This window comes from Syntrophorhabdaceae bacterium (genome assembly GCA_035541755.1).
Taxonomy (GTDB): domain Bacteria; phylum Desulfobacterota; class Syntrophorhabdia; order Syntrophorhabdales; family Syntrophorhabdaceae; genus PNOF01.
Genome location: DATKMQ010000040.1, coordinates 1 through 49084, shown reverse-complemented (window position 1 = coordinate 49084; position 49084 = coordinate 1). Strand labels below are relative to the sequence as shown.

The following is a 49084-nucleotide window of genomic DNA, read 5'->3' as shown; positions in this document are numbered from 1 at the left end:
GAGACTGGAGGCTTTTCACGAATAAGGAAGACCGCAGGCTAGAAAGCTTTGTCGGTTTCAAATTGTCCAGAATACCTGGCCGAAGGAATGGGGCGTTGTATTCCTCCGCAAACGACTCGTATTCACTGTTTCACGTGAGTCTATAGCCAGGACCAAAATACAAGGAGAGGGGAAAATGGCAGAAGGAAGAGTTAAATGGTTTAACGATTCAAAGGGATTCGGGTTTATCGAGCAGGAAGGCGGCAAAGACGTATTCGTTCACCATTCAGCGATCCAGGGAGAAGGTTATAAATCGCTTTCCGAGGGTGATCGGGTCACTTTCGATGTTGTTAAAGGTCAAAAGGGACCTGCCGCGGAGAACGTTCGCAAAATATAAGACTGAACCCCGTTTCCGTGTGTAAGAGTTTTCCGTAGCGGGAGGCACTTTCTAGTGCCTTAACCGAGCGGGACCACTACCTAACTTTGCTCGGGCGAAAGAAGGCCCTGGCCTGTTTAACTTAAGAGGCCCGTATCAATACGGAAGATATCGGCAATATGGTAGTTATGTGGCGCTATGACACGCCTGACCAGAATGAGAACCGGTTCAGGGGGGACGAACTGATCGTCTCGTGGTTGTCCTGAACGGCTTTTGATCAGGCATGCCATGCCTTAAGTTAGTTAAAAGAGCTATCGTTTTGATCTCGTAGATAGTGAAGCAAGGACTATGGATTTTAGACAGGCGCTGCCGCCCCTCGTAATAAAAGGAAAGACAATAAAGATACCCATTGTTCAGGGAGGCATGGGTGTGGGCGTATCGTTGTCTCCCCTGGCCAGTGCCGTCGCGCAAGAAGGAGGCCTGGGGGTCGTATCGAGCGCAGCCTTAGACAGGCTTGTCTCCGTAAGAAATGGCAAAAATTTGAAGACCTACGAAGCAGCCTACGAAGAGGTTTCTCTCGCAAAGGCGAGAGGCGGCGTGGCAGGCATCAACATCATGGTAGCCCTCATGAAAAGCTATGACGACACCGTAAGGGGTGCAATCGATGCCGGGGCGGACGTTATCGTCTCCGGGGGAGGATTACCGCTCGGCCTGCCGGTTATCCAAAAACCTGGTGAAACCGCACTAATCCCAATCGTCTCTTCGGCAAGGGCGCTCGAACTTATATGCAAGAAATGGGAGCGGACTGGGTACAGGCCTGACGCCGTCGTGCTCGAGGGGCCGCTTGCTGGTGGACATTTGGGTTTCAAGCTGGAGGACATCTATCTCGAATCAAACAAGCTCGAAAATCTTTTGCCCCCCGTAAAAGAAATGGCCGGGAAGCATGGGGATTTTCCGGTTATCGTCGCAGGTGGTATTTACACCCATGATGACATCGTGAGATTCCTCAAGATGGGTGCCGACGGAGTGCAGATGGGCACGCGTTTTCTGGTTACCAACGAGAGCAGTGCCACTGACGCCTACAAGCAGGCCGTTATCAACGCACGCAGGGAAGATATTATCGTGTCTCACAGTCCTGGCTCTCCCTGCGGTCTTCCGTTCATGGTCATCAAGGAATCACCCATGTACCAGAATGCCCTACATCGGGAGAGAAAGCCTCTCTGCGACAAGGGCTATATTTTAAGACAGGACAGGAATGGTGTGTTTAACCAATGTCGGGCGAGAGTTGATGATGGCACGAGCTTCTGTATATGCAATGGCCTTTTAAGCTCTGCCGGTCACAATCATCTACAAGAGGCACCTTTGTACACCGTGGGTGTGAACGGTTACCGCGTCGACAGGCGTACAACGGTCAAAGAATTGATGGCTGAATTGACGAGTGAAACGAATGGAGACCGGTGCCCTTCACAGAGCGATTGATGATAATACCTAACGTTTCCCGCAACGTACTGCAACACAAGAATACGAATGAATAGCCTTCTTGTTGTATCCTCAGAATCACTTGAGCCAACCAATCCCGCCGTTTCGCGCCCCTTCGGGCAAGACATCTCCCCTCAGATGGACTGAAACGGGGGGACTTTATTTTTTTGGGCATCCGCAGGATATGAGTCTTTTTCCGCACCTGGGACATCTCTCCATATAACAGCCTTCATGGTGAAAGCCACCCGGCGTCACATGGCACACGGGACACTGTTCCTTTGTATCTTCCGGATAGGGCAGGCGTCGAATAGATATATCGTCCTGATACTCTATTGGTTGAGGGGAGCAGGTTATTGTCTTCGGATCTTCACTATCTCTACCGCATCGTTTGCAATCTGCCATAAGGCTATTACAGTAGCACTAAACGGACCAAGAGATAAAGGGAATTTCTTGAAGGTGCCTAACCCGCTCACCTGATATTGCTTTCTATTTGAAGGGGTAACGTCGGTTCGGCCGGAATAAGTGTATTCCTTTTTGGGATGCCGGCACAGCACGGTCTGTACGGCTCGGCCTCAACCGTATAACTTTCTACTTGTAATTCGGCCTTTCTTGCGAGAAAATACTATACTCTGCGAAAAGGTCTCGATTGCCCTGCATTCGGCTGGGAGAACCGGGAAATCGGTGAGGGTCGTCGCTCTTCTACATGGTGCAGGGGATATAATGCGAGATAAGCAGGTAGCGATACCGGTAAGAAAGTGACAGTTTTCGAAAATTCATTTTAAGGAGCGTTATTTATGCAAAATCCTAATTTTAGTTCCGGACCATGCAGCAAGAGACCGTCGTGGAGTTTCGATGCACTGAAGAATGCGCCGGTCGGCCGATCCCATCGATCCGCGCTCGGCAAAGAAAGAATCGTCAAAGCCATTAACGATACACGAAAATTATTGGATATTCCGGCAGATTACCTGGTGGGCATTATGCCGGCTTCTGATACCGGCGCCTATGAGTGCGCCATGTGGAGTCTGCTTGGCCCCAAGCCGGTTACCGTATTGGTCTGGGAAAGCTTTTCAGATGGCTGGGCAACAGATGTTGCCAAACAGCTCAAGCTCAATCCAAAAATCATCAAGGTCGATTATGGCAAATTGCCCGATTTAAAGTCGGTCGACTGGACAAATGACGTGGTGTTTGTGGCCAACGGGACAACCAGCGGCGTTAAGATTCCTGACTATAATTGGATTCCGGCCAACCGCGAAGGCCTGTCTTTATGTGATGCCACCAGCGCCGCATTTGCGATGGAAATAGACTGGAGCAAGGTTGATGTTTTGACATTCTCCTGGCAGAAATGTCTGGGCGGTGAGGCCGCGCACGGCATTTTGATTTTAAGCCCCAAGGCGGTCGCGCGCCTGGAATCATACGATCCGCCCTGGCCGATGCCTAAGATTTTCCGCCTCAAGAAGGGCGGCAAAATTAATAAGGCGATCTTCGAGGGGGACGTCATCAACACACCTTCGATGATCTGTGTGGAAGACTATCTGGACGCTCTGGATTGGGCAGGCAAGATCGGCCTTTCCGGTCTTATTAAAAAAAGTCAGGGCAACCTGAAAGTAGTGGCCGACTGGGTGGCAAAAACTGACTGGATAGAGTTTCTGGCCGATGACCCGAACGTGCGCTCCAATACGTCCGTTTGTTTGAGCGTGACCCATCCCAAGGTCAATGCACTTGGTGCCGATGAAAGGAGCAAATTCTTGAAAAGTATCGCGTCGGATCTGAGCAAGAAAAACATCGCGCATGACATCAACTCTTACAAGGATGCACCCGCCGGCTACCGTTTCTGGTGCGGTCCGACCATCGAGGAGGCTGATCTTAAGGTGGCGCTTGCAGAATTGGAGAAAGTTTTCAGTGAAAAGATTCGAAGCTTATAACTGACGATATTAAGGAAAACGTCATCAATGGGCAACTATATTGAATGGAGAATCGACTAGTATAGACGAATCTTTCCGAGCGGACGGACATGAGCTTTGTTAGGCACGGTTGACTGTAACTGCGTCTTACCGGTTCGTTGGATATTAGCCGTGTTCACTGCCGACTTATACGTTTGTTCTTTAGTATAATCTGTGGCGCAGGCTGCACTGATCCCTCATCCGTCAGCAAAAGATGGTGCCGGCATGCCGGTCCTATTTCACTGGACCACGTGATGCCCGAGAGGAATCTCCAGACGACAAGGAGCAAGCCGATCCACATTCAATCTTGGGCCTTATCGACGTGAAGTAGCTCAGGGAACAGGCGCATCCACCCCAGGGCGATGATGATGCTGCCTATTCCTCCGATCAGCACGGCGGGTACCACTCCGAACCAGGCCGCGGTCAGTCCGGACTCGAATTCACCCAGTTGGTTGGAGGTACCGATAAACACCGAGTTGACTGCCGCAACCCTACCCCGCATGTTGTCCGGCGTTCTAATCTGGACGAGAAACTGTCGGATAACGACACTGGTTACATCTGCGGCTCCAAGAATGACCAGGCTTATAAGGGAAACTATGAGTGATGTGGATAGCGCGAAGAGGATTGTCGCCATTCCAAAAACGATGACAGCCAGGAACATGGTGCGGCCGATCCGGGACTGAAGGGGGTGACGCGCAAGGCTGATCGACATAGCCAGTGCACCGACTGCCGGCGCTGACCGCAGCAAGCCGAGGCCCCAGGGACCCACGCACAGAATGTCTCGGGCGTACACAGGCAAGAGGGCGGTTGCACCCCCAAGGAGAACCGCGAAGAGATCGAGAGATATTGCCCCCAGGATCGCCGGATTGGCCCGAATGAAAGTGATCCCTGCAAAAACCGACCTGAGATCGGCTGTGCTCGATTCCTTCTTCACCCGTCCCCCCTTAATGCGAGAAGTAACGAGACTCGCACCCGCGAACAGAACTACGATTGCAAGATAGGCAACGGACGGATTTGCAGCATAGAGGAAGCCCCCAAGAGCGGGTCCGACGATGACGGCGGTCTGGGAGGAGGAAGTCGCCCAGGCCACAGCTTTAGGAAAGCGGTCTCTCGACACCAGGTTTGGCAGAAACGCTTGCATGGTGGGAGCCTCGAAGGCTCTGGCTCCCCCAATGAGCAGCACAATCCCGAGGATAAGGTGAGCGTTAAGCCAGCCCGCAAGATTTCCCGCCGCGAGAACCGCAACCCCCGCGCTTTCGAATAATTGGCACAGGCGGCCGACAGTCCGGCGCTCATACCGGTCGGCCACATGGCCGACGATAAGGGCGAGAAGGAACAAGGGAAAGAACTGCGCAAGCCCCACAAGTCCGAGATAAAACGGACTGCCCGTAAGGGCGTATATGTGCCAGCCAACAGCAACCGACAACATCTGATAGGCCATGACGCTCGATACGCGCGCGCTGAGAAAAAGGATCAATTGTGTGTTGTCACGGTGGATGGCCACGGCAGAGGGGTGACTGGGATCGTTTCGCAGCATGGTTGAGCTTGAAGCTATCGCATCCTAAGGATCAGTATTACCGGCTTAGGCTATCACAGTTCGCCCTGGATTGCCAGCGATGAGTGAATGGTCTCTCCCGCAGAGTAGCAGTTCCCATCGATCCTGCCGGAGGGTGTCATAGACGAGTCTTTGCGAGCGGACGAACATGGGGGCTTTGTTATTGCCCGCAATCCTGATTTTGACTGTTTTTTGCAATTGTTCTACGTTTCAGTAGTCTTACCTCTGGAATATAATCTCTCCGCTGCCTATGGCTTTGCTCCGTTTCGTCGAGCTGTCTCATCGGATTTCTCTCCTTAGTTAATTGCATGCCTATGACGATAATATTAATGTTGCAATGGTTGGGTTTATGATATGCAACAATCGGAAAAATAAGGTCGGATGTCGGCTTCATCCCGCGCCACGGATTCTGACGACCCCGGTGCACAAATCCAAGGAGGCTCCTAAAGCACTATGAACACAGATAGTCTCACCGAATCCTTTGAATATTGCAAATGGATTCTCGACCATCTTGGAGATGCGGTCTTCGTGGTCGATGGACAATACAGATATATTTTCGTCAACAAGGCGCTTTGCGAACAGTCTGGAATACCTCTAGAACGATGGCTGGGAAGAACCCCGTATGATCTTTTCCTAAAAGAGCAAGCTAATATTTTCAGGACACGTGTCGGGCGCGTGTTCGAGACCGGGAAGCAAGACATCAGTGAAGAACCAATAACCGATCCGCATGGCAATGTCCTCACAATCGAAACAACGAAAACCCTTTACACTGATGCTGCCGGAAAACAATATGTGATCGGTGTTTCCCGCGATATTACGGGACATAAACGCGCCGAGGCGGCTTTGAAAGAAAGCGAGAATAGATACCGTCTGCTTGCCGACAATGCTACCGATGTGATCTACGTTCACAGCCTGGACCTAAAATACAAATACGTCAGCCCCTCTATAAAGCAAGTAAGGGGGTTTTCCCCCGAAGAGCTTATCGGTCAGCCTGTCGGCCAATCCATGACAGCTCATAGTCTGGAATCGGTGAAAAGGGCCATCAGAGAAGAATTGGAGCTTGAAAAGACCGGGACAGCCGACCCCAGCCGGACAACAGTCCTGGAACTGGAAATGTTATGCAAAGACGGCTCAACCATATGGGCCGAGGTCAAGGCATCGTTTCTCCGTAACGCCAACGGCGATCCAACAGAGATCATGGGCATAGCGCGTGATATCACGGAACGAAAACAGATGGAAGAGGCCCTGCGCACGAGCGAACTTCATTTATCTCAGGGCATGGACCTTGCCAATATCGTTTACTGGGAGCTTGATCCGATCGAGGATGTGTTGATATTCAACGATGCCTTCTACGCCTTTTACGGCACGACCGTCCAACGGGAAGGCGGGTACCGGATGACACGGCAGGAATACGCAGAACGGTTTGTGCATCCTGATGACAGGCTGCGTCATTCTCAAACCGTGCAGCAGAATCTCGCGAGATATGCCGCCGAGTCCCCTCCCGATCTTGAGCACCGTATTATTCGGCGCGATGGTAACGTACGACATATCGTCGTTCGGGGACGTATCGTCAAAGACCATTCAGGCCGAGTCGTCAAGAGATACGGGGTAAACCAGGACATCACCGACCGGAAGCGGGCAGAAATACGAATATCCGAATCGGAGAGGCACTACAGGGCGCTATTTGAAAACACCGGAGCGGCGACGATAATCGTCGAGAATGATACGACAATCAGCCTTTGCAACAGCGAGTGTCAACGCCTTTCCGGTTATTCGAAGGAGGAAATTGAAAACAAGAAGAGCTGGACCGAATTTGTATCGCAAGAGGATCAAGGAAGGATGCTCGCCTCGCATTATTTGCGCCGCAAGAACCCTGATGCCGTCCCGAGACAATATGGATTTCAGTTCGTGACACGAACCGGAGAAGTGCGGGATATGTATTTTGTGGTCGATATGATCCCGGGCACTGACAAGAGTGTGGCATCGCTCGTCGATATAACAGACCTGAAACGGGCCGAGCGGGAAAAAGCACGCCTTGAGGCCCAATTATATCAGGCACAGAAAATGGAAGCCATCGGCACCTTAGCCGGGGGTATCGCCCATGACTTCAACAATATTCTCACAGCCCTCGTGGGATACGCTACTCTCCTGCAAATGCACGTCAAGGGTGGAACGTCACGGGAATATGTGGATCAGATGCTCGCTGCCTCGCAAAAAGCGGCCGACCTTGTACACAACCTTCTCGCCTTCAGCAGACAACAGCGCATCTCTCTTAAACAGGTGAGTCTGCACAAGATCATCAGGAGGACGGGAAAGCTCCTTAACCGCCTCCTCACTGAGGATATCATTATGGAGACACGCCTTGCCGCTCAGGACATCATCGTTATGGCGGATGCAACCCAGATTGACCGGATTCTCTTCAACCTTGCTACGAATGCGAGAGACGCCATGCCGCAGGGGGGCACTTTTACCATAGAGACAAAAGTGGTTGATTTGGACGATAAGTTTCAACATTTTCACGGTTACGGCAAACCCGGGCGATACGCCCTTCTCTACATATCAGATACGGGTGCGGGTATGGATGAGGTTACCAGGGAAAGGGTCTTCGACCCCTTCTTCACCACCAAGGAAGAAGGAAAAGGAACAGGTTTCGGGTTATCGACGGTTTACGGAATCGTAAAGCAGCATCACGGGTATATTACCGTGTACAGTGAACCGAACATGGGAACGACATTTCATATTCACCTTCCTCTGGCAGAAGAAACTTCAAAGGAAGAAACATCCGGACCAGCGCCAATCAAAGGAGGCCGGGAAACCATTCTCATCGGAGAGGATAATGAAGCGGTCAGAGAGCTTACAAGCAAAATACTCACTCAATGCGGATATACGACAATTAAAGCGGTTGATGGTCAGGATGCAGTTGAACAATTCAAGAAATCCGATGCGGTTCACCTTCTCATCCTTGACTCGGTCATGCCGAAAAAAAATGGGCGGGAAGCCTATAATGAAATATGTATGATCAGACCCGGGATCAAGGTGATCTTCACAAGTGGACACACGAGGGACGTTGTTCTCGACAAAGGGGTTCAACACAAAGAGTTCAACTTTCTCCAGAAGCCCATCATGCCGATCACTCTCCTGCAGAAGGTAAGAGAGGTGCTCGACAATGACCCGGACCCTGAGAAAGCGACCCGCAAGGATTTCTTGCCGTAAACCATGATTTTTTAAGAACCTACCAATGCCTGGTTGTGGGGTAAGGTAACGAATTGATACGCTGATTCGTAGTCATCGGTCTACCTCTGGCTTCCCCCTGGCGATTGTCAATCGACGATATATTGCAGCACGGGATGGCTATGGAGGTTAGCGGCGAGTCGGTTAGAGCTTCTTCAAGAAAATGAATAGCGGGGTCTCACTGCTATTGCATCCATACAGAACGAACAGGTTCTTCCTGCTGCATCACGATCTGTTCGTATTCAAGGTCTTCCAGATACTTATAGGCCATAATCGCCTTCTCTTCAGACAATTGATTTTCGAATCCGCAGACAGGACAGGCGTCATGGAGATTGAGCCACATTTTTCTCAATTTTACCGGATAGGGCGTACCGCAAAAAGCACATTTACATTCAAGAATGAAGTCTATCATTTTAGGTTCCCTCCTTATCGTGTCAGCTGCCATGAATATCTAGTAGAGCAATAAGTATGCCGCATGGATTTCAGCCTGCCCTGAAAGACCCTCGCCGCGGCCGCGAACCGCCCCGAGCCAAGGGGACGTCGTTTCCATAATAGTCGATGATATATAATGAATACAAATAGTTACCAGGACTCAATGCCTGGACATGACCATGAAGGATTCTTGAGTCAGAACGCGTAGCTTACGCCTCTCAAACATGTCTTGAGACGGAACATGTGGCGTTCGGGATACCTACAAAATTTGTAGAAGGCCCCCTTTTGCGTAGCACTTCTTCAGTGCTCATCAGGTTTTGGAGCGGTGAAGCGATGGATTCGCGCAGATGATCGGACCCGGCTTGGCCCTATTTGGAAAGGACTTCTATGATCGATGCAAGGATGTCCTCATCCTTAAACGGCTTATCAAGAAAGGCTTCGATGGTGAATCCTTTGAGTTTATCTCGCTGGTCTTCGCTCATGAAACCGCTTGAAATGATGACCTTGATATTCTTTCTGATTTCGCGAAGTCTCTTGAGCACTTCATCGCCCTTGAGCCCCGGCATGATAACATCGAGAAAGACCACATCAATATAGTCCCGATGCTTCTTGAAGATACTGATTGCCTGGTCTCCGCTTACCGCCTCGAAGATTCGAATGCCGGTGTCCGCGAGGACGCCTTTTGCAAGCTCTCTGATCATCTCCTCGTCATCGACCACAAGGATTGATTTCCCTTTAAGGATCTCCTTTTTGAAGGACACCTGTTTGACGATCTCTCTTGTGACAGTGGCAGTGGGAACGGGCATATACAGAATGAATTTTGTCCCTTTTTCTTTCTTGCTCTCGATCTCGATAAACCCGCCATGGTCCTTGATGACTCGGTCGACAAGGTAGAGGCCCATACCCAGGTTGAAACCGTTTTCCTTAGTGGAAAAATACGGTTCAAAGATCTTCGACTTGAGATCTTCGTCTATGCCTTTGCCCGTGTCTGTTATCTCAACGGTGACGAATTGCTTACCGTCGACGTGCGTCTTCAGCATCGTAGCCACCTGGAGCAGGCCTTTGCCGTCCATGGCGTCTTTGGCATTAATGAGGAGGTTGAGAAAGACATTCTGCAGCTCCGCCTCGTCTCCCTTTACCGAAGGCAGCGTCTCCTCCAGGGCCTTCTCAATGGTAATTTCCCTGAAACTCTCTTTGAGGAGGAAGAGCACATCTTCAAGTAATGCATTGAGGTTGACCGTTCCCGTCGACTTTTTCTGCCGCCGTGAGAAATTGAGAAGATGCTGGGTCAGTTTTGATGCCCTCTGCGCCGAATGTTCTATGGCCTCCGCATACCGGTTGAGCTTGGAGTTATCCTGCAAGAATTTCTTCATGAGCGATGCGTAACCCAGAATGCCGGTAAGCATGTTATTGAAATCATGGGCAATACCTCCGGCGAGCATGCCTATGCTCTCCATCTTCTGCTTGACCAGGTATTCTTCCTCGCTGATCCTTTTGCCCACGACGTCTTTGAGCATGAGACCTCGCCACTCGCCCTTATGGTCCGTCTCTTTTACGGTGAAACTTTCGATTTTGAATATCTTGTAGGCCTCGCCATATTTGTACGTGACCTGCCCGTAATGAACCCCGGTCTTTTTCGTGAATTCCTCTGTAATACCGGGGACGATCTGCTCAATCTTTTCACCTATGAGCATCCCCTTCTTGGTCTCGAATTCGGCCTTGGCCTTTCTATTCGCGTAACAGATAAAGTTCTTCTTATCGATGAGCAGAAAGGCATCGGGAAGCTCTTCTAAAACCCTTTCAAAGGCCTCTTTCGAGTGGACCTCGTGGCGCCGTCCGTTGGTGTTGAGGAGCAAGGATTTGTTATAGATGTCGCAGACGATCTCGAGCTCTCGCAGCAGCCTCACCTCAAGATCTATATAATACCGTTTGCCCAGAACCAGATAACCGATCACGCTCAGATCTTTTTTCAACGGATAAACATAGAGGGTACCGTACCCGAATACATCGTCGATAAGGGACGGGGCGCTGGCCCCGCTGTTGAGCATAGAAATGCTGGTAAAATCAAGGTCGCCCAGCGTGTCGTCGATGCTGTAGAAACCCTGGCGGATAACGCCGTTATCGTCAATCATGATCTTACAGACATCAAAGAACGACTCTTCCACAAAAACTTTCGGTATATAGCTTATGAGGAGGTCGTCTTCGACGCTGCTCATGATCCGCATAATGATCGAGTAGTTGTTGATGGCCCTTTCGTAAAAGTTCCACTGCAGTTTGATCGATTCGGACTGTAATTCTTCTCTCTTCATGTCAGCTTAATTGCAAAAAATCCATAATTTTATCTACCTCTTTGCCGATATTGTCCTTTTCCTTTTCCAAAATGAATCCTTCAGGGCTCTGCGGGTTGTGCGTACCGTGGGTGAACCGGTTTGCGGCATTCACGAGCCGAAAAAGAGTGGTATATTTGTCCCCGGCCTCTGACGTATGATGGTACCGGATAACATGGGCAAAATCGTGCGGGAACTTCCATTTAACGGCTATCATATATCCTAATTCTTGATGATCGATGCCAAAGTACTCCTTTTCCACGGCCACGGTGTCTTTTCCGTTCTGTTTTGTCTGTTTCATGATTTCACCGTAGTCTGGGGCGCTGAGATAGAAAACGATCTTTCCGAGATCGTGGAGAAGCGATACGGTATATACCTTGGGTGCGTCTTCCAGGATCATCCTTTCCGAAAGGGTCCGCGCGCCGCAGGCAACCTCGATGGCATGTTTCCACAGGGTGAAGAGGTCCTGTTCCTTGAGTTTCAATTTCTTGAGAATATTCTCCATAAACATGAGACAGGTGACAATTCCCCTCACCTCTTCAAAACCGATGGTCAGCATTGCCCTCTGCAGGTTGAAGATCTCCACCCCCCTGCTGTAGTAGGCTGAGTTCGCAATACTGATTATCTTCGACGATATGGCCTGATCATACTGGACCACGTCGCAGAGGTCGTTGAATGAGGAATTGTTGTTGCCGAGCACGTGAAAGACCTTTTCCACGATGCCATTCAAGGTAGGGATCACCTTCAAATCGGTCGCCCTGTTCACTAGTTCCACTCTTGATAGATTGGTCGCCATACGTCTATACCCATATTTTCGTACATTTGAGAAAAAAATAAAGGATTTTTTAAGAAAAATTTACGAATTCGTTCAATTTATCACAATTTTCGCACCATATATCCGGCTCGTCACGGGCTAAACGGGGTGAGAAATCGATTTCCATCTTGACTTTACAGGCTTTTTCTACTATTATCTTACAATTTTCCGGAGGTGTGTATCATGGGATTAGGACTTATAGGCAAAAAGCTCGGCATGTCACAAATCTTTGACGAACACGGGAACATCATACCCGTTACGGTAATACAGGCAGGTCCGTGCACAGTCATTCAGAAGAAATCGGTGCTTAAAGAAGGGTATAACGCGGTTCAACTCGGCTTTGAGGAAGTAGTTAAGACTCAGCGGCTCAATAAACCGCTTCTCGGCCATTTCAAGAAGACAAATATGAAACCGACCGCCGTGTTGAAGGAATTCAGGGTAACCGAAGCGGACCTCGAGTTAAGCGAAGTAGGAAGTACACACTCGGTAGACATGTTCGAGATCGGAGATTATGTGGACGTGGTTGGCACGTCAAAAGGCAAGGGATTCGCTGGCGTTATGAAGCGCCATGGATTCGGTGGCGCACCGGCATCTCACGGCGCACATGAATATTTCCGACACGGCGGATCGATCGGCCAGAACATGACCCCCGGCAGGACCATGAAGGGCAAGAAGATGCCCGGCCATATGGGCGCTGCCCGGATAACGGTACAGAACCTGAAAGTGATCGATGTGAGAGGTGATACGAACCTCCTTCTCATCGAAGGCGCGGTTCCGGGCCCGGCCAAGGGTTACGTCGTCATCAGAAAGGCAGTCAAGAAGGTCAAGAAGTAGTCGCGTATCGAGGAGAGGGCGTCTTCCCTTATCTATTGACTTTATCCCAATCCAGACTATAGAGTATCGTATGTTTACCCTATGTGTTAAGGATAGCTTCGCGGCCGCGCACAGGCTCGTGGGGTACAAAGGACAGTGCGAGGAACTCCACGGCCATAATTTCCTTGTCGAGGCTTTCTTCTCGGGAGAGACGCTCGGCGCGGACGGGCTGCTCATCGATTTCAAAATTCTCAAGGATAACTTACGACAGGTGCTCGCTCTACTCGATCATAAGTATCTCAACGAGATACCTTTCTTTTCCGAGAAGGCAAGCTCAGCAGAATATATCGCCATGTACATACACGGACAGATGGAAAAAAAGATCAAGACAACCGGCGTCTCACTCAAAGAGGTACGGGTCTGGGAATCGGACAAGGCGTATGCCGCTTATGAGCGATAAAGCAAAGATGGCCGACGTGCAGAGCATGCCTGACGATCGGGAAATCGAGATCGATAAGGTGGGGGTCAAGAACGTAAAATATCCGATCATCGTGCTCGACAAGGCAAACGGTACCCAGCACACTATTGCGACCATCGATATGTACGTCAACCTTCCGCATCATTACAGAGGGACTCATATGAGCAGATTCGTTGAGATCCTCCACGAGAACAAGAACATGATCAACATGAAGAATTTCCCCGATATTTTGAAAGAGCTGAAAAGAAGACTGGATGCGGAATCGGCTTACATAATCGTCAAATTCCCCTATTTCATCAAGAAGGAAGCCCCCGTATCAAAAACCCAGAGCTATATGGAATATGAGTGCGGATTCTGGGGCTCCATGGATAATCAAGACGTTATGAAGGAATTTGTTGTCTCCGTGTCGGTGCCTATCAACACGCTGTGTCCCTGCTCCAAAGAAATAAGCAAGTATGGAGCGCATAACCAGCGTGGCGTGGTGAAAACAAACCTGAGGGCTAAGCGGCTCTTCTGGATAGAAGATATAATAAATACTATAGAAAAATGTGCCAGTAGTGATATATACTCTATTCTCAAAAGGGAAGATGAAAAGTTCATCACGGAAAAGGCCTACGAAAACCCTAAATTCGTCGAGGACGTCGTGAGGGACATAGCCGATACGTTTTCAAAAGATACGAATATCGAGTGGTTCGCCGTTGAGGCCGAAAATTTTGAGAGTATCCATAACCACAGCGCCTATGCGTATCTTGAAAGAAATAACAAGGGAGGGAGTGTATGAGGAAATCTATCGTTCTGCTTTTTGTCATTCTATTGCTCTGTTCCGGGTGTGCGTATTTTCAGAAGGGAGGCGCCGAGAACGCTGCCCCGCCGAGGCAGGAAGGACCCAATCAGGTGTTTTACGGCTTTCCTGATGTACCTGTGCCCAAGGAACTCACTATCGTGAGCGAGAAGAGCTTCGTCTATGAAACTCCCACGTTCAGGGCCGGTGTGCTCTTCCTGAGCGGGAACGTCGAATTCCAATCCCTCGAGAACTATTTCAAGATAAACATGCCCAAGAACGGATGGAAATACATCAATAGTTTTCGATACAAAGACGTTGTGCTGAATTACGTAAAAGAAGACAAGACATGCAATATCAAGATGTCTCGCGCAGCCTTTGGGACGACGGAGGTGGAAATTTGGATTGGACCAAGCGACAGGGGCTCAGTCCAGACACCAAATGAGTCCGTCAAATAAATGGGTAAAGATTCATACCATCGAGAGCATCTTTGAAATGGACATGATCAAAGATGCTCTCGAAAAAGAGAACATAGCCTGTAGCATCAAAGAACACAAGGATACCGCCTATGACGGCCTTTTTATTCTCCAAAAAGGCTACGCGACGCTCTTCGTGGAAGAAGAGAACAAAAAGCGGGTTCTTGAAATAGTCGAACGTATCAAACGCCTTCCCTATGTGGCATATTCAAAAGATTGACCCTTTACGCCACATCGCAGACAAGAAATATATCGCCCTGGTGGGGGCCGGGGGTAAAACTTCCCTCATGGAATATCTGGCCGCCCGGGTCGCATCGCAACACAGAAAGGCTGCGATTACGACCACGACAAAGATATACGCTCGCGAGCCGTACAGACTCCTTTCAAAAGGCTCCCTGAACACGGCCACGCAGGGCGGCGTGGTTCGGATCGGAAAGACCCTTGAAAACGAGAAACTCACCGCATTGGATTTTGAGGATCTTCTCGAACTGGGTGGGAGCTTCGATACGATTCTCATAGAAGCAGACGGGGCAAAAGGCAGACCTCTTAAATACCCTGCCTCCCATGAACCCGTGATACCACCTTTCTCCGAATTGGTTTTCGTGGTAGCCGGTCTTGACGGTTTCTTTGGCCCCGTGCGGGAGAAGGTCTTCAGGTGGGAACTGTTCGAGAAAGAAGGCGGGAGGACGGGGGACGGGATAGTCTCGCCGGATATCTTTGCGATGCTTCTCACAAACGAGAGCATGCTTAAGAACGTGCAAAAAGCACATTGCCTCTTCGTGCTCAATAAGTACGACGCCTTGATTAAGCGAGAAAGCCCCATCGAGGTGGCCAAAGCCATCATGAGGAATACAGGTCTTCAAATGGTTATCATCGCCAGTGTGGCCTGCGATCTCTTCTACGAAGTGCGGCAGCTCACGGGGTAGCTCTCCTCGACTTGGAAAGGCTTATGCGTACGCCAGCGATTGCACGATAAAAGGCCGATATTATACGATTTAGCTTGATTTTTGGCGAGAGATTCATTTAACTATCCCCTGTATGGAAAAACCCGGGATTATATCGGCCACCCTGGCAAAGATTTATCTGGACCAGGGCTACGTAGAGCAGGCATTGGAGATATATAAGGAACTTTTCAAGAAAGAGCCTCACAACGATTTTTATAAGAAACAAATCGCCTTACTGAAAAAAGATCTGAAGGCAAAGAGGTAGGGCTTCGTATTGAATATAATCTCAGTCGAGAAGGCGCGGTAGCAGAGGATGCGAGAAAACCGGATTGAAAAAGTGCTCCACGTCATCGGGGAGGCAGGTCTCGATGCATGTGTGCTCAAGGGTATGGACAATATCTTTTACCTCACGGGGTTCAGGGGTTCCGAGGGCACGCTTGTCGTTACCAAGGGAGATGTTATCCTTCTCACCGATTTTCGCTACATTACCCACGCAAAAGAGGCAACCAGGGGTATTCAGGTCGTCGAGGTCAGACAAAAACAGAACGTCTTCCTCGATATCTGTCAGAAATACGGCATTCAGCGGATGGGCTTCGACAGTTTCCATGTGCCCTACAACCTTTACCAACTCTTAAAGGAAATGCTGCCCGATGTGTCGCTCATTCCGCTTGAAAACTCCATAGAAGAGATTAGACAGATTAAGGAACCGGATGAAATAAACGCGATGGTTAATGCAATAACGATCGCGACGGATTCGTTCACCGAAGTTTTAGAAAGGATCGTGCCCGGCAGAACGGAAAAGGAGGTCGCGAGCGACCTCGATTATGCCATGCGAAGATTGGGGGCTGATAACGCGGCATTTCAGACCATCGTGGCATCAGGGCCGCGATCGGCTCTTCCGCACGCAGAACCGTCAGACAGACCCATAGCACTGGGCGACGCGGTTATCATCGATTTCGGTGTCCAGGTAAACGGGTATTGCAGCGACGAAACATGCACGGTGCTCATGGGGCCACCTAAGGAAGAGATCGGGGCAATTTATACGATCGTCGACGAGGCGAGAAGGCTCGGGCTCGCGCACGCGAAAGCGGGGGTGGCCATAAAAGACCTTGACGCTATTGTTAGGGGATATATCGGAGAAAAAGGATACGGAGAATTTTTCCGGCACGGCGTGGGTCATGGGGTCGGCATCGCCGTCCATGAAGCCCCGACCATATCCAGTAACTCCCAAGGCCTCCTCGAGGAAAATATGATCGTCACCATAGAACCGGGTATCTACCTGCCGAATATCGGCGGGGTAAGGCTCGAAGACATGGTCCTTATTACCGAAGAAGGTGCAAGCGTCCTCACCCGTCTTCGGAAGGATCTCTTCATCATTTAGAGATAAACGTGATCCGGCGGATGCGCATGCCGGACAGAATTTAAAGCAGGAGGAAAGAATGATTGTCAGTACATCGGAATTCAGAAAAGGTTTGAGAATATTGGTCGACAACGAACCTTTTGTGATCGTTGATTTTCAGCATGTGAAACCAGGAAAGGGCGGAGCCTTTGTGAGAACACGTCTCAAAAGCCTCGTCTCGGGTAACGTACTTGATAGAACGTATCGTTCCGGCGACAAGGCGGAAGTCCCTGAGATGGAGGAAAAAGCCATGCAGTTCCTCTATAAGGAAGACGTCAACTACCACTTCATGGACCAGAATACCTACGACCAGCTCTTCATCGACGAAAAGAGCTTAGGCGACGCCAAGAACTATTTGAAAGAAGGCATGGTCGCAACAATCCTTTTTTACCAGGGAAGGACACTGGGCGTAGACATACAGAATTTCGTCGAGCTGCGCATTGTGCAGGCCGAGCCCGGGGTAAAGGGTGACACCGCTCAGAATGCCACGAAACCAGCGGTTCTGGAAACAGGGTACACCATACAGGTCCCCCTGTTCGTTGAAGAGGGTGATACGGTCCGCATCGATACGAGGACCGGCGATTACATGGACAGGGTTCTCAAGTAGAAGGAAAATTGAAACAAGGACAAATGAAGTCACCTACAACCTTACGCGCGATGCGCTCAGGTCATAACGAATCCGAGCAGGTGAGACGATGACGTCTCGTCCATATCCGTCCGGGTTGTATATACGATACTCATCATTCCATCCAAGAGGGTTTCATGCTGATCACGTTTGAAGGTATTGAAGGAAGCGGTAAAACCACGCAGATAGAACTCCTGTATAACTATCTGATAGGCAAAAAGAAAAAGGTCATCAAGACCCGCGAACCTGGCGGTACACCGTTCGGTGAAATATTGAGGAAAGTCTTTCTCCACGAGCATATGGAGGTTTATCCTCTTTCTGAACTTCTCGTATTCATGGCCATGAGGGCGCAACACGTGGAACAACTGATCAGACCTGCCCTCAAGGAACACAAAATCGTTCTCTGTGACCGGTTCGTCGATGCTTCATATGCATACCAGGGCTATGGCAGGGGCATCGATCTCGGTATCATTGAGACGCTCAATCGGTTCGTTACGAAAGGCATCCGACCCAATCTCACGATCCTGCTCGACTGTCCGGTAAAAGAGGGGCTCGGCAGAAAAGCGCGGGCAGCATCCATGGACAGGTTCGAAAAAGAGGACCTTTCGTTCCACAGAAAGATACGGAAGGCTTATGAGAAACTCTCTAAAGAAGATCCAAAGCGTTTCTTTGTCATCAAGGGCACGCTCGATAAAAATACCATACAGATGGCCATTAGAAAGAAAGTGGAGGAGCTTTTTACAACCTATGGGATTTGACCGTATCATCGGCCATGAAAGGCAAAAGAGACTTCTCTTGGCCATGCTTGAGCGCAAGAATATCGCGCATGCCTTTCTGTTCTGCGGCCAGGACGGGATCGGAAAGAAGCAGGTTGCGCGCGAATTTGTTAACTACCTGTTCTGTGAAACCCACTCGGCCTGCGGCACATGTCGCGCCTGCATTAAGCTCACCCGCGGAAGCCATCCGGATCTCATCGCCATCGAGGGCCAGGGTTCGATCGGTATAGACCGGTCAAGGATGCTCAGTAAGGAAATCTACGAATACCCTTACGAGAGTGACAGGCGGGCCATCATTATTGATAGCGCGGAAAAACTCACCCCTGAGGCCGCTAACGCCCTCCTAAAGACCCTGGAAGAGCCGCCCCCTTTCAATGTGTTCTTTCTCGTCACCTCAGCCGAGAAGGAAATTCCTCTCACCATACGGTCACGATGCACGAGGATATTCTTCACCCCTCTTCTCAAGGAACAATTGAAACAATACTTTGTGCAACACCTGTATACCGACAATAAGCCGGCTTCCGGAGAACAGGTTCAGGAGAGACATGCTGAGCTTCTTGCCGATATTTCCTATGGAAGTATCGGATGCGGACTCTTCTGGAACGAAGACGACAATCTGAACTTGCGGCGCATGGTCGCGGAACTCATTCTCGGCGGAGGAAGGAACTTTGTCGGGGCGTCTCTCATAACAGAGAGGATTGCCGCCACCGAGGGCGGCTTCGGCATGTATCTCGCTTTCTTGCTTTCGCTCTTTCGGGACCTTCTCGTGCTCAAGCATACCGGCGATCGCGGGAAACTAGTGAATAAGGATGTGGAAGAGCTTCTGTCCCGACAGGGACCGGACGTGAGATGGGTTGAGGATAGACTTCAAAGAATTCAGGAAACCACGCGCGTTATGCGGTATAATATAAACAGGTGGCTCGCATTTGAGAACCTGTTGTTCCAGGTTATGAGGTAGGACGGTATGAAAAGCTGTTACGTGGCCATAGATAGACTGACAGGCGTAGTCGAGCTCGAGGCAATAGGTGATGTGCGGATCGGCGATTTTGTCGTGAGCGAGCTGGATAAGGGGGCCTGTCTCGGCAAAGTCATTACTGAACCTGTTGAGACCTCCAGGGAAGGATTAAAGAAAATGACGCGGAAGGTGACGGAGGAAGAGGTAAAGGAATATAAGGCCCTGAAGGAAAAGGAGCGTTATGCCTTCGACTTCTGCAGACAGAAGATCCAGGAAATGGGCCTCCCCATGAAGCTCCTCAACACCGAGTACCTTTTTGGCGGGGGTAAACTTCTCTTTTATTTCATAGCGGAGAACAGGGTAGACTTCAGAGACCTTGTCAAGGAACTGGCAAAAGAATTCAAGGTCAGGGTCGAATTGAGACAGGTCGGTGTGCGGGATGAGGCGAAGATTATCGGGGGATTGGGGAACTGCGGAAACACGGTCTGTTGCAGGAGGTTTTTGAATAACTTCTCTATTGTCTCCATTAAGATGGTGAAGGAGCAGAGTCTGGCGCTCAACCCCGCAAAGATTTCGGGCATATGCGGAAGGCTCATGTGCTGTCTTTCATATGAGTACGATACCTACGTCGACGGGAAGAAGGGGTTCCCCAAAATCGGCAAAAGGGTTGTGGTGCCCCAGGGGGAAGGCAAGGTCGTAAAACACAACACGCTGAATTCCACCATCACCGTTCACCTCGACGACGGCAAAGAGGTGACCCTGCCGCTCAAGGACATAACCCTTCATCCTGACCAGGAGAAGAAACCGGCGCCCCCTCATCACCCGCAAGCGGACAAAAAACGCTGAAGGCGACGATTCAAAAACAACTACCAAGCGTGGCCTATTATCCGAAGTCTTTTGTTATTGTAATTTGGCAACCGGTTATTATATCCTAATCTGGTTCCTGCAACAGCACTATTTGGTTACGCTCATTTGGAGTGCTCAATGGACAAAAAATACTATATCACCACCCCGATCTACTATATCAATGACGTGCCCCACATAGGCCACGCATATACCACGATCGCAGCGGACATAATGGCACGGTACAGGCGCCTTCAAGGGTTCAGGGTATTCTTCCTGACAGGCACGGATGAACACGGGCAGAAGGTGGAGAAGGCCGCCCAGGCGCTCAACATCCATCCCAAAGAGCACGCAGACAACATGGTCCACCGGTTCACCGATCTCTGGCATGCGCTCAATATTACCAATACCGGTTTCATAAGGACGACCGAAGAACGTCACAGAAAGGTGGTCCAGCACGTATTTGAGAAAGTCCTTGAGAAAGGTGATATCTACCTTGGCGAATACGAGGACTGGTATTGTGTTCCTTGCGAAGCATACTATACGGAGTTGCAGCTCAAGGACGGGCTCTGTCCGGACTGTCTGAGAAAACCCGAAAAATTGAAAGAAGAGAGTTATTTTTTCAAACTCTCAAAGTACACTCAACCCCTCCTTGATCTACTCAACCATCAGAAAAATTTCATCCTGCCGGAGATCAGATATAACGAGGTTGCAAGTTTCGTCAAGGGCGGGCTTAGGGACTTGAGCGTCAGCAGGACGAGCTTTCAGTGGGGAATTCCCGTGCCCGGAAACGAGCGTCACATAGTCTACGTGTGGTTTGACGCCCTGACGAATTATCTGACCGGCATCGGTTTCCTTGAAGATATGGAGACGTTCAATGCCTACTGGCCCTGCGACGCTCATCTTATCGGCAAGGACATCCTCAGGTTTCATGCCGTATACTGGCCGAGCTTCCTCATGTCCTATGGCCTTACCCCGCCCAGACATATCTTCGCGCACGGCTGGTGGACTATCGAGGGACAAAAGATGTCCAAATCCTTAGGCAATGTCGTTGACCCTCGCGAAATCGTGAAAACGTACGGCGTCGATGAATTCAGGTTCTTCCTCTTCAGGGAAGTGCCCTTTGGCCTTGACGGCGATTTTTCAAAGCAAGCCGTGGTCCACAGAATTAACGGCGATCTGGCCAATGACTTCGGAAACCTGACGAGCAGAAGCGTCACCATGATCGGAAAATTCTTGGGGGGCAGGATTCAGAAACCCGAGAAAAAGGGCGGCATGGACGAATACGTTGAGGATGCCGCTATGAAAGCCATCGACGAGTATCGGAAAGAGATGGAGGTATTCTCGTACCACAAGGCTTTGCAGAACGCCTTCGAAATTGTCTCGATTCTCAACAAATACATTGATTCCGAAGCGCCCTGGAGGCTCGCAAAAGAGGGCGATCCGCGCATCAAGACGGTCCTTTACAATATCTGGAACGGCCTGCGCATAGTTGCCGTTCTGTTCTATCCTTTCATGCCCACGAGGTCCCAACAGATCTGGAGCGCCTTAGGCATAGGAAAATCAATTGAATCGGCCATCTTTGATGACGAAGCACGGTTCTTCACTCCCCCTGATCTTTCCGCCATCGACAAAATAGCCCCCATTTTTCCAAGAATAGAGGCGTAGATAATGGCTTTTGTCCCCTTGAGAGGCGCCCTCAGAAAAGTTCTCAAAGACTACAACATCAAGGATCTGGAAGAGATCAAGATCTTCAGCTCCTGGGAGGAAATCGTGGGAGAAAAAACGGCAAGCCACGCGCGGCCCGCCAACGTGAGCAACCGAGTCCTCTATGTTGAAGTCGACGATCCCCTCTGGCTTTCCCAGCTAAAATATATGAAGGTCGATATCATCACAAAGATCGATAGAAATATCAAAGAAGGTCTGTTCAAGGACCTGCGGTTCTTTCTTAAGAACAGATCGTAAGAGCGATCATCTTCAATCTTTTCACAAAATATTTTTCAAGAGGTTGACGCCCGAGTTCTTCATCACTATATTGACCATATTGTTAAACAAAGACAGACTGAGCATATGATCGTACGGAGTATACAACAAAAAAAGATACGTTGCGTTACGAGGCGGCACCGGGATTACGGACCGGCAAAACACCCCGGCGAGGCCACACGTGAATGAAACGATGAAAGTGCTCGTAACGGACGACGACCCGGAGCTCCTCCTTTTGGCGATCGCGGTTTTGACAAGGGGGGGATATGAGGTGCTTCAAGCTGAAACAGGGCGCGAATGTCTTGAAATTCTTCGGCGTGAGCAACCCGATCTCGTCTTGCTCGACGTGATGCTTCCCGACGCCTCGGGTACTGAGATATGTAGACAGATTAAGGCAGAGGAGAGGTTACGAGACACGTTTGTCATTCTTACGTCGGGGGTCCGGATCTCTTCCGACTACCAGGCGGAGGGCTTGAACAGCGGGGCTGACGGTTATATCGTCAAACCCATTTCCAATAGGGAGCTTCTCGCCAGGGTACAGTCCATGGAACGGATCAAACGGGCAGAGAACGCTCTCAGAGAAAAAGAAAGAGAGCAGAAGAAACTGATCGCAAATTTACAGGAAGCTCTCGCGGAGATAAAGACCCTGAGAGGATTCATACCAATCTGCGCCTCCTGCAAAAAAATACGAGACGATGAGGGTTACTGGGACCAGCTGGAGGCCTATTTCACCAGGCATACCAACGCAATGTTTACCCACTGCATTTGCCCGGAATGCGCGGAGAAATTCCGCGACGAAATGAAGAACGCGGCAAAATAGATCGAGAAGACCGACTCAGTTACTCGTGGCTTCTTTCTATGATCTGTTCCGGTGTCCTATCTCTAACCTCACCGAATCGAGGAGGAGCCTGTACGGAAGACCTTTTTCGTCGGCAATCTTCTTTATGTCTTCGAATTCGATGTGGGTTTTCACGAGTCTCCCCTGAGCGTCAAAACCGTTCTTAACGCGAATCGGTCCGTAGGAGGTCTCAACGGTTGTTTCTTTCCTTCTCAGAATACGGCGGCCTTCGCGCGCGACTCTCACGCCGAATGTGGAGGTCTCCTGAAAGATGTTCTCGATAACGTCTTCAAGTTTTTCAGAGGAGACTGTCGCGCAAACGCGTATGCCGGGTCTTCCCTTTTTCATATGGACCGGGAAATAGAGCACATCAAGGGCTCCACTTGCGCGTATCCTGTCCGCAGCTGCCCCCATATACTCGGTCTCCATATCATCGAGATCGCATTCAACGACGAACACGTGCTCGTCCGACAACGCCGTCTCAACTGAGCCGATAAATATCCTGAGCGCGTCCGGTTTCGCCGTCTTGTATGTCCCGAGGCCGTAACCGATTCTCTCGACGACGAAAGGCGGGGACGCATTTTTGTCTTTCGCGTAGTGTCTCACTATCGTCGCACCCGTAGGGGTCGTCAGTTCGAGAGGTTCATCATAGAGGACTATAGCATGGCCCGAGAGTATCTCAAGGGTGACCGGCGGTGGGTTCGGGATGATCCCGTGGGCCGTGGCGATGGTGCCTCTGCCACAGGGCACGGCCCCGCAATATACCTTTTCTATTTTGAAATAGTTCATTCCCTTGGCCACGCATAGAAGGTCTATGAGCGTGTCCACGTGGGAGAGCTCGTGGAGATGGAGCTCGTCTCGTCGTATGCCGTGTATCTTGGATTCGGCGTCGAGGATAATATCGAGCATGGACTGAGCGTCCTGTTTTATCTTCTCTTCCACATCGATCTTACTGATTATCTGTTGCATCTCACCTATGGTGAGATGGAGCTCGCTTTTGCCGATGGCAAGATGGACACCGTCGATCACCCCCTGCGTCAGTCGTTCGGGAGCCATGGCCGGCAGGGGCTTCGGTATCTTCCTGAGCATGTCCTGAACCTCTTGAAAGGGCATCCCGGCGTCGATCATGGCACTAATCATCATGTCGCCGCTTATGCCGAAAATGGGATCAATAACCAATATTTTCATAGTCTGTTTATCAAGGTTGCAAAGTATGCAGCACCGAAACCATTGTCGATATTGAAAACAGAAACGGTGGAACACGAATTGAGCATGGCGAGAAGGGCGGTAAGTCCTCCGAAGCTCGCGCCGTAGCCAACGCTTGTAGGCACCGCGAGAACCGGCACTCCTACGATACCGCCCACAATGGATGGCAGGGCACCTTCCATGCCGGCAGCCACGATGATCACTTTGGCTTTCTTCACGACGTCAAGATTTCCGAAGAGCCGGTGAATGCCTGCCACGCCCACGTCATAGAGCTTCTCTGTCTCATTCCCGAAGAACACCGACGTCACGTAAGCCTCTTCAGCTACGGGGATGTCGCTCGTGCCGGCCGATATAACGAGAATCATCCCTTTGCCCAATTTTTTTGTCGACCGTTTCATAATAGCGAAACACCGCGCCGCTTCATGATAGGTACCGGCTGGAAATCTCTTTTTGAGGACCCCACCGGCCTTCTTATCGATACGGGTCGCGAGCACATCCTGGTTTCTCTTGCGCATGGACGCAACGATGTCGATAATCTGGTTGAGTGCCTTGCCCTGGCCAAATATGACTTCCTGAAGACCTTTTCTCATGACCCTGTGGTGATCCACCTTGGTATGGCTCAAATCTTCATATGGCATGTCCTGAAGGGCTTTGTAGGCGTCGTTTACGGACACCTTCCCCTCTTCTACAGACCTGAGCAATCTCATCACCTTCTCGTCGATCATGTTCGGGAATCCTCTTCTACTATAAACGCATGGCGCACAATTTTCAACCTGTCGTCGTCAATACCTACTACGTCAAAGCGCACTTTTCTGTTGAAGCACCTACGATCCTTGAGGTAGTAGGCGGCGGCTCGAATCATATGATCTTTCTTCTTTTCATCGACGGCGTCGAGGGAGGCTCCGAAAGAGGCGAAACTGCGGCGCTTCACCTCGATGAATACCAGGTACCCCTTTTCCTCGGCGATGATATCGATCTCGCCGAACCTTGTTCGATAGTTCTTCTCGATGATCTTGTAGCCCTGCTTTTTCAGAGCTTTTACGGCCAGGCCTTCGCCCTCGGCGCCTATTTCTTTCTTATTCAGCACAATACTCTCTCACGCCTCGAAAGGTCTTGCGGTGAATCGGAGAGACGCCGTGCCTCGCAATGGCCAGTTTATGGCCCTTTGTAGGATAACCTTTATGCTTGTTGAAATCATATTGAGGATAGACCAGGTGGTAGGCATCCATAATCCGGTCTCTTACTACTTTTGCAATGATCGATGCAGAGGCGATGTAAAAACACTTTCTATCACCCTTGACCACGGCTTTTGCCTGGGGATGGTCATTGAGGCTGTGATTTCCGTCTACGAGAATGAGCGCTGGCATGACACCCGTGGCGATAAGGGCTCTCTCCATGGAAAGAAGGCTTGCCCTGAGGATGTTTATCCGGTCGATCTCTTCATGGCTCGCCATGCCTATGCCCACACGTGAGGCATTCTCCAGGATCCACGAAAATAGACGCACCCTGTCCGGCTCGCCTAACAGCTTGGAATCAATGACGCCTTTTGTATCCCGGGGCATATACTGCCAGACAACACAGGAAGAAACAACAGGTCCGGCGAGAGGCCCTCTCCCGGCCTCATCTATCCCGCCTACAAGACCTGCAAGCAGACACTTCATTAATCTCTTTTTTCTTTCAGCTTCGCGGCCTTGCCTTTGAGGCTCCGCAGATAGTAGAGTTTCGAACGTCTCACCTTGCTCTTGCCGGTCGTCTCTATGGCGTCAATTAAGGGTGAATGCATGGGAAACGTTTTCTCGATGCCTACGCCGTAGGAAACCTTCCGTACGGTGAAGGTGGTTTTTGTGTTGCCGCCTCTCTTGCGGATCACAACACCTTCGAAGACCTGAATCCTCTCCTTGTCACCCTCAAAGATACGCGTATAGACTTTTACGTTATCGCCAACCTTGACCTCGGGCAGGTCAAGTCTCATATGCTCTTTTTCCATCAAATCGATCATTTCATTCATTGTGTCCTCCTCTTTCGCCGAAAATTCTGTCAAGTATAATACCTATCGCTACCCTCAGGGAGAGGTGGTTATAATTGCCTTTTCCCCTGATGGGAACAAGCATCTTGTCGCACCCATCGACGATTTCGTCTGCAAGGCCCCATCCCGTGCCGAAAAGCACAACACATGGCCGCGCCTCCCTTTGGATGAATCCGTTCAGTTCCTGATACGTCACGGCTTTATGGGCCCTCTCTCGCGACGACGTGCCCACCACAAGGGGCCTCTCCTCCCGCCCCATATGGTCGATCATTTCCTCGGCCGTGGCCATAATCCGTACCTTCCGTAATGCCTCGCCCCTTGCGGGATTGTATGTGGCTCCATATCCGTGAACCCAGTGGCGGATGAGCTTTTCAGCGATCTCCCGTTGTTTTATAAGAGGCGTTACAATATAGCATAAGTCAATACCAAAAGTCATGCATGTTCGTGCAATATCATGTATTTCCAGGTTCGTGACACTCGTTGCCACGATCTCACCCCTTTTGTCATAGACAGGGTAGTGAATCACCCCTATGCTGACCTTACTCAGGTATCTCCTCCATGATTTCTCTCATCATTTTGCGCTCTTCATCGCCCGGCACGAACCCGTCCAACAGATCAGGGCGCTTGAGAATCGTCTTTCTGATGGCCTCCTTCTTCCTCCACTTCCGGATTTCTTCGTGGTTGCCCGAGAGTAGCACTTCGGGCACCCGTAATCCTGCGAATGTCTCGGGCCTCGTGTACTGAGGATATTCAAGGAGCGATCCTTTGAAACTCTCGTTCGTTACCGATTCCTCGTTGCCAAGAACTCCCGGAATACACCGAGATACCGCGTCAATCAAAACAAGGGCGGGAAATTCCCCTCCCGAAACTACATAGTCTCCCACGGAGATCTCTTCATCGACAAATTCGAGCACGCGCTCGTCCACCCCTTCGTAGCGTCCGCAGACGAGACAGATATGCGCCGCTCTGGCAAGACGCTCGGCCGTGACCTGGTTCAAGGTCTTTCCCTGGGGCGTCAGAAGAACGATTTTGGGCTTAGTGAACCGGTTCTCTACATCCTTTACGGCCCTGTAGATGGGGTCAACCTTCATCACCATGCCGGGGCCGCCGCCGTAAGGGCTGTCATCGCAAGTTCTGTGTACATCTTCCGCAAAATCCCGGATGTTGACGATGTCGAAACGAATGAGGCCCTTATCCACCGCTTTCTTTATGATGCTCTCGGCGAGCGGCGACTCAAAGATTGCGGGAAAGAGCGTAAGGATAGAAAAAATCACAGGGACAGCGCCTTCTCGTCAACACAAATCGTGCCGTTCTTCATGTCGATATCGGTCACGTAGCCCTCAATGAGGGGCACCATGAGCTCCTTTTCCTTACCGGCCACGACCAGCACATCACTCGCCCCGGTGTGCAATACCGATTCCACCCTTCCTATCGTTTCCTTGTTCAGGTTCGTCACGTTAAGACCGATAAGCTGATACTCATAGTATTCGTCCTCTTTCAGGTCCGCGAGGTCTGTCTCCCGCACATAAAGTTCCTTGTTTACAAGAAAAGAGACCTCGTCGAGGTTGTTAAGACCATGGAATTGTATATACACTGAGTCTTGCCGGAATTTGACCCGAGCCGGTCTGATCTCGGTTTTGACTTCATCCTTTCCCACGAATAGCGAGGTATAGCCAAGGAAATCTTCCTGTACCTCGTTGTAATAGCGAAACTTTACTTCTCCCCTGGTACCGTGGGTGGATACGACCCGGCCCACGGGGATCCACTTCATTACTCGATAATCTCGAGCACCGCCCTCTTCTTCACCTTGGTTGAAGCGGCGCTCAGTATGGTTCTCATGGCCCGTGCGGTTCTCCCCTGTTTTCCGATAACCTTTCCGAGATCATCCTTGGCAACATTGAGCTCTATGACCGAGGTCTTTTCTCCCTCGATTTCCGATACCCTTACTTGATCCGGACTGTCTACCAATGCCTTCGCGATGTACTCGATCAGCTCTTTCAACACAGGTCCACCTCCATAAGTTTTATGGTAATTCCTACAGAACCCCTTCCTTTTTGAATAGGTTTTCCACGGTCTTCGTGGGCCTTACCCCTTTTTCGTACCAGGACTTTATCTTCTCTTTGTCGAGGTTTATGAGCGCGGGCTCTTTCAGCGGATCATACAATCCCACCTTCTCTATAAACCGGCCGTCTCTCGGCGATCTCTCGTCTGCGACTACAATCCTGTAAAATGGTTTCTTCTTGGAACCGAACCTCGTCAATCTGAATTTTACCGCCAAATCTCCACCTCCTATCGGAATAGTTGTTGCCTCTGGAGGCCTTTCATGCCTCCCTTTGTGAGCTTCTTGATCATCTTCTTGGTTTCCATGTACCTTTTTAAGAGCTCGTTAACATCGTGGACTTGAGTTCCGCTGCCTTTGGAGATGCGGACCCTCCTACTTCCGTCTATGATGCTGGGATAGAGTCTCTCTTTCGCCGTCATGGAGCTGATAATGGCCTCTGTCTTCTTAATATCTTTCTCCGCTTGAGCAAAATCAATAGCCCCTTTGAACTTTCCCAGACCGGGGATCATACCGAGAATCGATTCCATAGAACCGAGTTTCTTCATCTGCTTTATCTGCGCGCTGAAGTCTTCGAGCGTAAACTCATCCCTTTTGAGCTTGCGCTCAAACTCCAGGGCCTGTTTCTCGTCAAATAAATCCTGGGCGCGCTCCACAAGGGAGACCACGTCCCCCATGCCGAGTATACGGGACGCCATCCTGTCAGGGTAAAAAGGCTCCAGTGCGTCAAGTTTCTCGCCGGTGCCCACGAATTTGATGGGCTTTCCTGTGACCGCTTTAATGGAAATGGCCGCGCCGCCCCGCGTGTCACCGTCTAACTTGGTAAAAATAACGCCGTCGACCCCGACTTTTTCGTTAAACGTGCCAGCAATGGTCACGGCGTCCTGGCCGGTCATGGCGTCGAGCACGAGCAGCGTCTCCCGAGGGTTTAGGAACTTTTTCTGCGCGACAACCTCGTTTACCATAGCATCATCTATGTGCAGCCGTCCTGCCGTGTCCACGATCAAGGTATCGAAGCTGTTCTTCATGGCGTAGGCCTTGGCCTCTTTGCAGATTGTAAGCGGATCTCGTGTGTCTTCCATCATAAAAGCGGGGACATTGATCTGCTTGCCCACCTTCACCAGTTGGTCGATTGCGGCCGGCCTGTAGACGTCTGTAGGCACAAGCAAGGGTCTTTTTCCTTTCTTTCTCAGATGGAGGGCCAGCTTCCCACAGGTCGTGGTCTTGCCCGAGCCCTGAAGGCCGATAAGCATGACGGCCACGGGAGGCGAGCCCGCTACATCAAGCGGCTTGTTCGTAGAGCCCAAAAGCTCACAGAGCTCGTCATAGACGATCTTAATGAACTGCTGTCCAGGTGTGATGCTCGCGACAACGTCCTCGCCCATTGCCTTTTCCTTGACCCTGTCCAGGAAATCCTTGGCCACCTTGTAATTCACATCGGCCTCAAGCAGAGCGACGCGGACCTCCCTCAAGGTATCTTTGATATTGGCCTCGCTCAGTTTGCCGTAGCCTCTCAATTTCTTGAAGGTGGCTTCCAGTCTTTCCTGTAATCTCTCGAACATTGTGGCAGATAGTTTAATGGAAATAGCATAAATAGTCAATTATTAAGTGCTTTTGGCGATTTAAAGATCAAATCGCCAGAAGCACTTAACCTGTGGGGGCCGCACCGCTTTTCGCGGCCTGAAAAAGTGCAGCGCCGGGCTTCCGGCCTCAAGTGCTGGACGCTCGTACCCCGTCCTACGGACGTCCATGATATAAAGATCTCTTTTCGGCTTCTTCGGCGGAAGTAACTTACCCCGCATATTAACGCAGACTGGAAGGCGAAAGCCCAAACCAATTGTAGATTCAGACGTAGTATCCGCGAACTCTGCGACCTAGCAGAGGGTCGCGGGTGGAGTGGCCGAAGGCGTGGAGTGGAAGAAGCAGATGTGGATGGGCTGCAAGCCATGCTCGCGCGCAGGCGTATATGCATACGTCGAGCAGCGCATGGCGAAGCAGACCGCCGCAGATGCGGTTCCCGAACACGCGTTTGACCGCTCACAAAAAAACATAATGCGATTGAAGAGAATTCGACTGTTAAAGTGTGTATGCTTCCTTGCCGAGCGTGTGTACCCAGTTTTGTTGAAGCACACGCTCCGCCTCGTCGGTTCTGTCTACACCGAGGATTACAATGGCATTGTCGTTCACTCTTCCGAGATGAGGATAGAGGTAATGAACATTGATGCCGGCATTCATAAGAGGCTTGAGCACGGCGTTTACCCCGCCCGGATGGTCCGGTGTCTCCACGGCGAGCACGTCCGTTACTTTCGGGTTATAGCCGTTCCCTTTAAGAATATTGAGCGCTTTTTCCGGATCATCGACGACAAAGCGGACCGTGCTGATGTCGGAGGTGTCTGCCACGGAGATGGCCCTGATGTTGACCCCTTCCCGGCCCAAAAGCTCGCTGATCCGCGAGAAAGCCCCCGGTACGTTGTCAAGGCTCACCGATATCTGTTTGATCACCATGCGCCTTACTCCTTTACATAATTGTAGCCCAGTTCCAGGGCCTCTTTGTTGAGCTTGATGAGCTTGGCCTTGCCTTCACCTAATATCTCGTTGAGGTTCTTGATGATGGCCTGGTACGAGATCATGCTGCTCGCCCTGATCAAGGCGCCCAGCATGATCATGTTCGCGACCTTGATAGTTCCCAGCTTTTCGGCAAGCTCACTTGTCGGGATTGACAGTATCTCTATATCGGACCTCGCTGATTCGGTGTTCACGAGAGATGAATTCGCGCAGAGAAGTCCTCCCGCCTGAAGGATGCTCTGAAACCTGGCGAACGACGGCTGGTTCATCGCAACGACAAACTCGGGTTCGGAAGCCACCGGAGACGCGATCTCCTCATCGGCCACAACCACGGTGCAATTGGCCGTGCCCCCTCTCACCTCGACGCCATAGGAGGGCAAATATGTAACGTACTTGCCTTCAAGCATGGCGGCGGTGGCGAGCGTCGTGCCCATGGATAGAACGCCCTGGCCGCCGAATCCAGAAAATATGGTCTTGATCAGCATATAGCCTCTTTGACAACACCGAGAGGAAATACCGTGCTCATCACCTCATCGATCCACCTGCAGGCCTGACGCGCATCCATCTTCCAGTTCGTGGGGCAGGGAGAGAGGATCTCCACGAGAGAAAAACCACGCCCCTCAATCTGGTATTGAAACGCCTTTGCGATGGCCTTCCTGGTTTTGAGCACAGCCGTCGGCTTGTTTACGGCGACCCGCTCCAGATAAACCGTTCCGTCAAGCTGGGCAAAAACCTCGCAGATCCTCACAGGGTGTCCCGCAATGAGTGAATTCCTTCCGCCAGGGGTTGTGGTCGTTACCTGGTCGATGAGTGTGGTCGGGGCCATCTGTCCGCCCGTCATACCGTAAACCCCGTTATTCACGAAGATAACCGTAATATTCTCTCCCCTGTTGGCCGCATGAAACCCTTCGGCCGTGCCGATGGCTGCAAGATCGCCGTCACCCTGGTACGAGAAGACAAGGTTTTTCGGGCGCACCCTTTTAATACCCGTGGCCACTGCCGCGCCTCGTCCGTGGGCCGATTCCAGGGTGTCTATTTCGAAATAATTATAGAGGAGCATGCCACAGCCGGCCGGCGCCACACAGATTGCTCTGGCCCTAAGGTCCATCTCTTCGATGACCTCCATGATGAGCCGGTTGATAATGCCGTGTCCGCAGCCGGGACAATAATGGAAGTGAGCCGGTTTGAGAAGTGTCGGCCTCGTGTACGCCTTCTTCATGCCTTTTTCCTTTTTCGCGACTGTGCCTGGTAGCAGTGACGCGAAATAATCCTGAAAAGCTCGACAGGTGTGGGTATCACACCGCCCGGCCTGCCATAGAAATGCACGTGTCCCCTCCCCTCCAGGGCGAGCTTCACGTCCTCCACCATTTGGCCGGCGCTCATCTCAAAGACGAAGAAATCGTTAATCGTCTTTGCCAGGTCCTTGATTGCCTTCACCGGGAATGGCCAGAGCGTAATAGGGCGAATCATGCCAACCTTCAGATTCTCCTGGCGGAGTCTTTTGATGGCGCCTTTTACGATTCTCGCCCCGATGCCATAGGCTACGACCACCATATCGGCGTCATCGACAAGGTATGTTTCGTACCTCACCTCGTTCTGCTCCATGCGCTGGAATTTTCTGAAGAGCTTCCAGTTATGCTCCTCCTGGAGCTTGGTGTCAAAGAGCAGGGAATAGATGGTGCGGGGAGGCCTTCCATCGGCGCCCGTCAGAATATAGTCCTTTTCGTAGACCGAGGGCGGCTTGATGTTGGTAAAATCGACCGGCTCCATCATCTGCCCCAACATGCCGTCACCCAGGATGATCACGGGGTTGCGGTACTTGTCTGCAAGATCGAAAGCAAGTGGCACGACTTCGGTCAGCTCCTGGACTGATCCCGGCGCGAGTACAATTGTCTTGTAATCGCCGTGTCCTCCGCCGCGGGTCGCCTGAAGGTAATCGGACTGGGCCGGTGAAATATTACCCATGCCGGGGCCGCCGCGTACCATATCGACAATCACAGCGGGCAACTCATCGGCCGCGAGATACGAGATGCCTTCCTGCTTGAGACTCATACCTGGCCCGCTCGATGACGTCATGGCCCGCGCGCCCGCCACGGATGCCCCGAGAACCATGTTGATGGCTGCAATTTCGCTCTCCGATTGGATGAAAACAAAACCCTCTTCGGCCATCCGTTTGGCCATATGTTCCGTGAGCTCGTTCTGCGGGGTTATAGGATACCCGAAATAACAGGTACATCCTGATAGGATCGCTGCCTCACCGAGGGCGGCGTTACCGCTCATTAATCGCTTCAATGCTTCTCCACCTCAATGGCAACATCGGGACACATGACGGCGCAGGTCGCGCAGCCCGTGCATCCTCCGGTCTCATCGAAAGCTGCAACATAGTATCCTTTGAGATTCAGGTCATCGGAAATAAAAATCGCCTTTTTCGGACAGAATTCGATGCAGAGGGCGCAGCCCTTGCAGCGTTCCCGGTCTATGGTGATGGTGCCTTTCAATGTGCGCCTCGGATCCTAAAAGCCCTTTTAAGGTAGCCTACCGCGGCAACCCTTGTCAAATACTTTTTCCCGATTTTCGAGTGGAAGTACCCAGAGTACTAAGCCGGCCCATAAAAAGAAGGACTCATCAATTGAGAGACCGTATGAGACTCACACAAAGACTGCGCAAACTGCGCCTTGCGCAAACATTTATGCTTCTCTTGAGGCTCTTGTGAGAAATATCATTTTTGTTGCATTAAGAGAATATATATCATAGTTTTTTATAGAGATGGACCTACGACACTTTGAAACGTTCCTGAAGATCGCGGAACATAGGAGCTTCACGAAAGCCGCGGAAGATCTTTGTCTCACTCAACCCACCGTGAGCAAACAGATCGTGGACCTGGAGCGTTTCTTCGAGGTAAAGCTCATCGACAGGACCAAGAGGACTGTGGCGCTCACGAAAGCCGGTGAAATCCTCATCGGATACGCCAGAGATCTCATCGGTTTGAAGAAGGACGCCGTTGAGGCTATCGCTTCCTTCAAAGGCCTGAAAATGGGGAGTATTGTCATAGGCGCGAGCACGATCCCCGGAACGTACATTCTTCCCAAGGTCTTAAGCATGTTCAAGAAGAAGTACGACGGCATAGGAATTAAGCTGATTATATCCGATACAAAGAACATTATAGAAAAAATGGAGGAAGGGGTCATAGATATCGGTTTTGTGGGAGCAAAGAGTCCGACAGGTAAGATCGACTTTAAGAAATTTGTAGAAGACACGATCGCCGTGATCGCCCCGCCTGAATTCCCCGGCACAATTCCGCTCAAGGACCTCAAAGAATATCCGCTCATTGCCCGGGAGAGCGGTTCGGGCACCCGCAACAATTTCGAGTCGTCTCTCAAGAAATCAAAGCACGTGAGTCCCGAGGACCTCAAGGTTGTGGCCGAACTCACAGACACCGAAGCGATTAAAGAAGCGGTCAAGGCCGGCATGGGCCTCGCCTATATATCGAATATGGCTGTCGCGGCCGATATGTCTTCGGGAAAGCTGAAACGTGTTTCAATCGAAGGATTCCCGGAAATCCGAAGGTCCTTCTTTATCATCGCCAGAAAAGGAAAGACAGCGCTCCCCCAGGTACGGGCGCTCACTGAAATGATCGACACATGGAGAAAGCATGAAAAGATGTAGCTTAACGTTCGTCGCCCTCTGTATACTCTGCTCCGTAACACTTGCCGAGGCTCGGGGGTATATTGATATCTACGGGTCGAGTTTTAAGAAGATTACCATCGGCGCGCCTCCCTTCAAGGGGGCGCCCTCAGAAAAGCTGCCCTCTGACATGAGCGACCTGTTGAATAAGGACTTCGATATGTCCGGCTTTTTTATCACGGCGCCTGCGTCCCTCATGGATAAAGAACTACTTGACGAAGGCGTTGAGAAGCCGGCCATAAAGTTTGACAACTGGCGTTCAATGGGGGTCGAACTTGTGTGCAAGGGACGCCTTCAGCAGTCGCAGAATGGAGATACAACACTGGAAGCCTTTCTCTATGACACGCTCGACGGCTCTCTTCTGCTCGCAAAGCGATACAAAGGACGTGAGAGCGAATGGAGAAGGATGATCCACAGACTGGCTGACGATATCATACTCACCGTCACCGGAGAGAAGGGCATCATGAGTTCGAGGGTTCTTTTCACCGCGGGGGTCCGCAATCTCAAGGAAGTGTACACGGCAGATATCGACGGACAGAACGTAGCGAAGCTGACCAATTATCGGAACATCGCTTTGTCCCCTTCCATTTCGCCGGAAGGAAAGTATCTGGCTTACACCTCCTATAAGGAAGGAAAACCCAATCTCTACATCAAGGACATTGAAAAAAACACGGAGATCTATGCGGACCGGTCGGATGGAACAAAGATCGGCACCTTCTGGCTCAACAAATCGACTATCCTCTACTCGCACACCACGGGCGGGCGCTCTGCGATTTACGCCTATGATGTCGAAAAAAAGGATAAAAAAACAATCCTGCAGAGAGAGGGCATCCTTGCGTCCCCTGCGGTATCGCCCGACGGCAAGAAGATGCTCTTTGTCTCCGATATGTACGGATCGCCGCAGATTTTCGTAAGGGATAACGACTCAGGAGAAATAAAAAGACTCACCTATTATGGGACGTACAACAGCGCACCGGCATGGTCTCCGAAGGGAGATCTCATCGTCTTTGTCTCCAAACTGGAGGGCGGCTTTGAAATATCTACAATCAATGTCGACGGCTCCAACCAGCGGGTACTGACAAACGACGGGACCATTAATGATTCACCTCAATTCTCTCCTGATGGACGTTATATCCTGTATTCGTCGCAAAGAGGCGGAAAATACGCTATCTATGTTATGCTGTTTAATGGCGAAAACAAGCGGCTGCTCAAGTTTACCGATTACAACGAAGAGCAGCCCAAGTTTATGCCGTGAGAATATGAAAGAGTTATAACCAGAAAAAGGAGGGAGATCATGAAACATGTTTTCATTCTCATTGTTGTCGGTATCTTTGTGTTGGCCGGGTGCGCTCCAAAGGTCGTTCAACAGACGCAGCCCGTAGCACCTACCGTAGTGGAGAGGCCTCTCGCCGTCGAGGACAGCGGAGCAAAGATGAAGAAGGAGGGCATTAGCGAGGAAGAGCTCGCTGAAGCAAAAGAGGAGCAGCCGGACCGTTCTCTGCAAGCCATTTTGCAGGACATCGGCTTTGATTTCGACAGTTATGCCATCAGAGGGTCGGAGCTCCCTAAGATCGAGCGGGTGGGCACCTGGATGAAACGCGAGGGGGCGACTAACCTCGTTTTAGAGGGCCACTGCGACGAGAGAGGCACGGTGGAGTATAATCTCGCCCTGGGACAGAAACGGGCCGAGGCGGTCAGGAGCTACCTCACAAAGATGGGTATTGAAAACGGCAGAATGAAGGTCGTCTCTTTCGGCAAGGAAATGCCTCTTGATCCCGGCCACACCGAGGAGGCCTGGGCCAAAAACAGACGCGTCCATTTCAAGGTTGATAAGAAAGGGTAGGACTATGAAGATCATAACACCGCGAGAGCGGACGGTTTGTTTATTTAGTTTGCCACCGTTTTGTCTTTGCGCCGTACTCGTGATACTTGTCGCATCGCTCACGGGATGTGCCACTACCCAGGAAACGGCGCAACTCCAGAGGTCTGTCGTGTCGAACCAGGATGAGCTCACGCAACTTAGACAGGAGCTGGATGCAAAGCTTGCAAACATGGCAAAAGAAAACGAGGCTCTGAGCAAGCAAGTGGTCAACGTTTACTCCGCTATGGAGAGCAGGGATGAAAAAATCAAGGGTCTCATGGGTAAAATAGACGAACTCGAGTATCAGTTGAGGACGTATTGGGCCGAAACAAACAGCGCCCTTGCCGACACAAAGAAGCTTGTCGCTGCGCGTAAGAACCAGGACGATACAAACGTTCAAACGCAGTCGCCGGGTACATCCGGTCAGACCACAGTTGACGCCAAATACGAAGACGCATACAAAGACGCTTTCGATACGTTTCAGAAAGGAAAGTATGAAGAAGCAGTGAAGAGATTCTCGGCGTTCATCGAATCATACAGCGGCACGCCGCTAGCCTCTAACGCTTACTACTGGATCGGCGAGAGCTATCTAAGCCTCAAAAATTATGATAAAGCTATTCTCTATTTTCAGGAGGTCATCGACAAATATCCGAAGAGCGAAAAAGCCCCCCGAGCGCTCCTGTCACAATCGGAGGCCTTTCGTCAGATCAACGATAAAAAAAGCTCTATAACCCTTTTGAAAAGGGTTATAGAGCTGTATCCCAAAACCGAAGAGGCGACTATCGCAGAGCGAAAGTTACGAAACAGTAACCTCTGAATCTGCGGGGAGTTCTTCGTCGGTCTTGCCCAGGATGTTCATGTCGTAGCCTCTATACTTGGCAAAACCTGTTCCCGCGGGGATAATCCTGCCCATGATCACGTTCTCTTTGAGCCCCTTCAGGTAGTCTACCCTGCCTTCAATCGAGGCTTGAGTCAGCACCTTTGTCGTGTCCTGGAAGCTCGCGGCCGATATAAAACTGTCGGTAATGAGCGACGCTTTGGTGATTCCCAGGAACAGAGGCTCGGCCTGGGCGGGCTTTCCACTCTGGGCTATGACGCGCTTGTTTTCTTCTTCGAACACCCACCATTCCACGAAATCGTCGATAATGAAGTTCGTGTCTCCTACGTCTTTAATCTTGACCCTCTTTAACATCTGACGCACGATAATCTCGATATGCTTGTCGTTGATCTTGACGCCCTGGAGCTGATAGACCTCCTGGATCTCGTCTACAAGGTAACGGGCAAGATCCTTAATGCCCAGGATGCGCAGAACGTCGTGAGGATTGACCGGCCCGTCCATCAATGGTTCGCCGGCTCGCACATAATCGCCCTCGTGAACGATAATGTGTTTACCTCTCGGGATCGTATACTTTCTCGGCTCTCCGTGTACAGTTTCCGGGTTGACAATAATCTCTCTTTTGCCTTTCGCCATCTTCCCAAAGCTCACGATACCGTTGATCTCGCTGACGATGGCGTTCTCTTTGGGTTTTCTCGCTTCGAAGAGTTCTGCCACCCTCGGCAGACCTCCCGTGATATCCTTTGTCTTGGTTGTTTCACGAGGCATTTTGGCGATGACGTCGCCGGCAAAGATTCCATCCCCTTCGTTAACCACTATGTGAGCTCCGATAGGAAGCATGTAGCGTGCGGGGCTCGTGGAATTGGGGATAATCTTGGTCCGGCCCTTTTCGTCCTTAATTGATATTCTCGGTCTCAGCTCGGCGTTTTTCGGCTCTATGATAACCTTATAGGAAAGACCGGTTACTTCGTCTTTACTCTCCTGCATGGTCTCGCCTTCGAATATGTCGCCGAACTTGACCTTACCCGACTCTTCCGAGAGGATCGGTATCGTGTAGGGATCCCATTCAGCAAGCGTCTGGCCGTCTTTCACGGATTGTCCGTCTTTGACTTTTAATTTGGCCCCATAAATAATAGAATATCGTTCTCTTTCACGACCCGCTTCATCGAGGATGGCGATCTCTCCATTTCTGTTCATTACTACCGGCACACCGTCCCTGTTAAGAACGGCCTTGACGTTGATGAACTTGAGTGCCCCTTCGTTTCGCGCTTCCAGCGTCGACTGCTCCACCCTTCTGGAGGCAGCGCCGCCTATATGGAAGGTTCTCATGGTAAGCTGTGTTCCCGGCTCTCCGATCGACTGTGCGGCAACGATGCCTACGGCCTCGCCGATACTGACCAGTCTTCCCCGAGAGAGGTCACGGCCATAGCAGAGCACGCAGATACCTCTTTTCGAGCGGCATGTGAGCGCCGATCGTATCTTAATTTTCTCATATCCGGCTTCCTCTATGAGCCTAAGGTGGCTCTCCGTAATCTCTTCATTCTTGTGCACGATAATCGCCCCGTCAGGGTCTTTCAAGTCTTCATGGGACACCCTGCCCAGGATTCGTGCGTCGAGACGCTCTATGACCTCACCGCCTTCGATAAGCGAGCTGACCTCGATATAATCAAAGGTGCCACAGTCATGCTCAGACACCACAACGTCCTGCGCGGCATCCACAAGCCTTCTCGTCAGATAACCCGAATTGGCCGTTTTTAACGCTGTATCGGCAAGACCCTTTCGCGCACCGTGTGTGGATATAAAGTACTGGAGCACGTCGAGGCCTTCCCGGAAGTTGCTGGTAATTGGCGTCTCAATAATCTCGCCTGACGGCTTGGCCATGAGTCCCCTCATGCCGGCAAGCTGTCTGATCTGCTGCGGGTTACCTCTTGCCCCCGAATGAGCCATCATAAAGATGGGATTCAGGCTGTTCTGGTGCTCCGGCTTTCCGCCCGCCCCCATGATCGGTTTGCCCTCTTCATCGGTGACGATCTCTGAGCCTAATTCGTCCATCAGTTCTTTAGCCACATCCTCGGTCACGTTGGCCCATATGTCGATGACCTGATTATATCGTTCGCCGTCGGTAATCAAGCCCTCTTGATACTGGTTCTGCACGTTCTTGACCGCTTCCTCGGCCTTATCGAGGAGTTTCTTCTTTTTCTGGGGGATGATCATGTCGTCAATCGATATGGAAATACCTCCCATTGTGGCATAGGTAAATCCAAGGTCTTTCAGACGGTCGGACAGGATGACTGTGCTCTTTTCGCCCGCGTCACGGTAACATTTATCGACAAGCTGAGCGATAGTCTTTTTATCCATGATGCGGTTAATAAGGCCGAACATATCGTTCATGATGGCCTTCTTCTTTGGGGCATCAAGCTCCTCGAGGGCATCTTCGATAACATCCCTCAATATGACCCTGCCTGCGGTGGTATCGACAATCTTTCCATCTATCCGAACTTTGATTCTCGCGTGCAGGTCTATCTCGCCCGCATCATGGGCAACCCGGACTTCTTCCACGTCCGCAAACGTCTTTCCCTCACCCTTCCGGTGTTTTCTGTCAATCGTAAGGTAGTAGAGGCCAAGCACGATGTCCTGCGTGGGAACGATAATCGGTTTGCCGTTTGCCGGTGAAAGGATGTTGTTTGTGGACATCATAAGTACCCGGGCTTCGGTCTGAGCCTCGATCGACAGCGGCACATGGACCGCCATCTGGTCACCGTCAAAGTCGGCATTGTAAGCCGGACACACGAGCGGGTGGAGCTGGATCGCCTTTCCGTCGATAAGCTGCGGCTCGAAGGCCTGTATGCCGAGACGATGCAGGGTCGGCGCCCTGTTGAGTAGCACCGGATGTTCTTTAATGACCTCTTCCAGCACGTCCCACACTTCCGGCCGTTCTTTCTCCACGATCTTCTTTGCATTCTTGATTGTTGTTGCGAAACCTTTTGTGATAAGTCTGTTGTAAACGAAAGGCTTGAAAAGCTCCAGCGCCATATATTTCGGGAGCCCGCACTGATGAAGCCTCAATTCCGGACCCACCACGATAACCGACCTGCCTGAATAGTCGACCCTTTTGCCCAAAAGATTCTGACGGAACCTTCCCTGCTTGCCGCGAAGCATATCGGAAAGCGACTTCAATGGCCGCTTACTCGCGCCGGTTACCACCCGGCCGCGTTTGGAGTTGTCAAAGAGAGCATCAACGGCCTCTTGCAGCATTCTCTTTTCGTTCCTGATAATAATCTCGGGGGCGTTGAGCTCCATTAGCCGCTTCAGCCTGTTGTTTCTGTTGATCACCCTTCTGTACAGGTCATTGAGGTCGGAAGTGGCAAACCTGCCGCCATCGAGCGGAACAAGAGGTCTCAATTCCGGAGGCAAGACCGGGATAATGTCAAGGATCATCCACTCGGGTTTCACACCGGACGCCTTGAACGCGGCCACCACTTTCAGTCTTCGGGCGATCTTTTTCTTCTTCGCATCACTCGAGGTATCTCTCATTTCTTCCCTGAGCGTCTTGGAAAGATCGTCAATGTTGATTCTCTTTAAGCATTCCCTGATGGCTTCAGCACCTATCCCTGCCATGAACCCTTCGGTATACTTGTCTCTCGCCTCTATGTATCTCTCCTCGGTGATGATCTCGCAGAATTCAAAAGGAGAATTACCCGGTTCAATGACAATGTACTGTTCAAAATAAAGCACCCTTTCGACCTCTTTTATGGTCAATTCAAGGAGCGTCCCTATTTTGCTCGGCATACTCTTGAGGAACCAGATGTGGGCCACAGGACAGGCAAGCTTTATATGACCCATCCTTTCCCTGCGCACTTTGGACTGAATGACTTCGACGCCGCACTTTTCGCAGATGATGCCCCTGTGTTTCATCCTCTTATACTTTCCACAGATGCATTCGTAGTCTTTTACAGGGCCGAATATCTTGGCGCAGAAGAGTCCGTCTCGCTCCGGTTTAAATGTCCGGTAATTGATGGTCTCCGGTTTCTTCACTTCCCCGTAGGACCATTTCTCGATGAGCTCAGGGGAAGCAAGCGCTATTTTTATTGCTGAATAGCTCAGCGGATCTTTTTGTTTATCAGTCTTAAAATATTCTTCCAAGGCATTCCTCCTTACTCTTCCTTGATCAGTTCTACATCGATACACAAACCCTGCAGCTCTTTAACCAGTACGTTAAACGATTCCGGCAGATTGGGTTCCAGCACATCTTCACCCTTGACGATCGCTTCGTAGGCCCTGATCCTGCCGTTCACATCATCCGACTTAATGGTGAGAAATTCCTGGAGGGAGAAAGAAGCTCCGTATCCCTCGAGGGCCCACACTTCCATTTCACCGAGCCTCTGACCGCCAAACTGCGCCTTTCCGCCAAGAGGCTGCTGCGTAACAAGAGAGTACGGTCCGATAGACCGTGCATGGATCTTGTCATCAACAAGGTGGTGCAATTTGAGAAAGTACATATTTCCCACGGTGATCTGGTGATGAAAGGCGTCGCCGTTTCTTCCGTCATAGAGCGTTGTCTGCCTGCTGTCCTTCAATCCGGCCATTTTGAAAAGGTCTTTGATCTCCTGTTCTTTTGCGCCGTCAAAAACAGGCACTGCGATGTGCACGCCATCTTGCATTCGCTCGGAAAGCCGCGCGAGGTCCTCGTCACTCAACCTGTCGATGAGCCCCTTCAGCTCTCCGTTGGAAAAAACCTTTTTGAGCTGTTTCTTGATGGAAGCCGCTTCGCAGGTATGTTTGTAGAAACTGTCGACAAGCTCTCCCACCCTCTTGCCGAGTTCCTTGGCGGCCCATCCGAGATGGGTCTCAAGAATCTGGCCGGCGTTCATTCTCGAAGGCACGCCCAGGGGATTGAGCACGATATCGATAGGGGTGCCGTCTTCCATAAAGGGCATATCTTCTTCCGGAAGGATAACCGATACGATGCCCTTGTTACCGTGCCGACCGGATATCTTGTCTCCGACGGCCACCTTTCTTTTCATAGCTACATATACCTTGATGGTCCTGATCACACCGGGGGGCAGTTCATCGCCCCTTTTGATCTTGTTTATCTTGTCTTCATATATGAGCCGAATAATTTCAAGCTGATTGTCTTTGCTATCGACGATCTTCGCGATCTTTCCCGAAAGGTCTTTGTCTTTGAAATCTATATCCTGCAATTTGTCAAAACTGATCGTGTCGATCTTCTCCTTGGTAAATGTTTCACCCTTCTTGAGCAACACCTTGCCCTTGCCGTCTTTGATATCGGCATGGGCAGTCTTCCCGGCAATAAGGTCTGCAATCTTCGTCTTCTTGCTTTCCACGATGATCTTGATCTGATCTTCTTGATCCTTGAGGATATTGGATACTTCCTTGTCCTCGATGGTACGGCTCCTGTCATCCTTGTCCACGCCTCGCCTTGACAGTACCTTTACATCGGTGACAATGCCCTCGATACCGTGGGGCACGCGCAGGCTCGTGTCTTTCACGTCGCCCGCCTTTTCTCCGAATATAGCGCGGAGCAGTTTTTCCTCGGGAGTGAGCTGTGTCTCGCCTTTGGGCGTGACCTTTCCCACGAGTATATCCCCGGGCTTGACCGTCGCACCGATACGGACGATACCACTGTCGTCAAGGTCTTTCAGCGCATCATCGCCAACGTTGGGGATATCCCTTGTCACCTCTTCTTTTCCAAGCTTGGTGTCACGGACAACGCATTCAAGTTCTTCGATGTGGATGGAGGTAAACGTATCCTCCTTCACGAGGCGTTCATTGACCAGCACCGAATCCTCGTAATTGTATCCCCTCCAGGGCATAAAGGCCACAAAGACGTTCTTTCCCAGGGCCAGCTCTCCGCTATCTGTAGAAGGACCGTCCGCAAGCACATCGCCTTTTTTCACGAAGTCGCCTTCGTTTACGATCACGCGCTGGTTGATGCACGTGTCCTGGTTTGACCGTCTGAATTTCAGAAGCTTATACACATCGATCTTGGTTACCGGCTCTTCTCCGCTCTTCTTCTCCTCGTATTTGAGGATAATGCGACTCGCGTCAACGCTCTCGATAATTCCATCATGTTTCGCAATGATTGTAACCCGTGAATCTCTTCCTACCATCTTTTCCATGCCGGTGCCGATGAGCGGAGCCTCAGGAACAAGAAGAGGCACTGCCTGTCTCTGCATATTGGAGCCCATGAGCGCGCGGTTTGCATCGTCATGTTCGAGAAACGGGATAAGCGCAGCTGATGCGCTCACAAGTTGCTTGGGGGAAACGTCCATGTAATCGATCTGCTCAGGGCTGATGAGGAAGACCCCTCCTCCCTTCTGGGCGGGGATAAGATCGCCCACAAGGTTGCCCGCATGATCGACCGGGGCGTTTGCCTGAGCAATATAGTACTGTTCCTCTTCGAGGGCGGACAGGTAACTCACATCGTCTGTGACCTTGCCCTTGACCACTTTTCTGTACGGGGCCTCGATAAAACCGAATTCATTTACCTTGGCAAAGGTCGAAAGGGATGCGATAAGACCGATGTTCGGGCCTTCCGGCGTCTCGATAGGACATATTCTTCCGTAGTGGGTAGGATGAACGTCGCGCACTTCAAATCCGGCCCGCTCTCGCGTGAGTCCTCCGGGACCTAGGGCTGAAAGCCGCCTCTTGTGGGTAATTTCGCTCAAAGGGTTTGTCTGGTCCATAAACTGGGAAAGCTGGCTGCTCGCAAAAAAATCCTTTACCGCAGTGGCAACCGGCTTGGGATTGACGAGATCATGCGGCATGAGCGTCTCCATCTCGGGAAACGTCAGTCTTTCCTTGATCGCCCTTTCCATCCTCACGAGCCCCATTCTGAACTGGTTCTCCAAAAGCTCGCCCACCGTCCTCACCCTTCTATTTCCCAGGTGGTCGATGTCGTCGCCCAGGCCTCGTGCGTCTTTGAGCTTGAGGAGTTGCCTCACGACCTCAATAATATCCTCTCTTCTTAAGACCGTTACATCGAGAGGTACATCGACCCCGACGCGGTGGTTTATCTTGAGCCTGCCCACTTTCGAAAGGTCGTAGCGCTCAGGGCTGAAGAACATATTATGAATCAGGTTTTCCGCAAACTCAATTGTAGGCGGGTCGCCCGGTCTCAGCTTCCGGTATATTTCGAGAAGTGCATCATCCTTGGTGCTCACTTTGTCGACGAGCAGAGTATTTCTCAGAGAGGGGCTCACATTGAGGTTATCGATAAAGAGTATATCAAACTCCTTGACCTTCTTCTCAATGAGCGTTTCGAGGTCATCGGCGGTGATCTCTTTATTGACAGGTATAAGGACCGCTTTTGATTTGGGGTCCACGATATCGCCGGAAGTTACTTTTCCGATGACATCCTCTTCCTCGATGTGTATCTCGTGTATCCTCGCCTGCTCCATCTTTTTGATGATTGCCCGGGTGATCTTCTTATGTTTCTTTACGAGAACTTCCTTGGTTTTTTCATTTATTATATCGGACGGCGCCTTCTGGCCCACAAGAAGCTGAAGGTGCGTTTCTTTGAAGAACTTCTTGTCTTTGATGAGTATCTTCTCTTTTTCATAGAAGTAATCCAGGATCTCATTTTCCGGATACCCGAGCGCCTTCAAAAAGAGTGTTACGGGAATCTTTTTCTTCTTATCTATTCTCACATAAACAAGTTCTTTATGGTCAAATTCGAAATCAAGCCAGGAGCCTCTGTACGGTATAATTCGCGCAGTGTAGGAGAGTCCGCCACCGATCAGTGATTTTGTCTGGTCGTTATCGAAGTAGACCCCGGGAGACCTGTGCAGCTGGCTCACAATCACCCGCTCGGTCCCATTGATAATAAAAGTCCCTCTCTCCGTCATGAGGGGGATTTCACCGAAGTAGACGTCCTGTTCCTTTACGGCCCGGATATCGCGTATCTTGGTTTCCGGGTCGATATTCCATACAACGAGCCTTATGGTGACCTTCATGGGGGCGGCGTAAGTCAGACCGCGGAAGATACATTCTTCTTCAGAATTCTTCGGGTCCCCAACTTCATATTTCACGAACTCCAGCGTTGTCGTCTCGTGTGAGTCTTTGATAGGAAAGACACTGTTGAAAACGGCCTGCAACCCGACATTCTCTCTTTTTGGCGGTTGAAGATCTTTCTGGAGGAATTTCTCGTAAGAGTCAAGTTGAATTTCAATCAAATTAGGAATATCGAGAACCTCTTTTATTTTCCCATAATTTTTTCTGAATATTTTGTTATGGAAAGTTTCTCTCATGGATTTTTTCACCTCTTAGATTCGGGGTTCCGGAGTCAGGTTTGGGGAACCAGTCCTCGTAACACAGGACTGGCCCTTCAACCCTCACCTGTTGTTCTACTCAACTTTGACCTGTGCGCTCACTTCTTCAAGATCTTTCTTGATTTTTGCTGCTTCATCTTTGGATACAGCTTCTTTAACCGGCTTGGGTGCGCCTTCTACCAAGTCTTTGGCTTCCTTGAGGCCAAGACCGGTGATGGCCCTGACGACTTTGATGACCTGTATCTTCTTGTCGGCTTCGTAACCAGCGAGGATAACGGTGAATTCCGTCTGCTCTTCGGCCGGAGCTGCTGCGGCCGCCGGAGCTGCGCCTGCCCCTGCGCCTGCCGCCATCATAGGCATGGCAGCCTGAACGCCAAATTTATCTTCCAGCTCCTTCACAAATTCTGACAGTTCGAGAACGGTCATGTTTTCAATGTACTGAATTACCTCTTCTTTTGTGATGCTCATGTATATGCCTCCTTATGCATGCTGTTCTTTTTGGTTTTTGATCGAATTCAATACGAGCATAAGCTTACTCAGATTTCCCGATAAAGCGTAGACAAGCCTTGACGGCTGGCCCTTCAGTACGCCGACAAGCTTGCCGAGCAATGCTTCCCTTGACGGCAGTGTGGCGAGTTTTAGAATATCCTCTGCCGTAATGAGCCGTGTGCCGAGATACCCTGCTTTGAGCTTCAGGCTCGGGACATCCTTCACGATGCTTGCGACGACACGGGCAGCGCCGATCGGGTCTTTGTAAATGCTGATGATCGCGTTCGGACCATCAAACTTGTCCTGTAAAGCTTCTGCTTTCGTGCCTTTCGATGCGATCTTCATGAGACTGTTTTTGATGACGGTGAATTCCGTATCAACGCTCCGAAGCTCTCTGCGCAGACGCGTTATCTGCGCTACGCTCATACCGCTGTACTCGGCCAGAAATAAATACTCGAGCTTACTCAGTTTTGACCCTAATTCTTGAACGACTTTTTCTTTCTTTTGTCTCTCCAATGGCTTTTATCCCTCCTTTCAACGAAGATATGTATGGAAAGTCAGGGAGACCAACTCACCAAAAAGTCTCGGCAGGCCGTTTTCGCTTACTTCCGCTTTTCAAGCAGAACACCTGCTTTCTCTGACCTTTTCCCTATTTTGTCAGGTTCCGAGCATAGGCAGGATCAATCTTTATGCCTGGGCTCATGGTCGTGCTGATTGCAAATCCCTTAATATATGTGCCTTTGCTTGATGGCGGCTTCAATCGCATTACCGCGTCGAGGAGCGTGTTTACGTTTTCCATAAGTTTCTCCTTTCCGAAACTGATCTTTCCCACAGGAACGTGGAGATTGCCCGCCTTATCCACTCTGAATTCGACCCTACCGGCTTTCATCTCCTGGACGGTTTTGGCGATATCAAAGGTCACGGTTCCCACTTTCGGATTGGGCATGAGTCCTCTCGGACCAAGTATCTTACCCAGTTTGCTCACGGCGCCCATCATATCGGGCGTTGCAATGGCTTTATCGAAATCAGTCCAGCCCTTCTGGACCTTCTCTATAAGGTCATCGGCCCCTACATAGTCAGCGCCTGCATCCTGGGCCTCTTTTTCCTTTTGGCCTTTGGCAAACACGAGTACGACCACCTTTTTGCCGAGTCCGTTGGGAAGGGCCACGCTGCCCCTTACCATCTGGTCGGCATGTCTAGGATCAACACCAAGCCTGAATGCAACCTCGACCGTCTCATCAAATTTGGAGTATTTCACCTGCGGCAGAAGATTGAGGGCTTCATCCATGTCGTATCGTTTTTCCCGATCTATTTTATCCCGTGCTGCCGAATATTTTTTCCCTGAAGTCGCCATGTGTATCACCTCGTGTTATTCGTCTATAAAGCAATAAGAAGATGCCGATGGGTTCTTCTCATTCCCACCTTTGCCCTTCTTGTCTTCTTTCCTTCAGTTGCCTATCCCTCCACCACTTCAAGTCCCATGCTTCTCGCAGATCCTTCGATAATCCGCATAGCCCCTTCCAGGTTCTTCGCATTCAAATCCACCATCTTGAGCTGTGCGATCTCTTTGATCGAAGACTTAGGGATGCTTCCTACGACTTCCTTTCTTGGAGTGTGGGCGCCCTTTGCCAGCTTTGCTGCCTTCTTGATGAGAAATGTTGCCGGCGGCGTTTTTGTAATAAAGCTGAACGTTCTATCCGAATAAATTGTTATCAATGCCGGGATGACCGTACCTTCCTGGCTTCTTGTCTTCTCATTAAAGGCTTTGCAGAATTCCATGATATTGACGCCATGCTGACCGAGTGCCGGGCCTACAGGAGGAGACGGTGTGGCCTGACCGGCCTGCAATTGCAATTTCACCAATGCCACTACTTTTTTTGCCATTACGCAACTCCTTAGATTTTTTCTATCTGTATGAAATCCAGTTCGACAGGGGTCGTGCGTCCGAATATATTGAGGAGCACCTTGACCTTGCCTTTTTCCGGTTTTATCTCTTCTACATTACCCGTGAAGTTCGTAAAAGGGCCTTCGGTTACCTTGACCCCGTCCCCCTTTTCAAAACGAATCTTCGGTTTTATCTTACCCTTGCCTTCCTGGATCGCATTGATGATATCGCTTACCTCTTTCTCCGGCAGCGGAGGGGGGTTCATCTTATCGTATCCCACAAAACCGGTGACTTTTGGCGTGTTTCGCACGAAGTGCCAGGTCGTGTCGTTCATTGCCATGTTGACGATTATATAGCCCGGGAACACGGTCCTTTGTGATTTCTTTACCTGGCCCTTTACCTTCTCCATGATAATCTCAGAAGGAACAATAATGTCCCCGAAATAGTCCTCCATCTTGTTGATCTTGATATTCTCCTCAAGCAGTTCCCGCACCTTCTGCTCGTATCCCGAATACGTATGCACCACATACCATTTTCTTTCCATTGCCGTTTCCATCGTCCTTACCGTATAAGGTTCTGTATGATCTTTGCGAGCCCTATATCGACAATCCCAAGAAACAGGGCTGTAACAAAAACCGTTATGAGCACAATATAGGTCCCCTTCAGGGCATCCTTTCTTGACGGCCAGGTGACCCTTTTTGCCTCCATATATACTTCCCTAAAATAGTTGGTTATGCCTTCGAGCTTCTCCTTATATTCCATCTTCTCCCCGTATTATTCAGGCCAGGAGGGATTCGAACCCCCAACACCCGGATTTGGAGTCCGGTGCTCTATCCGTTAGAGCTACTGGCCTTCGTTATTTGGTCTCCTTGTGGTTAGTGTGCCTTCTGCAGACCTTACAGTACTTCTTGATCTCCAGTCTGTCGGGTGTCTTTTGTTTGTTCTTGGTAGTATTATAATTCCTGTTCTTGCATTCTGCACAGGCTAATGTTACAAGTTGCCTCATCTTCTTCCCCTTTACTCTATGATCTCGGTAACAACACCGGCGCCCACCGTCTTGCCGCCCTCACGGATGGCAAAGCGGAGTTCCTTCTCCAGGGCGATGGGGGTCACCAGTTCCACGTTCAGGGTCACGTTGT

At 50.6% G+C, this 49084-nt stretch carries 53 protein-coding genes and 1 tRNA gene; 23 read left to right on the top strand and 31 right to left on the bottom strand.

What is annotated here, in order from left to right; translation table 11 throughout:
- The first annotated feature begins 175 nt into the window (after window positions 1-175).
- The 3 genes from VMT62_03390 (at window position 176) to VMT62_03380 (ending at window position 3756) form a co-directional block, all read left to right on the top strand.
- Window positions 176-376 carry a cold-shock protein gene (locus VMT62_03390; GenBank protein HVN95449.1) on the top strand — a complete coding sequence of 67 codons (201 nt, stop codon included), beginning with the start codon at window positions 176-178 and terminating at the stop codon, window positions 374-376.
- Window positions 377-703: 327 nt separating this feature from the next.
- Window positions 704-1834, top strand: coding sequence for a nitronate monooxygenase (locus VMT62_03385; protein ID HVN95448.1), 1131 nt, complete (start codon window positions 704-706; stop codon window positions 1832-1834).
- Between the two features lie 794 nt (window positions 1835-2628).
- Window positions 2629-3756 (top strand): phosphoserine transaminase, encoded by a 1128-nt coding sequence (locus VMT62_03380; GenBank protein HVN95447.1) that lies wholly within the window; start codon window positions 2629-2631, stop codon window positions 3754-3756.
- Window positions 3757-4075: 319 nt separating this feature from the next.
- On the opposite strand, the gene VMT62_03375 is transcribed toward VMT62_03380, so the two are convergent.
- Window positions 4076-5311, bottom strand: a complete 1236-nt coding sequence (locus VMT62_03375) for an MFS transporter (protein ID HVN95446.1) — start codon at window positions 5309-5311, stop codon at window positions 4076-4078.
- A gap of 471 nt (window positions 5312-5782) precedes the next feature.
- Between VMT62_03375 and VMT62_03370 the strand changes: the two genes are divergently transcribed.
- Window positions 5783-8542, top strand: coding sequence for a PAS domain S-box protein (locus VMT62_03370; GenBank protein HVN95445.1), 2760 nt, complete (start codon window positions 5783-5785; stop codon window positions 8540-8542).
- 202 nt (window positions 8543-8744) lie between these two features.
- Here VMT62_03370 and VMT62_03365 read toward each other — a convergent pair whose 3' ends face one another.
- From VMT62_03365 to VMT62_03355, 3 genes are all read right to left on the bottom strand, one after another.
- Window positions 8745-8972, bottom strand: coding sequence for a hypothetical protein (locus tag VMT62_03365; protein ID HVN95444.1), 228 nt, complete (start codon window positions 8970-8972; stop codon window positions 8745-8747).
- A gap of 388 nt (window positions 8973-9360) precedes the next feature.
- Window positions 9361-11301 carry a response regulator gene (locus VMT62_03360; protein ID HVN95443.1) on the bottom strand — a complete coding sequence of 647 codons (1941 nt, stop codon included), beginning with the start codon at window positions 11299-11301 and terminating at the stop codon, window positions 9361-9363.
- Window position 11302: 1 nt separating this feature from the next.
- Window positions 11303-12085, bottom strand: a complete 783-nt coding sequence (locus tag VMT62_03355; GenBank protein ID HVN95442.1) for an HDOD domain-containing protein — start codon at window positions 12083-12085, stop codon at window positions 11303-11305.
- A 231-nt stretch (window positions 12086-12316) separates the two neighbouring features.
- Between VMT62_03355 and rplC the strand changes: the two genes are divergently transcribed.
- The 15 genes from rplC (at window position 12317) to VMT62_03280 (ending at window position 23026) form a co-directional block, all read left to right on the top strand.
- Window positions 12317-12967 (top strand): 50S ribosomal protein L3, encoded by a 651-nt coding sequence (gene rplC, locus VMT62_03350; protein HVN95441.1) that lies wholly within the window; start codon window positions 12317-12319, stop codon window positions 12965-12967.
- Between the two features lie 70 nt (window positions 12968-13037).
- Entirely contained in the window at window positions 13038-13406 is a 369-nt protein-coding gene (locus VMT62_03345) for a 6-carboxytetrahydropterin synthase (GenBank protein HVN95440.1), read from the top strand.
- A complete protein-coding gene (gene folE2, locus VMT62_03340; GenBank protein HVN95439.1) occupies window positions 13396-14205 on the top strand; it encodes a GTP cyclohydrolase FolE2 in 810 nt (269 codons plus the stop codon). Before VMT62_03345 ends, folE2 begins: the two co-directional genes overlap by 11 nt.
- A complete protein-coding gene (locus VMT62_03335; protein HVN95438.1) occupies window positions 14202-14663 on the top strand; it encodes a hypothetical protein in 462 nt (153 codons plus the stop codon). Before folE2 ends, VMT62_03335 begins: the two co-directional genes overlap by 4 nt.
- Window positions 14647-14901, top strand: coding sequence for a DUF2007 domain-containing protein (locus VMT62_03330; GenBank protein ID HVN95437.1), 255 nt, complete (start codon window positions 14647-14649; stop codon window positions 14899-14901). Before VMT62_03335 ends, VMT62_03330 begins: the two co-directional genes overlap by 17 nt.
- A complete protein-coding gene (yqeC, locus tag VMT62_03325; protein ID HVN95436.1) occupies window positions 14879-15607 on the top strand; it encodes a selenium cofactor biosynthesis protein YqeC in 729 nt (242 codons plus the stop codon). Before VMT62_03330 ends, yqeC begins: the two co-directional genes overlap by 23 nt.
- Window positions 15608-15719: 112 nt before the next feature.
- Entirely contained in the window at window positions 15720-15890 is a 171-nt protein-coding gene (locus VMT62_03320; protein HVN95435.1) for a hypothetical protein, read from the top strand.
- Window positions 15891-15938: 48 nt separating this feature from the next.
- Complete coding sequence (locus VMT62_03315) at window positions 15939-17006, top strand: Xaa-Pro peptidase family protein (protein HVN95434.1); 1068 nt, start codon at window positions 15939-15941, stop codon at window positions 17004-17006.
- Between the two features lie 58 nt (window positions 17007-17064).
- Window positions 17065-17631, top strand: a complete 567-nt coding sequence (gene efp / locus VMT62_03310) for an elongation factor P (protein HVN95433.1) — start codon at window positions 17065-17067, stop codon at window positions 17629-17631.
- A gap of 155 nt (window positions 17632-17786) precedes the next feature.
- Window positions 17787-18407 (top strand): dTMP kinase, encoded by a 621-nt coding sequence (gene tmk, locus VMT62_03305; GenBank protein HVN95432.1) that lies wholly within the window; start codon window positions 17787-17789, stop codon window positions 18405-18407.
- Window positions 18397-19383 carry a DNA polymerase III subunit gene (locus VMT62_03300; protein ID HVN95431.1) on the top strand — a complete coding sequence of 329 codons (987 nt, stop codon included), beginning with the start codon at window positions 18397-18399 and terminating at the stop codon, window positions 19381-19383. The genes tmk and VMT62_03300 overlap by 11 nt, the downstream gene beginning before the upstream one ends.
- Before the next feature lie 6 nt (window positions 19384-19389).
- On the top strand, window positions 19390-20226 hold the full coding sequence (ricT, locus tag VMT62_03295; protein ID HVN95430.1) for a regulatory iron-sulfur-containing complex subunit RicT: 837 nt from the start codon (window positions 19390-19392) through the stop codon (window positions 20224-20226).
- 138 nt (window positions 20227-20364) lie between these two features.
- Window positions 20365-21891: a methionine--tRNA ligase gene (gene metG / locus VMT62_03290; protein HVN95429.1), complete on the top strand. Its 1527-nt coding sequence runs from the start codon at window positions 20365-20367 to the stop codon at window positions 21889-21891.
- A gap of 3 nt (window positions 21892-21894) precedes the next feature.
- Window positions 21895-22188, top strand: coding sequence for a DUF721 domain-containing protein (locus tag VMT62_03285; protein HVN95428.1), 294 nt, complete (start codon window positions 21895-21897; stop codon window positions 22186-22188).
- 199 nt (window positions 22189-22387) lie between these two features.
- Window positions 22388-23026, top strand: a complete 639-nt coding sequence (locus VMT62_03280; protein ID HVN95427.1) for a response regulator — start codon at window positions 22388-22390, stop codon at window positions 23024-23026.
- A 36-nt stretch (window positions 23027-23062) separates the two neighbouring features.
- Here VMT62_03280 and larC read toward each other — a convergent pair whose 3' ends face one another.
- The 16 genes from larC to VMT62_03200 all read right to left on the bottom strand — a co-directional run bounded on the left by larC (window position 23063) and on the right by VMT62_03200 (window position 33398).
- A complete protein-coding gene (larC, locus tag VMT62_03275; protein HVN95426.1) occupies window positions 23063-24232 on the bottom strand; it encodes a nickel pincer cofactor biosynthesis protein LarC in 1170 nt (389 codons plus the stop codon).
- Window positions 24229-24975 carry a nickel pincer cofactor biosynthesis protein LarB gene (larB, locus tag VMT62_03270; GenBank protein ID HVN95425.1) on the bottom strand — a complete coding sequence of 249 codons (747 nt, stop codon included), beginning with the start codon at window positions 24973-24975 and terminating at the stop codon, window positions 24229-24231. The genes larC and larB overlap by 4 nt, the downstream gene beginning before the upstream one ends.
- On the bottom strand, window positions 24972-25337 hold the full coding sequence (locus VMT62_03265; GenBank protein ID HVN95424.1) for a YraN family protein: 366 nt from the start codon (window positions 25335-25337) through the stop codon (window positions 24972-24974). The genes larB and VMT62_03265 overlap by 4 nt, the downstream gene beginning before the upstream one ends.
- Window positions 25327-25911 carry a ribonuclease HII gene (locus tag VMT62_03260; GenBank protein HVN95423.1) on the bottom strand — a complete coding sequence of 195 codons (585 nt, stop codon included), beginning with the start codon at window positions 25909-25911 and terminating at the stop codon, window positions 25327-25329. Before VMT62_03260 ends, VMT62_03265 begins: the two co-directional genes overlap by 11 nt.
- Window positions 25911-26258, bottom strand: a complete 348-nt coding sequence (rplS, locus tag VMT62_03255; protein ID HVN95422.1) for a 50S ribosomal protein L19 — start codon at window positions 26256-26258, stop codon at window positions 25911-25913. The genes VMT62_03260 and rplS overlap by 1 nt, the downstream gene beginning before the upstream one ends.
- Window positions 26251-26802 carry an RNA methyltransferase gene (locus VMT62_03250; GenBank protein HVN95421.1) on the bottom strand — a complete coding sequence of 184 codons (552 nt, stop codon included), beginning with the start codon at window positions 26800-26802 and terminating at the stop codon, window positions 26251-26253. The genes rplS and VMT62_03250 overlap by 8 nt, the downstream gene beginning before the upstream one ends.
- A 13-nt stretch (window positions 26803-26815) precedes the next feature.
- On the bottom strand, window positions 26816-27550 hold the full coding sequence (trmD, locus tag VMT62_03245) for a tRNA (guanosine(37)-N1)-methyltransferase TrmD (protein HVN95420.1): 735 nt from the start codon (window positions 27548-27550) through the stop codon (window positions 26816-26818).
- Complete coding sequence (rimM, locus tag VMT62_03240) at window positions 27547-28047, bottom strand: ribosome maturation factor RimM (GenBank protein ID HVN95419.1); 501 nt, start codon at window positions 28045-28047, stop codon at window positions 27547-27549. The genes trmD and rimM overlap by 4 nt, the downstream gene beginning before the upstream one ends.
- Complete coding sequence (locus VMT62_03235) at window positions 28047-28280, bottom strand: KH domain-containing protein (protein HVN95418.1); 234 nt, start codon at window positions 28278-28280, stop codon at window positions 28047-28049. The genes rimM and VMT62_03235 overlap by 1 nt, the downstream gene beginning before the upstream one ends.
- Window positions 28281-28311: 31 nt before the next feature.
- Entirely contained in the window at window positions 28312-28554 is a 243-nt protein-coding gene (gene rpsP, locus VMT62_03230; protein HVN95417.1) for a 30S ribosomal protein S16, read from the bottom strand.
- A gap of 11 nt (window positions 28555-28565) precedes the next feature.
- Window positions 28566-29897 (bottom strand): signal recognition particle protein, encoded by a 1332-nt coding sequence (gene ffh / locus VMT62_03225; protein ID HVN95416.1) that lies wholly within the window; start codon window positions 29895-29897, stop codon window positions 28566-28568.
- Between the two features lie 514 nt (window positions 29898-30411).
- Complete coding sequence (locus VMT62_03220; protein ID HVN95415.1) at window positions 30412-30840, bottom strand: ACT domain-containing protein; 429 nt, start codon at window positions 30838-30840, stop codon at window positions 30412-30414.
- A 5-nt stretch (window positions 30841-30845) separates the two neighbouring features.
- Complete coding sequence (locus VMT62_03215; protein ID HVN95414.1) at window positions 30846-31385, bottom strand: 2-oxoacid:acceptor oxidoreductase family protein; 540 nt, start codon at window positions 31383-31385, stop codon at window positions 30846-30848.
- Entirely contained in the window at window positions 31379-32119 is a 741-nt protein-coding gene (locus VMT62_03210) for a thiamine pyrophosphate-dependent enzyme (protein ID HVN95413.1), read from the bottom strand. Before VMT62_03210 ends, VMT62_03215 begins: the two co-directional genes overlap by 7 nt.
- Window positions 32116-33192 carry a 3-methyl-2-oxobutanoate dehydrogenase subunit VorB gene (locus VMT62_03205; protein ID HVN95412.1) on the bottom strand — a complete coding sequence of 359 codons (1077 nt, stop codon included), beginning with the start codon at window positions 33190-33192 and terminating at the stop codon, window positions 32116-32118. The genes VMT62_03210 and VMT62_03205 overlap by 4 nt, the downstream gene beginning before the upstream one ends.
- Window positions 33189-33398: a 4Fe-4S dicluster domain-containing protein gene (locus VMT62_03200; protein HVN95411.1), complete on the bottom strand. Its 210-nt coding sequence runs from the start codon at window positions 33396-33398 to the stop codon at window positions 33189-33191. Before VMT62_03200 ends, VMT62_03205 begins: the two co-directional genes overlap by 4 nt.
- 268 nt (window positions 33399-33666) lie before the next feature.
- Here VMT62_03200 and VMT62_03195 point away from each other — a divergent pair, with 268 nt between their 5' ends.
- From VMT62_03195 to ybgF, 4 genes are read left to right on the top strand one after another with little or no spacing between them, the layout of a single operon-like run.
- On the top strand, window positions 33667-34566 hold the full coding sequence (locus VMT62_03195; protein HVN95410.1) for a selenium metabolism-associated LysR family transcriptional regulator: 900 nt from the start codon (window positions 33667-33669) through the stop codon (window positions 34564-34566).
- Window positions 34553-35839 carry a DUF5050 domain-containing protein gene (locus tag VMT62_03190; protein ID HVN95409.1) on the top strand — a complete coding sequence of 429 codons (1287 nt, stop codon included), beginning with the start codon at window positions 34553-34555 and terminating at the stop codon, window positions 35837-35839. Before VMT62_03195 ends, VMT62_03190 begins: the two co-directional genes overlap by 14 nt.
- A 39-nt stretch (window positions 35840-35878) precedes the next feature.
- A complete protein-coding gene (locus tag VMT62_03185) occupies window positions 35879-36427 on the top strand; it encodes an OmpA family protein (protein HVN95408.1) in 549 nt (182 codons plus the stop codon).
- A 4-nt stretch (window positions 36428-36431) separates the two neighbouring features.
- Window positions 36432-37262, top strand: coding sequence for a tol-pal system protein YbgF (ybgF, locus tag VMT62_03180; protein ID HVN95407.1), 831 nt, complete (start codon window positions 36432-36434; stop codon window positions 37260-37262).
- Here the strand turns inward: ybgF and rpoC are convergent.
- The 11 genes from rpoC to VMT62_03125 all read right to left on the bottom strand — a co-directional run.
- A complete protein-coding gene (gene rpoC / locus VMT62_03175) occupies window positions 37242-41423 on the bottom strand; it encodes a DNA-directed RNA polymerase subunit beta' (protein ID HVN95406.1) in 4182 nt (1393 codons plus the stop codon). The two genes, ybgF and rpoC, sit on opposite strands and share 21 nt — an antisense overlap.
- Window positions 41424-41434: 11 nt before the next feature.
- Window positions 41435-45550 (bottom strand): DNA-directed RNA polymerase subunit beta, encoded by a 4116-nt coding sequence (gene rpoB, locus VMT62_03170; protein ID HVN95405.1) that lies wholly within the window; start codon window positions 45548-45550, stop codon window positions 41435-41437.
- Between the two features lie 96 nt (window positions 45551-45646).
- Window positions 45647-46039: a 50S ribosomal protein L7/L12 gene (rplL, locus tag VMT62_03165; GenBank protein ID HVN95404.1), complete on the bottom strand. Its 393-nt coding sequence runs from the start codon at window positions 46037-46039 to the stop codon at window positions 45647-45649.
- A gap of 12 nt (window positions 46040-46051) precedes the next feature.
- Window positions 46052-46576, bottom strand: coding sequence for a 50S ribosomal protein L10 (gene rplJ, locus VMT62_03160; protein ID HVN95403.1), 525 nt, complete (start codon window positions 46574-46576; stop codon window positions 46052-46054).
- Between the two features lie 133 nt (window positions 46577-46709).
- Window positions 46710-47414 carry a 50S ribosomal protein L1 gene (gene rplA / locus VMT62_03155; protein HVN95402.1) on the bottom strand — a complete coding sequence of 235 codons (705 nt, stop codon included), beginning with the start codon at window positions 47412-47414 and terminating at the stop codon, window positions 46710-46712.
- Between the two features lie 101 nt (window positions 47415-47515).
- A complete protein-coding gene (rplK, locus tag VMT62_03150; GenBank protein HVN95401.1) occupies window positions 47516-47944 on the bottom strand; it encodes a 50S ribosomal protein L11 in 429 nt (142 codons plus the stop codon).
- Window positions 47945-47955: 11 nt separating this feature from the next.
- Window positions 47956-48489 (bottom strand): transcription termination/antitermination protein NusG, encoded by a 534-nt coding sequence (gene nusG, locus VMT62_03145; protein ID HVN95400.1) that lies wholly within the window; start codon window positions 48487-48489, stop codon window positions 47956-47958.
- Window positions 48490-48506: 17 nt separating this feature from the next.
- Window positions 48507-48707, bottom strand: a complete 201-nt coding sequence (gene secE / locus VMT62_03140; protein ID HVN95399.1) for a preprotein translocase subunit SecE — start codon at window positions 48705-48707, stop codon at window positions 48507-48509.
- Between the two features lie 17 nt (window positions 48708-48724).
- Window positions 48725-48798, bottom strand: a tRNA-Trp gene (locus tag VMT62_03135).
- Between the two features lie 3 nt (window positions 48799-48801).
- Window positions 48802-48951 (bottom strand): 50S ribosomal protein L33, encoded by a 150-nt coding sequence (gene rpmG / locus VMT62_03130; protein ID HVN95398.1) that lies wholly within the window; start codon window positions 48949-48951, stop codon window positions 48802-48804.
- An 11-nt stretch (window positions 48952-48962) separates the two neighbouring features.
- Window positions 48963-49084 (bottom strand): hypothetical protein (locus VMT62_03125; GenBank protein ID HVN95397.1); only part of this gene is annotated, 122 nt, incomplete at its 5' end.

Bases quoted from the DNA above. Each gene is read 5' to 3' on its own strand.
- VMT62_03185 (HVN95408.1), top strand. From the start codon at position 35,879: ATGAAACATGTTTTCATTCTCATTGTTGTCGGTATCTTTGTGTTGGCC.
- rpoB (HVN95405.1), bottom strand. From the start codon at position 45,550: ATGAGAGAAACTTTCCATAACAAAATATTCAGAAAAAATTATGGGAAA.
- metG (HVN95429.1), top strand. From the start codon at position 20,365: ATGGACAAAAAATACTATATCACCACCCCGATCTACTATATCAATGAC.
- rpmG (HVN95398.1), bottom strand. From the start codon at position 48,951: ATGAGGCAACTTGTAACATTAGCCTGTGCAGAATGCAAGAACAGGAAT.
- rimM (HVN95419.1), bottom strand. From the start codon at position 28,047: ATGAAGTGGATCCCCGTGGGCCGGGTCGTATCCACCCACGGTACCAGG.
- VMT62_03220 (HVN95415.1), bottom strand. From the start codon at position 30,840: ATGGTGATCAAACAGATATCGGTGAGCCTTGACAACGTACCGGGGGCT.
- yqeC (HVN95436.1), top strand. From the start codon at position 14,879: ATGTGGCATATTCAAAAGATTGACCCTTTACGCCACATCGCAGACAAG.
- VMT62_03215 (HVN95414.1), bottom strand. From the start codon at position 31,385: ATGCTGATCAAGACCATATTTTCTGGATTCGGCGGCCAGGGCGTTCTA.
- VMT62_03330 (HVN95437.1), top strand. From the start codon at position 14,647: ATGAGTCCGTCAAATAAATGGGTAAAGATTCATACCATCGAGAGCATC.
- VMT62_03195 (HVN95410.1), top strand. From the start codon at position 33,667: ATGGACCTACGACACTTTGAAACGTTCCTGAAGATCGCGGAACATAGG.
- ybgF (HVN95407.1), top strand. From the start codon at position 36,432: ATGAAGATCATAACACCGCGAGAGCGGACGGTTTGTTTATTTAGTTTG.
- tmk (HVN95432.1), top strand. From the start codon at position 17,787: ATGCTGATCACGTTTGAAGGTATTGAAGGAAGCGGTAAAACCACGCAG.
- nusG (HVN95400.1), bottom strand. From the start codon at position 48,489: ATGGAAAGAAAATGGTATGTGGTGCATACGTATTCGGGATACGAGCAG.
- VMT62_03360 (HVN95443.1), bottom strand. From the start codon at position 11,301: ATGAAGAGAGAAGAATTACAGTCCGAATCGATCAAACTGCAGTGGAAC.
- folE2 (HVN95439.1), top strand. From the start codon at position 13,396: ATGAGCGATAAAGCAAAGATGGCCGACGTGCAGAGCATGCCTGACGAT.
- VMT62_03320 (HVN95435.1), top strand. From the start codon at position 15,720: ATGGAAAAACCCGGGATTATATCGGCCACCCTGGCAAAGATTTATCTG.
- efp (HVN95433.1), top strand. From the start codon at position 17,065: ATGATTGTCAGTACATCGGAATTCAGAAAAGGTTTGAGAATATTGGTC.
- VMT62_03190 (HVN95409.1), top strand. From the start codon at position 34,553: ATGAAAAGATGTAGCTTAACGTTCGTCGCCCTCTGTATACTCTGCTCC.
- rplS (HVN95422.1), bottom strand. From the start codon at position 26,258: ATGAATGAAATGATCGATTTGATGGAAAAAGAGCATATGAGACTTGAC.
- larC (HVN95426.1), bottom strand. From the start codon at position 24,232: ATGAAAATATTGGTTATTGATCCCATTTTCGGCATAAGCGGCGACATG.
- ricT (HVN95430.1), top strand. From the start codon at position 19,390: ATGAAAAGCTGTTACGTGGCCATAGATAGACTGACAGGCGTAGTCGAG.
- VMT62_03210 (HVN95413.1), bottom strand. From the start codon at position 32,119: ATGAAGAAGGCGTACACGAGGCCGACACTTCTCAAACCGGCTCACTTC.
- VMT62_03345 (HVN95440.1), top strand. From the start codon at position 13,038: ATGTTTACCCTATGTGTTAAGGATAGCTTCGCGGCCGCGCACAGGCTC.
- rplA (HVN95402.1), bottom strand. From the start codon at position 47,414: ATGGCGACTTCAGGGAAAAAATATTCGGCAGCACGGGATAAAATAGAT.
- rplL (HVN95404.1), bottom strand. From the start codon at position 46,039: ATGAGCATCACAAAAGAAGAGGTAATTCAGTACATTGAAAACATGACC.
- VMT62_03365 (HVN95444.1), bottom strand. From the start codon at position 8,972: ATGATAGACTTCATTCTTGAATGTAAATGTGCTTTTTGCGGTACGCCC.
- rplC (HVN95441.1), top strand. From the start codon at position 12,317: ATGGGATTAGGACTTATAGGCAAAAAGCTCGGCATGTCACAAATCTTT.
- VMT62_03335 (HVN95438.1), top strand. From the start codon at position 14,202: ATGAGGAAATCTATCGTTCTGCTTTTTGTCATTCTATTGCTCTGTTCC.
- VMT62_03285 (HVN95428.1), top strand. From the start codon at position 21,895: ATGGCTTTTGTCCCCTTGAGAGGCGCCCTCAGAAAAGTTCTCAAAGAC.
- VMT62_03370 (HVN95445.1), top strand. From the start codon at position 5,783: ATGAACACAGATAGTCTCACCGAATCCTTTGAATATTGCAAATGGATT.
- VMT62_03260 (HVN95423.1), bottom strand. From the start codon at position 25,911: ATGAAGTGTCTGCTTGCAGGTCTTGTAGGCGGGATAGATGAGGCCGGG.
- secE (HVN95399.1), bottom strand. From the start codon at position 48,707: ATGGAATATAAGGAGAAGCTCGAAGGCATAACCAACTATTTTAGGGAA.
- VMT62_03315 (HVN95434.1), top strand. From the start codon at position 15,939: ATGCGAGAAAACCGGATTGAAAAAGTGCTCCACGTCATCGGGGAGGCA.
- larB (HVN95425.1), bottom strand. From the start codon at position 24,975: ATGATCGACGAGAAGGTGATGAGATTGCTCAGGTCTGTAGAAGAGGGG.
- VMT62_03390 (HVN95449.1), top strand. From the start codon at position 176: ATGGCAGAAGGAAGAGTTAAATGGTTTAACGATTCAAAGGGATTCGGG.
- VMT62_03385 (HVN95448.1), top strand. From the start codon at position 704: ATGGATTTTAGACAGGCGCTGCCGCCCCTCGTAATAAAAGGAAAGACA.
- VMT62_03375 (HVN95446.1), bottom strand. From the start codon at position 5,311: ATGCTGCGAAACGATCCCAGTCACCCCTCTGCCGTGGCCATCCACCGT.
- rplK (HVN95401.1), bottom strand. From the start codon at position 47,944: ATGGCAAAAAAAGTAGTGGCATTGGTGAAATTGCAATTGCAGGCCGGT.
- VMT62_03300 (HVN95431.1), top strand. From the start codon at position 18,397: ATGGGATTTGACCGTATCATCGGCCATGAAAGGCAAAAGAGACTTCTC.
- VMT62_03380 (HVN95447.1), top strand. From the start codon at position 2,629: ATGCAAAATCCTAATTTTAGTTCCGGACCATGCAGCAAGAGACCGTCG.
- ffh (HVN95416.1), bottom strand. From the start codon at position 29,897: ATGTTCGAGAGATTACAGGAAAGACTGGAAGCCACCTTCAAGAAATTG.